Genomic DNA, 54,265 nt, shown 5'->3' on the forward strand with positions numbered 1-54,265 from the left:
GTCTGGCCGGACGGCAGCTGGATGTTGACCCAGCCGCCCTGGCGGCCGAGTTCGGTGAACAGGGTATCGGGTCCGAGGCGCGCGAGACGGACGCCTTGGGTGCCGCTCGGCAGGCTGCGCAGCGCCAAAAAGTTGTCGCCGTAGGGATCGAGGCCGACCGGGTAGCTGAAGGCTTCCTGCTGGACCTGGGCCAGCGCTGGCCAACTCGCGACAACGGCGAGGACCGCGGCCGCGGACAGAAGCAGACGAAGAGGCGGGAAACGACTAGGCGGAGACCCGATGCGGTGACACTCTGGTGACACCGCCGGTCTTTGCATCAGGGTTGATCCCTGCTAAGTCATTGAAATGATTGGCGCACCCGACACGATTCGAACGTGTGACCTTTGCCTTCGGAGGGCAACGCTCTATCCAGCTGAGCTACGGGTGCTAGCCGCGCCGATTTCCTAACCCAACCGCGCCGCCAGCGCAACGGCTTGGGCGTGCCTGGGGCGTCGAACGGCCTTCGCGAGCTGTGTCGGGTCGGACACCGCAGCGCGGCGCCGCCGGGGTGCAGCACGAAGGCCGTCGGGTGTTGCCCGGGCGGCCTTGTGTTGGCGCGCCGTTTCCCTGCCCCTGGCGGATGTTCAGGGGATCACGGGGCGGGCGGGTGTCGCAGGCGGTCGGCGGGGGAGACCGGGGCGCGAACAATTTCGGTTCGCTGCGCGTACTCTTCGCAATCCTGGTGGTTCTCTCGCACGCACCGGAGCTGGCGGACGGCAATCGTTCGCGCGAATGGCTCACGCAGGTGTTCGGCACGCTGTCGCTCGGCGAGATCGCGGTCGACGGGTTTTTCCTGGTCAGCGGCTACCTGATCACGGCGAGCTACCGCGCCAAGCGCTCGTTCTCCGACTACGTGCTGCGGCGGGCGCGGCGGATCTATCCGGGTTTCGTGGCGGCGTCCCTGGTCTGCATCGCCGTCGTCGCCCCTCTGGGCGGCGGGGATGTCGCGGCGGTCTCGCCGATGGAGACCGTGCTGCGGCTGTCGCTGCTGCTGATGCCGGTGGTCCCGGGCGCGTTCGAGGGGCTGCCCTACCCAATGCTCAACGGCGCGCTCTGGACGATTCCCTGCGAATTCGGCTGCTACCTGCTGCTCGGCCTGGTCGGCACCGCGCGCGCCCTGCGGCGGCGGCGGCGCTACCTCGTCCTGCTGGCCGGCCTCGGGGGGCTCCTGGCCCTGCGCCGGCTCTACCTGCCGGTGGGCGCGCCGGGAGACGGTCTCGGCACCCTGTCGGAGATGATCCGCCTGACCTTCATGTTCTGCTGCGGCGGCGCCTTCCGGCTGTTCGGCGACCGGATCGCCTATACCGGCTGCGGCGCGGCCCTCGCCGTCCTGCTGCTCCTGCCGCTCATGTTCAGCCCGGCGCTGGCCGAGCCCGCCTTCGCGGTCCTCGGCGGCTACCTGATCTTCTGGTTCGCCCTGGCGGTGCGCCCGAACGCCCTCAGCCGCATGACCGCGCAGGTCGACGCCTCGTACGGGCTCTATCTCTACGCCTGGCCGATGCAGAACCTGCTAGTCGCCCGGCTTCCGGGCCTCTCGCCCTGGACGGCCGCGATCCTCGCCCTGGCGGCGGCCATCCCCTTGGGCTTCCTGAGCTGGTACCTGGTGGAGAAGCCGATGCTCCCGCGCCGGCCCGGCGGGTCCGGGAGCCGGGAAGCCGGCGACGCGCTGACGGCCGCGCCCGCGCTGCGCCCGTGATCCTTCGGTAACCGCCGCCGGCGTTGCGGGTTTTCGAGGAGGAGCGCCGGTCGTAGGGGCCGCGCGGTGGTTGAGGCGGCGATGGCGCAGACGATCGATCGCGGGACGCTGGACCGGCTGATCGCCCTCGGCCGCGCGCGCGGTGAACTCTCGGCGCAGGACCTGGAGGCCGCCTTGCCGGTCGACCGCATGGATGTCGACGCCCTGGTGCTGGTGATGCTGGAGCTCGACGCCGCCGGGGTCAGCGTCGAGCCGGAGGCGTTCGGGCCGCCCGTGGACCGGCCGATCCCGGGATCGCTGACGCTCCCGGAGCAGCGCCCCGGGACGCTGCCGCCGGCTCCGCCCGCGGCCGGGACGGGAGCCCCGGCCGTGCCGGCGGAGCCCGCGCCGCATCGGCCCGCCACCCCGCCCGAGCAGGATCCGGACGGAAGCCGGGACGTCACCCGGGCCGTCGCCCTGGCGGGTCTCGCCACGCTGCTCGTCCTCGGCGCCGTGCTGCTGATGCTGTGAGGCCCTGCCGGGAGGCTCCGGGCCGGAACGCATCCGCGGCCGGCCCCGTTGCCCCCGGCCCTGGCGGACCAAGAGGACGAACCCCGACCATGCGTCACCGCGCCGACACGACCCTGGCCCTGCTGGTCGCGGCCCTGCGCGAGAGCGCGGCGCATATGGAGGCGCTGCTGACGCTGGCGCGGACCGAGCTCGACGGCAACCTCCGGGCCCTGGTGTCGCTGATCGCGATCGTGGGCACGATCCCCGTGCTGCTGATCGTCACCTTCTTCCTCGGGCTCGACGCGGTGGTGAAGCTGCTGGCCCTGCCGTTCGGCTCCGAGGCGCCGGCGGCGCTGATCGTCGCGGCGCCGTTCCTGATCGTGGCGCTCGGGCTCGGCTGGCTCGGCCTGCGCCGGATGGCGCTCTCGAACCTGGAGCCGTGGCGGACCTGGCGGCAGGTGAAGCAGGACGCCCGCGCGGTGGCGCGGCCCCGGGCCTGAGCCGCGGATCGGTCCCGCCCCGCCCGGGAGCCGGCACGGTTTATCGCGTCGGCGCCAGGATCGCGCTGAGGCCCGGCTCGAGCGGCACGTCGAGGTGGCAGCGCAGGCCGTCGGCCTCGAAGGCGAGGTCGACGAGGCCGTCGAGTTCGCGCCGCACCCCGCCCGAGATCAGGCGCGTCCCGAAGCCGCCCCGGACCGGCGGCTGCACCGGCGGGCCGCCGCTCTCCTGCCAGGTGAGCCGCAGGCGCGGCGTCCCGCCCTCCGTCATCGCGAGGGACCACGAGACCCGCACGCGCCCCCCCGGCGCCGAGAGCGCACCGTACTTGGCCGCGTTCGTGGTCAGTTCGTGTATCGTCATCCCCAGGGCCAGCACGTGCCGGGGGGACAGGGAGATTTCGGGGCCGTCGAGGCCGATCTGGTCGCCGCCCGTGCGATAAGGGTTCAGCTCGTTCTCCAGCACCTCGCGCAGAGAGGCGCCGCTCCAATCCTCGCGGGTCAGGAGATCGTGGGTCTTCGACAGCGCCAGGATCCGCGCCTCCAGGACGCCCTCGGACCCGCGGGACTGGCGGGCCAGCGCCTGCACGGTGGCCAACGTGTTCTTCACCCGGTGGTTCAGCTCGTGCAGCATCGTCACCTGCTGTTCCTGCAGGGCGCGGCCGTGGCGGATCTCGGCATGCAGCGCGTCGGTGTTGCGCTGGAGCGCGACCGCCATGGCGTCGAGCTTGCCCCCGAGGCGGCCGAACTCCGTCGCGCCGCGCAGGCCGGTGCGGACGGTGAGGTCGCCGGCCTGCCAGGCGGCCGCGATCCGGAGCAGGCGATCGATCGGGCGGCGGATGAACATCCGTCCGGCCAGGAGCGCCGCCGCCAGCGCCAGCACCGCGCCCAGGGCGATCAGCACCAGCCCGCGGCGCGTGGCGGCGTCGATATCCGCAAACGCCGCCGCGCTGTCGCGTCCGACCACCAGGCGCACCCCCGCGAGCGGTCCGCCCGGCATGGCTGTGGCGATGATCCGCGTGCGGCCGTCGAGGCCTTCGGCGATGCGCACGTCGCCGTCCCCAGCCGTCCGCATCGCGGCGCGTTCCGGCGGAATCCGTTTGCCGATCCAGTCCGCCCCGTTCGGGCGCTGCGCGATGATGAGGCCGTCGTTATCCGTCACCGTGATGGCCGTCTCCGTCTGGTGCAGCGTCTGCTCCAGGTGGTCGGACAGCCAGTCGAGATCGACGGCGGCCAGAAGGACGCCCGTGGCCGGGATAGCCGTCGCGGCGATGCCTGTCGCGGTTTCTTGCGCCGCATCGGCCGCGGGCACCACGCGAGCGAAGTGGATCGACGGCCGTTTCGAGACGATGCCCAGTGCGTAGCCGCCGACTGCGAAGCCGTCCGCCTCAAGGGCGCGGCGGTGATAGGCCCGCGCCCCGCTCGAATAGGCCCCCGCCGCCGAACCGGCGCTGTCGCAGATCACGGCGCCGCCCGGATCCGTGAGCGCGAGCAGGATCACGTGCGGGAGCCGGGCGGCAGATCGCTTCAAATAGGCTTCACAGGCGGCGGGGTCGCGGGTCCGCACGGACGGATCCCCGGAGATGAGGTCGAGGGCCTGCCGCATCCGCTCCGAGAGCTGGACGAAATCCTCGCGGCGCCCCGGACGGTGGCGAGGGCGTCGGCGCGCACCGCCGCGTCGCGGCTCGTCCGCAGGGCGACCTCGTTGTAGCCCTGGATCACCAGCGCCGGGGTCAGCGCCAGCAGCACCAGCAGCAGGATGCGCGTGGTCAGCGACAGGGTCAGCGACATGGGCGGTCAGTCGCGGCCCGCGCCGGCACGAGCGGCCTGGCGCGCGGCCAACCCGGGATCGCCCGGAACCTCCACGATCAGGTCGCGCAACGCCGACTCGTCCTCTCCCACGCGCACGGTGTGGCCGCGCTCGGCCCGGTGCCGTTCGGTCAGGCCGGCCGTCGCCGCCTCGGGCGCCCCGACGCCGGGGTGCCGCGACAGATAGAGCTTGGCCGTCCTGCCGCAAGCCGAATCCGCGTGGATCCGGCCCTGTCCCGCCGGCGGCTCGGCCAAGCCGGCGATCATCGACAGGCCGGTTCGGAACGGCAAGGCTCCGGCGGCGATCACCGGTCTCACGGACTGCGGATCGCGCGGCATCGGCCGGACACAGCCGGCGCCAGGGCAGACGCGAGATCGAAGGCCGTACGCCGACTCATGCCGGCCTTGTTGCAGAACCGGCGGACGCTCGCCAGCCCGCACACGGGCCCGGCCTCGAAAGGCGGCAGCTTGCCTTAAGGCTCGCGACCGCGCGCACCGCCCGCGACGGGGCGCAGATGCAGGAAGCTGCGCTCGCCGGTGGCGGCCTCCGCCACGTGCTGGATCGTGTCGAGCAGCTCGGTCACCGCCTGCGGCGCGTCGGGGCGGAACTGTGCCTTGGGCTCGACCCAGCGCTTCCGCGTGTGCCGCGCGGCGATCTGCGCTTCGCTCAGCGCATCGAAATCCCTGCGTCGAACCATGGCTCAGCCCTCCGTGCGGGATGTTGTCCGCGCATGGTTGACGAAAGGTTAACGCGCCCGGCGCGGGGAGACTGCCGGGCCGCGGGGGAGGGGGCGGCGCACCGCCCTACATCGGGGACGGCCCGCCAATAATCCGCAGCAGCCGGAGCAGCACCGCGCGGATATGCGCGCGAAGGTGGGTGGTTTCCGCCATGCGTCGACCTACGGCGCGCAGGCGCGCGAAGTTTCAGGAACACGCCATTTCGACGGGCGTCGCTACGCAAAAAGGTGGCCGTGCGCAGAGCCCACGCGCCCGCCCACCGCCCAAGGGCGTATTGCGACGACGCCCTCAACGCGCCTGATCTCTTGGTATCGATGGCGTACTGATCTTTGAAAGTACGGTCCTGATATGCGCCCGCACCCGCTCTTTGCTGCTTGAACTGTTGGCCGTGCTCTTCGCGGCAGGCGGCTCATCGGCGGTCGACATGGCAAGGCCCCGAGATCAAGAGCGCCACCTGTTCGGGCCACGGAGACGTGGTTGGGTGGGCTATGGTCGAGAGCTATAATAAATCGCCTGTTTTAAACATGGTCATTATTGTAGTGCCGATGATCGATGCACGTTTTAGCTATGTTAAGGTTTATTGCAGCCGGCGTTCGTTGCGGCTGCGCGCAGGACTACGTAGCGGGTTCGTGCCCCCGTCAGGGGGCCAGCAGGAGGATGTCGGTGCCGGAGCGCTTTTACTTCGATGTCGAGAACGGCCGGGAGCGGATCCGGGACGAGGCAGGCGTCGAGGCCGAGAGCCTGGAGGAGGCTCTGGCCGAGGCGCGCAGCGTGATCGAAGAGATGGCGGCCTCCGTGAGCGGCACGGCCGCGGCCGGCGCGTCGTGGACGCTCGTGGTGCGGGACGCCGCCGGGTCTGTGGTCGGCCGCCTGCCGATCCGTGCGTGAGCGCGCCGCGATCAAAGAACCCGCCGCGGCATGGGCCGGGCGGGTTGAAGGTGATCTCGTCTCGGAGAATGCCCGACCCTAGGCGCCGCGCCCCGTCGATGCATCCCCCATCCGAGGGACGCCTGCCACACGATTCAGCGAGCCGGCGGGTCCGTCGACGCGAAGCGCCCCGCCCGGAGGATCGAGGGCGTCAGCCCCCGAACGCCCGCAGCGGCAGGCCCGCCACGCCGACATCGAGCTCGAACAGCGCCCCCGCATTCGTCTCGTGCTCGACGCCCCGCGACGCCGAGGTGACGAACAGCCGGTCGAGCCCGGGCCCCGCGAAGGCGCAGCTCGTGATGTTGGTGGCCGGGAGCGGGATCGCCCGCAGGAGGCGGCCCTCCGGATCCACCCGGCTGATCCGGCCGGCGCCCCAATGGCCGATCCACAGGCAGCCATCGGCATCCGTGGTCATCCCGTCGGGCCAGCCCCAGGCCTCGGGGAAGCGCAGGAATTCGCGTTTGCCCGACAGGGTCCCGTCGGCGGCGAGGTCGAAGGCGAAGACGGTCCGGGCTGCGCTGTCGCTGTGATAGAGGATCCGGCCGTCGCGGCTGAAGGTCGGGCCGTTGGCCACGCCGTAAGCGCCGTCCATCCGCCGCCAGGTCAGGTCGGGATCGAGCCGGTGCAGGGCGCCCGAGATCGCGGTCTCGGCCTGGTGCATGCTCCCGGCCCAGATCCGGCCGGCATGGTCGACCTTGGCGTCGTTCAGGCGGTTGTCCGGATGGTCCGGCTCCGGGTCGCCGATCGGCGTCACGCTGTCGGCCTCCAGGTCGAACAGCGCGAAGCCGCTCTTCAGGCCGATCACGAAGTCGCGCAGGCCGGCGCGGGGGATGATCCAGCCGATCGGCTCCGGGAACGGCCGCGTGCCGGTCGCGCCGCTCCCGAGGTCGAGCCAGCGCAGGGCCGGCGCCTCGATATCGACCCAGAACAGCCGCCCCCGCTCCGGCACCCAGACGGGGCCTTCACCGAGCCGGTCGCGCTCGGCGCGGGCGACGATGCGGAACTGTGCTTCCATGGATTGTCTTGTCCAGTCCGGCGACGGGGCACGGCCCGCCGCCTGGTGCGGCTTCGCGGACGGGGGCCGATCAGGCGCGGTCGGAGGCGGCCCGGCCCGGCCGGCTGCCCCACAGGGCGAAGAACAGGACGTAGAGCTCGCAGGCAGCCGTGATCAGGAAGGAATGCTGCAGGCCGAACCGGTCGGCGGCCCAGCCCTGCACCACGACCAGGGAGCCCCCGGCGATCGCCATGATCAGCAGCCCCGCGCCCTCCTCGGTCAGGGGCCCGAGGCCGCGGATCCCCAAGGTGAAGATCGTCGGGAACATGATCGCGTGGAACAGCCCCACCGAGATCAGCGCCCACATCGCCAGCGGCCCCGTCGCGAAGGTCGCCACCAGCATCACCGCGAAGGCCGCGATGGCGGCACCGGCCAGGATGGTCTCGGCGGAGCGCCCCTGCATCAGGTAGCTGCCGACGAAGCGGCCGATCATCATCCCGCCCCAGAGCAGGAACAGGTAATGCGCGGCCTGCGTGTGCGTGAGGTCGCCGATCTCCGGCTGCGAGACGAAGTTGATGAACAGGTTCGAGACCCCGATCTCGGCGATCAGGTAGATGAAGATCGCCGGCACGCCGAACACGAGGTTGCGGTGGCGCCAGAGCGACAGCTTTCCGCGCTCGGCCTTGGCGGCCTGCTTCGCGCCCCCGCCCCCGCCACCGATGGCGGGGAGGGGGAAGCGGGCGATGACGGCAGCGAGGACGACGAGGATCGCCGCCACGATCAGGTAGGGGAGTTGCACCGACTGCGCGTCGGCCAGCCGCTCGGCCGGGCTCAGGGTGGTGCCGGCGGCGAGGTTGCCCGAGGCCGAGCGGCCGAGGATCAGGTAGCCGCCGAACAGCGGCGCCAGGGTCGTTCCGAACGAGTTGAAGGCCTGGACGAGGTTGAGGCGCGCCGGGGCGCTCTCCGGCGGCCCGACCACCGCCACGTAGGGGTTGGCGGCGACCTGGAGCAGCGTGATGCCGGTGGCGATCACGAACAGAGCGGTGAGGGTGATCGCGTAGGACACCGCGTGCGAGGCGAGGACCATGCCGAGGGTGCCCAGCGCCATGATGCCGAGGCCGACCACCAGGGCCCGCTGGTAGCCGATGCGCGCGATCAGCTTCGCCGCCGGGATCGACGCCACGAAATAGGCGATGAACCAGACCGACTCGATCAACGTGGTCTGCGTGTAGCTGAGGTCGAACACGCTCCGGAGATGGGGCAGCAGCGTGTTGTTGATGACCGTGATGAAGCCCCACATGAAGAAGAGGCTCGCGAGCAGCGAGAGGGCCGGGCGGTAGCTGCCCTGGTCCCGCGTCGCCGTCCCAGCCGCGGGCGATCCGAAGCTCGCGATCGGTGCTGCCATCAAACGTTTCCTCTCACCGGAGCCGCCTTGCCAGGGCCCCTTGTTGTGGAATTTATTTGTAGGAGTATATAGCGCCCTCGCGAACGTCAACCGCGGCACCTTCGGGCGGCATCCTCGGCGGGCCGGCGCACGATCGGCAAGGGGAGGGCGAGCATCGCGCCGGGGGAACGGATGCGTGGAGCAGGAGCGGTGGCGCTTGGCGCCTGTGCGGCGATCCCCGTGGCGGCCCAGGCGGCCGAGCCGAGCCGGACCGTGTTCGGCACCCTGCCGGACGGACGCGCGGTCGAGGAGGTGACGCTCGCCAACGGCAAGGGCCTCACCGCCCGGGTGATCGCCTGGGGCGCCCTGTTGCGGAGCCTCGAGGTGCCCGACCGCGCCGGCAAGCCCGCCGACATCGTCCTCGGCCACAACGATCTCGCCGGCTATCTGGCCCAGCCCAACTATTTCGGGGTCAGCGTCGGTCGTTACGCCAACCGGATCCGCGGCGGCCGCTTCACCCTCGACGGCCGGACCTACACGCTGGCCACCAATGACGGCCCCAACGCCCTGCACGGCGGCACTGCCGGCTTCGACAAGCGGCTCTGGACCATCACCGCGGTCGAGGGCGGCGCCACGCCGTCGGTCACCCTGCGCTACGTCAGCCCAGACGGCGAAGAGGGCTATCCCGGCACGTTGACCGTGACCGCGACCTACGCCCTGGACGAGACCGATACCCTCACGGTCACGTACCAAGCCACCACCGACAGGCCGACCATCGTCAACCTGACCAACCACAGTTTCTTCAACCTCGCCGGGGAGGGGTCGGGGCGGTCGATCCTGGGCCACGTCCTGACGATCCCGGCCGAGCGCTACACCCCGGTCGACGCGACGCTGATCCCCACGGGCGCGCATGTCCCTGTGGCCGGCACGCCGTTCGACTTCCGCGAGCCGGCGGTGATCGGGTCGCGGATCCGCGACGGGCGCGACCCCCAGATCGTGCGCGGGCGCGGCTACGACCACAACTGGGTGGTGACCGAGGCCCCGACAGCCGAGCCGCACCTCGTGGCCCGGGTCGAGGACCCCGAATCCGGCCGGGTCCTGGAGGTCGCCAGCAACCAGCCTGGGGTGCAGTTCTACGCGGGCAACTTCCTCGACGCGACCGTCGTGGGCAAGTCCGGCCTGGCCTACCGGCAATCGGATGCCCTGGCGCTCGAGCCCGAATTGTTCCCCGACACCCCGAACCAGCCGGCCTTCGGCTCGGCCCGGCTCGATCCGGGCGCGACCTACCGGAACGTGATCGCCTATCGCTTCTCCGCCAGCGCGGGGCATCGAGGCCACGAATGACCGGTCGCCCGACAGGGCCGCCCTGACCGCGCTCCCTCCGGAGCGCGCCTGATGTCAGCATCGGCCCCGGGACGCGGCGACCGCCCCGGGCACCAGGACCTGACGAGTATGAGTAAACGACCCGGCCTGCGCCGGCAGAGGGAAACGCGGATGCGTCGGTTGAGTTGGTCAGTGCTGTCCGTCTGTGTGGCGATCCCCGTGGCGGCCCAGGCAGCCGAGCCGAGCCGGACCGTGTTCGGCACCCTGCCGGACGGCCGCCCGGTCGAGGAGGTGACACTGACCAACGGCAAGGGCGTCACCGCCCGGGTGATCGCCTGGGGCGCCCTCCTGCGGACCCTCGAAGTGCCCGACCGCGCCGGCAAGCCCGCCGACATCGTCCTCGGCTACGACGATCTCGCCACGTATCTCGACCAGCCGAAACGGTTCGGGGTCAGCGTCGGGCGCTACGCCAACCGGATCCGCGGCGGGCATTTCACCCTCGACGGCCGGACCTACACGCTGGCGACCAATGACGGCCCGAACACCCTGCACGGCGGCACTGCCGGATTCGACAAGCGGCTCTGGACCATCACCGACGTCAAGGGCGGCGCCACGCCATCGGTCACCCTGCGCTACGTCAGCCCGGACGGCGAGGAGGGCTTTCCCGGTACGCTCACGGTCACCGCGACCTACGCGCTGGACGCCGCCAACACGCTGACCATCACCTACCAGGCGACCACCGACAAGCCGACCATCGTCAACCTGACCAACCACAGCTTCTTCAACCTCGCCGGCGAGGGCTCCGGCCGCTCGGTCCTCGACCAGATTCTGACCATCCCGGCAGAGCGCTACACCCCGGTCGACGCCACGCAGATCCCCACGGGCGAGCGTGTCCCGGTGGCGGGCACGCCGTTCGATTTCCGCGAGCCGACGGTGATCGGGTCGCGCATCCGCGACGGGCGCGACCCCCAGATCGTGCGCGGGCGCGGCTACGACCACAACTGGGTCGTGGCCGAGGCCCCGACAGTCGAGCCGCATCTCGTGGCGAAGGTCGAGGATCCCGCCTCGGGCCGGGTTTTGGAGGTCGCCAGCAACCAGCCCGGGGTGCAATTCTATACCGGGAACTTCATCGATGCGACCGTCGTGGGGAAATCCGGTCTGGCCTACCGGCAGTCGGATGCCCTCGCGATCGAGCCCGAATTGTTTCCCGACACCCCGAACCAGCCGGCCTTCGGCTCGGCCCGGCTCGATCCGGGCGCGACCTACCGGAACGTGATCACCTACCGCTTCTCCACCAACTCCGCACACCGGACCCACGACAAATGACCGATCACCCGAAGACCCGGCCCCTGCGCTCGCGCGCCTGGTTCGACAACCCCGACAATATCGACATGACCGCGCTCTACCTGGAGCGCTACCTGAACTTCGGCCTGAGCCTGGAGGAGCTGCGCTCCGGCAAGCCGATCATCGGCATCGCCCAGACCGGCTCCGACCTGTCGCCGTGCAACCGGCACCATCTCGTCCTGGCGGAGCGCGTGCGCGAGGGCATCCGCGAGGCCGGCGGCATCGCCCTCGAATTCCCGGTCCATCCGATCCAGGAGACCGGCAAGCGGCCCACCGCCGGCCTCGACCGCAACCTCGCCTATCTCGGCCTGGTCGAGCTCCTGTACGGCTACCCCCTCGACGGCGTGGTGCTGACCACCGGCTGCGACAAGACCACCCCGGCCTGCCTGATGGCGGCCGCAACCGTGAACATCCCGGCCATCGCCCTGTCGGTGGGGCCGATGCTCAACGGCTGGTACAAGGGCCAGCGCACCGGCTCCGGCACGATCGTGTGGCGCGCGCGCCAGATGCTGGCCGCGGGAGAGATCGACCACGAGGGCTTCATCAAGCTGGTGACCTCGTCCGCCCCCTCCACCGGCTATTGCAACACCATGGGCACGGCGACGACCATGAACGCGCTCGCGGAGGCGCTCGGCATGATGTTGCCGGGCTCCGCGGCGATCCCGGCGCCCTACCGGGACCGGCAGGAGGTCGCCTACTACACGGGCAAGCGCATCGTCGCGATGGTGGCGGAGGACCTGAAGCCGACCGACATCCTGACCCGTGAGGCGTTCCTCAACGCGATCGTGCTCAACTCGGCGATCGGCGGCTCGACCAACGCCCCGATCCACCTGGCCGCGCTCGCCCGCCATGCGGGGGTCGAGCTCGACATCGCCGACTGGCAGACCCACGGCCTCGACGTGCCGCTCCTGGTCAACCTGCAACCGGCGGGCGAGTATCTCGGCGAGGATTATTACCGCGCCGGCGGCCTCCCGGCGGTGGCCGCGCAGCTGATGCGGCGCGGGCTGCTCCACGAGAACGCCCTGACGGTGAACGGGCGCACCATCGGCGACAATTGCCGCGGCGCGGTGATCGAGGACGAGGATGTGATCCGCCCGATCGACCGGCCGCTGAAGGAGGCCGCCGGCTTCCTGGTGCTGCGCGGCAACCTGTTCGACGCGGCGATCATGAAGACCAGCGTGATCGGCGCGGAGTTCCGGGAGCGCTACCTGTCGAACCCCGAGGATCCGGAGGCCTTCGAGGGCCGGGCCGTGGTGTTCGACGGGCCGGAGGATTACCACCACCGGATCGACGACCCGGCGCTGGCGATCGACGACAACAGCATCCTGATCATGCGCGGCGCCGGCCCGGTCGGCTATCCGGGGGCGGCCGAGGTGGTGAACATGCGCCCGCCCGCCTACCTGATCCGCTCCGGGGTGCACGCACTGCCGTGCCTGGGCGACGGGCGCCAATCCGGCACCTCGGCCTCGCCCTCGATCCTCAACGCCTCGCCCGAGGCGGCGGTGGGCGGCGGCCTGGCGCTGCTGCGCACCGGCGACCGGGTGCGGATCGACCTGAAGCGCGGCACCGCCGACATGCTGCTCGACGCGGACGAGATCGCGCGCCGGCGCAAGGCCCTGGAGGAGGCCGGGGGCTACGCCTATCCGGCGTCCCAGACCCCATGGCAGGCGATCCAGCGTGCGAGTGTCGGGCAGATGCACACCGGGGCGATCCTGGAGGGCGCCGAGCGCTTCCAGCGCATCGCCCAGACCAGCGGGCTGCCGCGCGACAACCACTGAACGGGCAGTCCCGCCGCCGCGGCGGCGGGGCTCCTTACGCCTTCAGCGAGAGTTCTGTGTCGGCGAGCGCGAGGCGGACGAGGTCGGTCATCGCCGCGCGCGCCGCCTCGATGTCGCCCGCCACGATCGCCTCGTACAGGATCCGGTGATCCGGCATCGGGTCCCGGGGCAGGGCGCTGCGACGCTGCTTGAAGATCGTCGTCCAAGTCACGGCGGCGGCAATGGAACTTGACAGGGCCATCAGCGGCCCGTTGCGCGCCGCCTCAAGGATCGTGTTGTGGAACGACTGGTCGGCCGCCCGCCCGATCTCGGTGGCGAGGCCGTAGCGGCCCATCTCCTCCAGGGCGTGGCCCATCCGGGAGATGTCGAGGCCCGAGCGCCGCTCGGCCGCCAGGGCCGCCGCCGCCGGCTCGACGATCATCCGCAACTCGAACAGGTCCCGGATGAACGATTCGCTGGGTTCGGCCTCGAAGGCCCAGGCGAGGATGTCCGGATCGAGCAGGTTCCAGCGGCTCCGCTGGGTCACGCGGGTGCCGGTGCGGGGCCGGCTCTCGACCAGCCCCTTGGCGCTCAGGATGCGGATCGCCTCGCGATAGGCGGTGCGCGAGACCTTCAACTGCTCCGAGAATTCGATCTCGCCGGGCAGCACGTCCCCCGGCGCGTACCGGCCGGCCAGGATCGCGATGCCCAGATCGCGCGCGACCGAGCCGTGGATCCGGCGCGAGCCCGAGGCCAGCGGCAGCTTGATGTCCTCGTATCCGGGATCCCCCCTCACCTGCCACCTCCGGTCCGAGCCGCCAGGACGGGGCAGGATCGCCGCGATCGTACCTGGAAGTTGTAGGAGCGCAAGCTCCAACACCCATAAGCATCATAGTGCCGCTAGGCTTGCAGCCGCTGCACAACTGCTCTAAGTTATTTGTATGAGTAAAGAGCTGAGTGCGAGCGCGGGGATTCGCGGCACGATCCTGATCGGCGCCGAGGATGCGACCGCTGCGGATACCTTCCGGGCCGTCGAGGCGGCAAGTGGCGCGACGCTGGAACCGGCCTTCTCGGCCGCCGGCGCGGCCGAGGTCGAGGCCGCCTGCGCGTTGGCGGATGCGGCGTTCCCGAGCTTTTCCGAATCGACCCCCGAGGTGCGGGCCGGGTTCCTGGAAGCCTTGGCCGAGGCCGTGGGCGGTCTCGGCGAGCCGCTGATCGAGCGGGCCGTGGCCGAGACCGGGCTGCCGCGGGCGCGGCTGGAGGGCGAGCGCGCCCGCACCATCGGCCAGCTGCGCCTGTTCGCGAACGTCGTCCGGGCAGGGGAGTGGGTCCAGGCCACGATCGATCCGGCCCAGCCCAAGCGCACGCCCCTGCCGCGCCCCGATCTGCGCCGCCGCCACGTCGGCCTCGGCCCGGTGGCGGTGTTCGGCGCCAGCAACTTCCCGCTCGCCTTCTCGGTAGCGGGGGGCGACACCGCCTCCGCGCTGGCGGCCGGCTGCCCGGTGGTGGTCAAGGGCCACCCGGCCCATCCCGGGACCGGCGAGCTGGTGGCCCGGGCGGTGCGGTCCGCGGTGGCGGCCAGCGGCCTGCATCAAGGCGTGTTCTCCTACCTGCCGGGGCCGTCGAACGCCCTCGGGACGGCGCTCGTCGCCGATCCGCGGATCAAGGCGGTGGGCTTCACCGGCTCGCGCGGCGGCGGCCTCGCGCTGATGCGGGTGGCGGCCGGCCGCCCCGAGCCGATCCCGGTCTATGCCGAGATGAGCGCGGTCAATCCGGTCCTGCTGCTGCCCGGCGCCCTGCGGGCGCGGGGCGCGGCCCTGGCCGCCGGCTTCGTCCAGTCGCTGACGCTGGGGGCCGGGCAGTTCTGCACCAATCCGGGCCTGCTGATCGGGATCGCGGGGGCCGACCTCGAAGCCTTCGCGGAGGCCGCCGCGACGGCGATTCGCGCGAGCGCGCCGCACGCGATGCTGACCGCCGACATCCGCACCCGCTTCGAGCACGGTGTCGCCGAGATGGCGGCGCGCCCGGGGGTCACGGTGGCGGCGCACGGGGATTCTGCCGGGCCGGGGGGCGCACCCGCCGCCCTGCTGCGCACGGACGGGGCGCGGTTCCTCGCGGATCCCGGCCTCGCCGACGAGATGTTCGGTCCCGCGGCGATCCTTGTGGCGGCCGCGGATCTCGCGGAGGCCCATCACATCGTCGCGGCGCTCCCGGGTCAGCTCACCGCGACGCTGCACCTCGACCGCGCGGACGAGCACATCGCCGCCGGCCTGGTCCCGGCCCTGGCCCGCAAGGCCGGCCGCATCCTGGCCAATGGCTGGCCCACCGGCGTGGAGGTCGCGCCCGCGATGGTCCATGGCGGCCCGTTCCCGGCGACCTCGGACGGGCGGAGCACCTCGGTCGGCACCCTGGCGATCGAGCGCTTCCTGCGCCCGGTCTGCTACCAGGACCTGCCCGAGGCGCTGCTGCCGCAGCCCCTGCGCCCCGACAATCCCTGGCATCTCACCCGCAGGGTCGACGGCACCCTCAGCCCGGCCTTCGAGCGCTGACGCGCCGGCGCGCGTCGCCACCTGATTTCGAGCCGGCCCGACGAAGGCCGGCCCTGGGAGGATCACGATGGGTCAATCACTCCTACAATTCCGCGCGCCCGACGGGCGGCGGGGTGTCGCGGTGCTGGAAAACGGCCGGGCACGGCGCGTTGTCGGCGCGGACAGCGTTCTCGACCTGGCCCGGCGCGCGCTTGCGGCGGGGGACGGCCTGGCCGAGACGGCGGCCCGGCTCGGGCTCGGCGACACCGTGGATCTCGACGCCGTGCGGCTGCTGCCGCCGATCGACCACGCGGATCCCGCGCACCTGCTGCTGAGCGGCACCGGCCTGACCCATCTCGGCTCGGCGGAGGGCCGGGACAAGATGCACCGGGCCGCGGCGGCGGATCCCGCGCCGACCGATTCGATGCGGATGTTCCGGATGGGCGTCGAGGGCGGCAAGCCCGCCCCGGGCGAGATCGGGGTCCAGCCGGAATGGTTCTACAAGGGCGACGGCGACGCGATCGTCGGCACCAGCGAGCCGCTCCTGTCGCCGTCCTTCGCCCTCGACGGCAGCGAGGAGCCGGAGATCGCCGGCATCTACCTGATCGACCCGGACGGAAATCCGGTGCGCCTCGGCTTCGCGCTGGCGAACGAGTTCTCCGACCACGTCACCGAGCGCGGCAACTACCTGTGGCTCGCCCATTCGAAGCTCCGCCCGGCCGCGCTCGGCCCGGAACTGTGGCTGGGCGATCTGCCCGCGGATGTGCGCGGCTCCAGCCGCATCCGGCGCGACGGCGCCGTGCTCTGGGAGAAGCCGTTCCTCTCGGGTGAGGCGAACATGTCCCACACGATCGAGAACCTGGAGCGGCACCACTTCAAATACGCCCCGTTCCGCCGCCCCGGCGACCTGCACGTCCACTTCTTCGGCACCGCGACCCTGTCGTTCAGCGACGGCGTCACGGCCCGGCCCGGGGACGTGTTCGAGATCGAGGCCGCGCCCTTCACCCTGCCGCTGCGCAATCCCCTGGCGGTCGCGCCGGCCCGCGATCTGTCCGTGAAGGTCCTCTGAGATGTCGGCTTCGAACGGGACGATCCGCATCGGGCTGGTCGGCGTCGGCAAGATCGCCCGCGATCAGCACCTGCCGGTCATCGGCGCCTCGCCGGACTACACCCTGACGGCGGTGGCGAGCCGGGAAGGCCGTTTCGAGGGGGTGCCGAACTACCGCACGCTCGCGGAGATGCTGGCCGGGCAGGACGGCCTCGACGCGGTCGCCCTGTGCCAGCCGCCGCAGGTGCGGTTCTCGGCCGCCCTCGAGGCGATCGAGGCCGGCCGGCACGTGTTCCTGGAAAAGCCCCCGGGGGCGACGCTCGCGGAAGTCGGGATCCTGATCGAGGCCGCGCGGGCGCGGGGCGTTACCCTGTTCGCCAGCTGGCACTCCCGCTACGCCCCCGGGGTCGAGCCCGCGCGCCGCTGGCTGTCCGGCCGCCGGATCCGGTCGGTGGCGATCGCCTGGATGGAGGATGTCCGGCACTGGCATCCGAACCAGGCCTGGATCTGGCAGGCCGGCGGCATGGGCGTGTTCGATCCGGGGATCAACGCCCTGTCGATCGCGACCCACATCCTGCCGCCGTTCTTCCTCACCGGCGCGACCCTCTCGGTCCCGGAGAACCGGCAGGCGCCGATCGCCGCGGACCTGCACTTCACCGATTCCGCCGGCACCCCGATCGAGGCCGTGTTCGACTGGCGCCAGACCGGCCCGCAGACCTGGGACATCCGCGTCGACACCGAGGACGGCCTGCTGGTGCTGTCGCAAGGCGGCGGCGTCCTCACGATCGACGGCAGCCCGCAGCCGCTGCCGCCGGAGGCCGAGTATCGCGGCCTCTACGACCGCTTCGCCGCCCTCGTCCGATCCGGCACGAGCGACGTCGACCTGAACCCGCTGATCCACGTCGCCGACGCCTTCCTGCGCGGCGAGCGCCGCACCGTGGAGGCCTTCACGGACTGACCGGAGGGATCCCGGCGGAACACCAACGCGACAGAGCCAATCAGGGCCGCGCGTTACTAAGGGGGAGTCACTGTTATGGGGAAGTACACGCGATGGGCGGCGCTCGCATTGTGCGCCGCGACACTCTCGGCGGGCGTCAGCCCGGCCGAGGCTCAAGACCCTAATGCTCCGGACGGGGGACCGTCCCTGGTGAACCCGGGTCCGAAGGCGAGTCCGGCGGCGAAGGCCCAGTACCGCGCGAACCGGGCTCGGCGGCGGACCGTGCGCTCGGCGCGGAGCTTTGCCGGCGCCGACAGCGCGGCGGCGGCGGCCGACGTGCAGGGCAGCAGCGCGACGGCGCCGGGCCTGCCGCCGGGCACCCTCGACCTCGGCAACGGGATCAGCATGATCCTGAACTACACCGGCGAATTCGCCGCCAACCCGTCCGGCGGCATCCGCCAGGGGTCGGATTACACCGGCCAGATCGTGTTCGGCCTCGATGCCGATCTCGGCCGTCTCGCCGGGATCGATGGCGGCGCGGTGCACACGCTCGTCACCCAGCGCCACGGCCGCAGCCTGTCGCAGGACTATATCGGCAACAACACCAGCGTGCAGGAGGTCTACGGCGGCGGTCAGACCGCGCATCTCACGCTGCTGTCCTACGAGCAGAAGCTGCTCGACAACCGCCTGGACGTCGAGGTCGGCCGCCTCCTGGCCAACCCGCCGTTCCTGGCCTCGCCGCTTTACTGCAACTTCCAGAACAACGACATCTGCGGCGCACCGAAATCCGCGTTCAAGCTGACGAACTTCACCTATTGGCCGATCGCGAGCTGGGGCGGCCACGCCAAGGCCTGGGTCACCGACAAGGTGTTCGTGCATGCCGGCGTCTACGAGGTGAATCCTCGCAACCAGCAGGACGACCGGAACGGCATCGACTGGTCGATCAACGGTGCCACCGGCGTGGTGATCCCGGTGGAAGTCGGCTACTCGACCAACTTCGGCAACGATCCGCTGCCACGCAACTACGGCATCGGCGCGATCATCGACCAGTCCGACTATAAGGATCCGATCTACGACGTACGCGGGAGGCCTTATCTGTTCAGCGGTCTCGATCAGCTGACCCGGTTCGGCCGGTCGGCGATCTATGCCCGGTTCGACCAGATGGTTTGGCGTCCGGACCCGACCGGCATCCAGGGCCTGTCGCTGTTCGGGGTCGCGCTGGGCGCGACCGGCGGGCGGCAGACCCAGGACTTCTTCCTCGAAGGCGGCGCGGTCTTGACCGGCACCTTCCCCGGCCGGCCCTACGACACCGTCGGCATCGGGTTCGGGATGGAGAAGCTCTCCACCCTCGGTGCGGCCAACATCCGGGCTGCGCGCGCCTTCTACGGGCTGAGCAGCCGCAACGTCGAGACCCTGCAGACCATCGTGGAGGTGAACTACGGCATCCAGCTCACCCCGGCGGTGCGGCTGATGCCGAACCTGCAATACGTGATCGACCCGGACCAGACCCGCTTCCCGTTCCGGCCGAAGCCGATCCCGAACGCCTTCGTCATCGGCGCGAAGCTCTCGGTCGACCTGTTCACCCTGGCCGGTCTGGCCAAGGGCCCCGGGAGCCTCTGACACCAAGCCTGTCACGCCACGACCCGCGAACCCGCCCCCGGCGGGCTCGCGGACGGGACGGGAACCAGACCGGCGCGCGCGGAGCATCCGTGCGCGCCGGTCGCGTTTCGGGGGGCGCGATCACGGCCTCGCGCAAGGACTCGCAGGCGAAGGCCGGCGCGGGATCCGGCGCGGCCGAACAGGTGCGGACCCATCCCGGCAGCGGTGCGAGCTCCATGGTCTGCATCGTCCCGAATGCCGGCACCGGCCTCTCAGGGGAGGTTGCCCGCGAGGGGCGGGTCCCGGCGTGGAACCGTGCGCCCGGTCGCGGGTTGACTGGCAGATTGTAGCTGTTCTAATTTGCAAGAGAGAACGGCACGCCGCCGAACCGACACGGGAGCATCGAGACATGGCCAGCGCAAACTGCGAGAGCTGCAAGTTCTTCGACGAGCACAAGGGCAATGGCGCGAGCACCCAGGGCGATGCCGGCCTGTGCCGCTTCAACCCGCCGGTGAGCCAGCCGGCTCCCGAGTCCAAGGGCCTGTGGCCGGTCGTGACGAACAACGACTGGTGCGGTCACTTCACCGCCGAGATGACCGCGGCCGAGTAAGCCCGGGCGCGCGCATCGCCGATCGGGCGCAGGGCGCGACAGCCAGGCCTTGAGAGCCGTCGGACGATTCAGGGCCAGCCGCCACGGCTGGCCCTTTTTCGTGGCGATAAGCCAGGATCCAGGGTCGGGATGCGAGGGCCGGAGCGTCCCCACGAGTTCGGCAGGGCCGGCGCTCGAGATCGACACGATCCCCGCCGACAGAGCCACCGCCTGAACAGCAACATCGTTCTTCAAATATCTTTCCAAGTAAAACTATATTCCATCCTGTGGCTATGGTGGAGATTGAACATCCGTCAGAACCGGATCTGCGGGCCCGCCGCGCCGCAATCCGCAAGGCGATCCTCAGGACGGTGAGATGAAATCGCACTCTCAATCGATCATTCTGAGGAGAACATTTTTCTATTCGGGACGAATTGGGAAAGCCGTTTCATTGACGTTGTGCGGCGCAATCAGCAATTCTAGCAGCCTATTCGGATAACCGGTCGCGCTTCTGCCGCTCCTCACTGAGCAGGGCGGCCCGGCATTGTCGCAAGGCTTCTGCAATGACACGACCGAGACTCGTCGGGCTGAGCGCGAACGTTCAGCGCCCGTCCAAGACCCGCACGCTGGTCGATGCCGTGCTGCACGAAGCCTGCGCCCATGCGGCGTTCGACGCGCGCATCTACGACTTCGTCGATGCCGGCTCCGGCCTCGGCGCCGCTTGGACCCGGGACCAGCTGCCGCTGCCCGCCCGCCGGGTGCTCGACGCGATCGAGGAGGCGGACGGGCTTGTGGTCGGCTCGCCGGTCTACAAAGGCGCCTATACCGGCCTGTTCAAGCACCTGTTCGACCTGGTCGATCCGACCGCGCTGGCCGGCAAGCCCGTGGCGATCGTGGCCACCGGCGGCGGCGCACGCCATGCCCTGGTGGTCGAGCACGCCTTCCGGCCGCTGTTCGGCTTCTTCGGCGCCCTTCAGATCCCGACCGCGGTCTACGCGTCCGACACAGATTTCAGCGACGGCGTCCTGACCGAGGCCGGCGTGCGCGCCCGCGCCGCGGAGGCCGGCGGCCAGCTCGCCGCCCTGCTGCTGCACCGGGCGGCGACGGCGGCCGGCCCGGCCGAACTCGCCGCCGCCGAGTGAGCCGCGCCATGCTCGACCGCCGCACCCTGCTGGCCGCGACCCTCTTGGCCGCGCCCTTTGCGGCCGTCCCGGCCCTGCGGGGCGCCCGGGCGGCCGAGCCCGGCGTGCTGCGCATCGGCTACCAGAAGAACGGCATCCTGGTCGTCGCCAAGCAGCAGGGGATCCTCGAGCGGCGCCTGGAGCCTCTCGGCCACACGGTGCGCTGGGTCGAGTTCTCGCTCGGGCCGCCCCTGGTCGAAGCCCTGTCGCTGGACGGGATCGATTTCGGCCAGACCGGCGACGCGCCGCCGATCTTCGCCCAGGCGGCGCGCTCCAGCCTGGTCTACGTGGCGGCCCAGGAAGCCGGCGGCTCCGGGGCCGGGATCCTGCTGCCCAAGGGCTCGCCCGTGCGCAGCCTCGCCGACCTCAAGGGCAAGCGCGTCGCCTTCGGCAAGGCGACGAGCGCGCACAACCTCACGGTGGCGGCCCTGGAGAAGGCGGGTCTCAGCTACGCCGATATCGAGCCGGTGCTGCTCGCGCCGGCCGACGCGGCAGCGGCCTTCGCCCGCGGCAGCGTCGACGCCTGGACGATCTGGGATCCCTATCTCGCCATCGCCGAGGAGGGCGACGGGGTGCGGGTGCTGGCCTTCGCCACCGAGATCACGCCCCAGAACAATTTCTTCCTGGCGAGCCGGGCCTTCGCGGAGGCCCACGGCCCGGTGCTGGTCGCGGCGATCGACGCGCTGGGCGAGGTCGCTTCCTGGTGCCGCCAGAACCGCGGCGCGGTCGCCGCGCTCCTGTCGCAGGGCACCGGCGTGCCGCTGCCGGCCACCCGCCGGGCAGTCGATCGCAACGATTACGTGATCGGTCCGATGACCGATCGCGTCACCGCCGAGCAGCAGGCCATCGCCGACCGGTTCCACGCCCTGAAGCTGATCCCGAAGCCGATCCGCGTCGCCGACGCGGTCTGGACCGCGCCCGCCCGCAACGGCTGACATCATGACCGATCGCATCGCCCGCCCCCTTGCGTCCGGGCTCGCCCCGCACCGCCGAGAACTCCTGTCCGCGGGCCTCGGCCTCGCGGCGGCGAGCATCCTGCGACCGGCCCGGGCCGCGGCCGGCACCGTCCGGGTCGGCTACCAGAAATACGGGGCGCTCGTGCTCCTCAAGGTCCGCGGCACCCTGGAGCAAGCGCTCCAGCCGCTGGGCACCACGGTGGCGTGGTCGGAATTCCCGTCCGGACCGCCGCTGATGGAGGCCCTGAATGCCGGGGCGGTCGATTTCGGCACGGCCGGGGAAGCGCCGCCGATCTTCGCGCAGGCCGCGAGCCCGGAGCTGCGCTACGTCGGCACCGAGCCGCCGGCCCCCCGGGGCGAGGCGATCCTGGTCCCCAAGGACAGCCCGGTGCGCAGCGTCGCCGACCTGCGCGGCCGGACGCTGGCCCTCAACAAGGGCTCGAACGTCCACTTCCTGGTGGTGCGGGCGTTGGAGCGGGCCGGGCTCCCTTACGACGCGGTGAAGCTTGCGTTCCTGGCTCCGGCCGATGCGAACGCCGCTTTCGTGCGCGGCTCCGTCGATGCCTGGGCGATCTGGGACCCGTACCTGGCCGCAGCCGAGCGCGCCACCGGCGCCCGGGTGCTGGCGGACGGGCAGGGGATCGCGCCCAATCGCGAGTTCTATCTCTCGCGCCGTGCTTTCACGGAAGCCAATCCGGCCATCGTCTCGGCCATCCTCGCGGCGATCTCGGACATCGACGCCTGGGCGGAGGGCCACGCCGACACGGTGGCGACGGAACTCGCACCTGCCATCGGTGTCCCGGCCCCCGTCCTGCGGATCGCCCTTGAGCGCCAGTCCTACGGGGCCGCACCCCTGGATGCCGCGGCGATCGCCGACCAGCAGCGTGTGGCCGACGCCTTCCACGACCTCGGCCTGCTGCCGAAGCCGATCCGCGTGGCCGACGCGGTCTGGACACAGCCCGAACGCCGGGCGGAGACCCGATGATGCGCCCAACCCCTCTCGGCCGCCTGCGCGACACGGCGCTGCCGTGGCTCCTGCCGGTCGCGATCCTGCTGGGCTGGCAGGCCGCGGTCTCGGCGGGCCTCGTCTCCAACCGGTTCATGCCGGCGCCGCTCGACGTGGTCCGGGCGGGCTGGGAAGCCGGGCGCACCGGGGAGCTCTGGACCAACCTCTGGGTCAGCACCCTGCGGGCGCTGTCGGGCTTCGCGGTCGGCGGCGGCATCGGCTTCGCGCTGGGCCTCGCCAACGGGCTCTCGCGCCTGTCGGAGCGGCTGACCGACACCTCCGTGCAGATGGTGCGCAACGTGCCCCACCTGTCCCTGATCCCGCTGGTGATCCTGTGGTTCGGCATCGGCGAGGAGGCCAAGCTGTTCCTGGTGGCGCTCGGCGTGTTCTTCCCGATCTACGCCAACACCCTGCACGGCATCCGCTCGGTGGATCCGGCGCTGGTGGAGATGGGCCGCGTCTACGGCATGTCGCGGACCGAGCTGTTCACCAAGGTGGTGCTGCCCGGGGCCCTGCCATCGATCTTCGTCGGCCTGCGCTACGCGCTGGGGATCATGTGGCTGACGCTGATCGTCGCCGAGACGATCTCCGCCTCCTCGGGGCTCGGCTACATGGCGATGCAGGCCCGTGAGTTCATGCTGGTCGATGTCGTGGTGCTGGCGATCCTGATCTACGCGGCGCTCGGCAAGCTTGCCGACGCGCTGACGCGCCGGCTCGAGCGCGCCTGCCTCGCCTGGAACCCCGCCTACAGGAGCGCCTGATGCTGCTCGACGCCCTTCGCCGGGAGGCCCCGGCCGATCCCGTCCCCGCGATCCGGGCCGCCGCGCCCGCCGCGCCCGCGTCTCCGGCGCGCCAGCCGGCGGAGGCCGCCAGTCGCGGCATAGCCGTGACGGCCCGCGACCTGCGCAAGAGTTTCGACGGAAACGCCGTCATCGAGGGGCTCGACCTGTACCTGCCGGCCGGCGGGTTCACCGCCGTGGTCGGGCGCTCGGGCTGCGGCAAGAGCACCCTGCTGCGGCTGATCCTCGGGCTGGAGACGCCCACCGGTGGCCGGGTCGTGCTCGAAGGGCCTGAGACCGGCCCGCGCCGGAGCGATGCGCCGAAGCGGATCATGTTCCAGGAGCCCCGGCTGCTGCCCTGGGCCCGGGTGGTCGACAACGTCACGGTCGGCCTGTCCGGCCACGGTTCCCGGGCCGAGCGCCGGGAGCGGGCGCTGGCGGCGCTCGCCGAGGTCGGCCTGTCCGACAAGGCCGGGCAATGGCCCGCGACCCTGTCGGGCGGCCAGCGCCAGCGCGTGGCGCTGGCCCGGGCGCTGGTGGGCCGGCCGGGCCTGCTGGCGCTGGACGAGCCCCTCGGCGCCCTGGATGCACTCACCCGCATCGGCATGCAGGATCTGATCGAGCGGATCTGGCTGGCGCAGGGTTTTACCGCGCTGCTCGTCACCCACGACGTCTCCGAGGCGGTGGCGCTGGCCGACCGCATCCTGGTGGTCGAGGCCGGCCGCATCGCCCTCGACCTGCGGGTCGACGTGCCGCGCCCGCGCCGGCGCGGGGATCCGGATCTGGCGCGGCTCGAAGGGCGCATCCTCGACCATCTGCTCGGCGCCGAGCCGAACGTCTGACACCGGGCCGCCGTTTCCCGGAAGCGGCCGCCTGCCCTAGCTCTTGGTGATCGCCGGATGCGAGAAGTCGGATCCGGCTTTTCCGCATCCGGCCCATAGCCGCAATGGAGACCCCGATGACCGCAACGCATGACGGGCACGCCGATGTCCTCTGGTTCCTGCCGACCCATGGCGACGGCCGCTATCTCGGCGCCCAGGAAGGGGCTCGCGCGGTCTCGATCGATTATCTCCGGCAGATCGCCCAGGGCGCCGACGAGCTCGGCTATTACGGCGTGCTGCTGCCGACCGGGCGCTCCTGCGAGGATTCCTGGATCGTCGCCTCGGCGCTGGCGCCGCTGACCAAGCGGCTGCGCTTCCTGGTGGCGGTGCGGCCGGGCCTGATGGAGCCGTCCGCGGCGGCGCGCATGACCGCGACCCTCGACCGGATCTCGGACGGGCGCCTGCTGATCAACGTCGTCACCGGCGGCGATCCGGTGGAGCTGGCCGGCGACGGCGTGTTCCTGTCCCACGACGAGCGCTACGCCGTCACCGACGAGTTCCTGACGATCTGGCGCGGCCTGCTCTCGGGCGAGACCGTGACTTATCAGGGCCAGCACCTGCGCACCGAGAACGGCCGGGTGATCTTTCCGCCGGTGCAGAAGCCCTATCCGCCGCTCTATTTCGGCGGCTCCTCGCCGGCCGGGATGGAGGTCGCGGCCGAGCATTGCGACGTCTACCTCACCTGGGGCGAGCCCCCGGCCCAGGTCGCGGAGAAGATCGCCGCCGCCCGGCAGGCCGCGGAGGCCAAGGGCAAGATCTTCTCCTACGGCATCCGCCTGCACGTGATCGCCCGCGAGACCGAGGCCGAGGCCTGGGACGCCGCGGAGACGCTGATCTCGAAGCTCGACGACGCCACCATCGCCAAGGCGCAGGAGACCCTGAAGCGGCAGGATTCGGTCGGCCAGAGCCGGATGATGGCGCTCCACGGCGGCAACCGCGACAAGCTCGTGGTCTCGCCGAACCTCTGGGCCGGGGTCGGGCTGGTGCGCGGCGGCGCAGGCACGGCGCTCGTCGGCTCGGCCGATCAGGTCGCCGACCGGATGAAGGAGTATATCGACCTCGGGATCGACCGCTTCATCCTCTCGGGCTACCCGCATCTCGAGGAGGCCTACCGCTTCGCCGAGCTGGTCTTCCCGAAGCTGCCCCTGCGCGCCACCACGGGCCGGCCGGCGGGCAACGCCCGCAACGACGGCCCGTTCGGCGAGATCGTCGCCAACGACATCGTGCCCGCCCGCCGCGTCGGCGCGCACTGACCGGTTGGACCTTCCTGCCTGGCGGGCGCGAACATCCGCCGGGCATGCGGTCATCCCGGGAGGGGCCGGGAAAAACCGGGTGCGCTCCCGGACTTCTTGTCGTGGACACATGGCCGGGCTGCACCGTCGCCATCCCGGCGTCATGGTGGTGCCATCGTTGACGCTCATCCGCCGCGTCCATCACCGCGCGGCCCGTTCGCGCGGTCATTGGTCATCGACAAGGATATCCATGACTTCGACCAAGGCGGTCCTCCTGACCCTCGGTCTCTGCCTCGGCCCGGCCGCGGCGCTCGCCGAGCAATCCCCGGCCCGCGAGGCGCTCAAGCAGCACTGCACCGGCGACTACATGGAGTATTGCAGCGCCTACGCGCCCGGCGGCCCGGAGGTCGAGGCCTGCTTCAAGGCCAATCTCAAGAACCTGTCGCCCGGCTGCTCCGCGGCGATCACCGCCTACAAGCAGGAGAAGAAGGCGACCAAGCGCTTCAGCGAGGCGCGCTGAGGCCGCTGCCGCGCATGAGAATGGTTCGCTGTGCCCCCGGCGATCGTCGAGCCAGAACCGACGCCGCCATAGGGCCGCAGATCCGATTCCCGATGCGTTCCAGCCGGAATCGATCTCCCGCATAGGGTGTCCGGGTGATCGCTCCGTTTCCGTCATTGCGCGCGTAGCGAAGCAACCCAGCGTGGCGCCACATTTGGCGTTGTCGCGCTGCCCTGAGTCACTTCGCTTCGCTCGTGATGACGGCGCGGGTTACGCTGGCCGAGGCATCTGCCGGACCAGCGCAGCCGTCAGGCCGCCAGTGCCTTCGTGTGTCGGACGCCTCGGGTTGCTTCGGCCGCAAGAAGTTTTTTTGAACCGCGCTTGCGGCACTCATATCAGCGGCGAATACCTGAACCAATGCAAGCAAAAATTCAAGAATGAGTCGCGAAAAGTCTCTAAAATTTTCTATCTAAAATCATGATCCGACCAATATAACTTAAATAGTTCTACAGCCATACTTTATAAGCATCATAAAATACCTCGAAACATCACGGGCGTGACATTCCTGCACTTTCCGAGCCCGAGCCGTGCATTAGCCTCTGCACTGCCGAAAATCGGAGATTGCCTCGTGTCCACTGCCCGTCGTTTCGCAAAGAATCCTCTCGCGCGCGCTCTGGTTCTGACCCTGCTCGCCGCCAGCGTCGCCGCCTGCGCGACCAAGCCGCCGGCCGAGCCGGTGCCGCTGGTGAAGAAGGGCTGAGCACCGCGTCCCGACGGGCGCGGGTTCGCCCTCGGGAGGAGAACCGAGCGCCGCCCCGGCTCCGGGGCGGCGCTCACGGCCGGCCTCACCGCACCGCGATCCCCAGCGGGGCGCCGCGGCAATTGAGATGGGCCGGGTTGGTCGAGACCACCCCGGCATTGCAGCCGCCCTGCTGGCCGACATAGAGCGGCGTCCCGCCCGCGCCGGCGGCCGCGAGGTAGCCGATCGGGCGCGTGCCGGAATCGAGATGGTGCGGGTTGTTGGTGACCAGGCCCGCATCGAGCCCGGCCGCGGTGCCGGCATAGACCGGCGCGTCGGCGGGCGAGGAGGGCTGCGCCAGGGTCGCGCCGATCGGGGCCGTGGCGCAGCCCTTGTAGCCCGGGTCGATCGTCACCTCGCCGGCATTGCAGCCCTGCTGCGTCCCGACATAGAGCGCCACGCCCGGAGCGCGCGCGGCCGGCGGGGCGGCAGCCGCGCGGGGCGCCGGGGCCGGAGCGGCGGGCAGGGGAGCCGGGTGCCCGCCGGTCAGGGCCGCCCGCAGGGCGACGAGACCCGCGCGGACATCCTGCAGGGTGCCGACCACCACGTAGCAGGTGTAGCTGTGCGCCCCCGCGGGAACGTTGTTCTCCCGGAAGACGCAGTTCCACTTCACCGTGGCGTTGCCCGAGCCCGGCAGGGTCGCGAAGTCGAACCGGCCGTAACCGGCATTCGGAACGGTCGCCTGGGGGAGGGCGGGGCTGTAGACGCCCATCGCCCGGGCGCCGTCGGGGGTGGCCAGGATCACCGGCACGCCCTGCTCGCCTGGCCCGGCCGAGAGCGGCGCGGACTGGCCCGTCGCCGGGTCGAGGTTCCAGAACGCCGTGAAGTCCGGCGGCATGTAGGCGGTCGCCGCCTCGAAGGTCGCCGAGTCGTGGGCCTGCGCGGTGATGTAGGTCACCCGGTACGCGATGGCGTTGGCCACCCCCGCCGCGCCCAGGGTGACGGTCTTGGCCAGGACATCGTCGGAACGGGCCCCGGCATGGGGGCCGGGGCCCTTCGGGCAGTTGCCGGTGACGCGCCCGGGCTCGATCCAGTAGGCCATCTGCGACCGGGTCTGGAGCGTGTTCGGGCCGATCTTGAGTTCCGTGAGCAGGGTCGTGCTGCGCGGGCCGGTACCGTCGGAATCGCTGCCCGCCTCGGTGGGGTTCAGGCACTCGCCGTAGCCGTCATACGAAGACGCCGATTGCAGCTCGCGGCCGTGATCGTGGGCGTTGATGAACTGCGTGCCGCCCCAGGTCAGGCTGTCGATCGCCCCACCGGTCCGGGACGAGACCCCGACCGTGATCGGCGATCCGTTGAAGGTCCGGCTGATCGTCGCCCGGCCGCCGGGCTCGGGCCAGGCGATCGACGGGGCATCCTCGGCCCGCGCGGCCCCCGTAAGACACGCGAGCAGGAGCGCGGCGCGCAGAAGATGGGGCAGGGGGGTCGAGGCGGGCATCGGCGGCTCCTGTGGGGAGCCCGCTTAGAGCATGACGCCGGGGAGGGGAATCCATCCCCGGAATCGGCAAGCTGCACCCAGCGATCGATCCGGCAGACGGGATGAAACCTGCGCCCGCACGATTTCAGGCCCACCATGACCGGTTGAAACCTGGCCGGAACCGTCTTCCGACCGTCGCCGCCGGCACGATAATTTAAGTCCCGGGCTGCCATCGGGTTGGAAGGCTGCGGCTGCGCCCGACTCCCACCGTTCCGCTGCGCGTTCGCGCACGGCCGCCGGGGATCTGCTGCAGCGGCCTGGATCGAACCTTCGGAATACGGATGCCGTGCCGATGACAACCACCGATATGGCCTCCGCCGGCAGCGGGCAGCCGACCGAGGGTCGACGGGCGCTGGTCCGCACGGCGCGCACGATCGCGGCGGCGGCGGTGGCCGCCATGGTGCTGCTCCTCGATCTCATCAGCTTCTCGCAGCTGATCTTTTCCGGCCCCTTGGCGGAGAGCCGCGTCGCCGGCATGTCGGCGATGCTGGCGGCCTACGTGCTGGGCAGCCTCGTCTTCGTCGCGCTGCGGCGGACCGTGCTGGTGTCGCTGTCCTTCATCGGCGCGGCGGCGATCGTGCAGGCGGCCATCGCCGCCGCGGTGGCCGGGGCGCTCCGGGACGCGGGCGTCACCGATCCCGCCACGGTCGGCCGGATCGTGCTCGTCGCCTGCGGCGTCTCGACCTTCGCCACCGGCCTCGTCTTCGCGCTGCTCGACACCCTGCGCGCCTCGCTGCTGGCGCAGCTCCTGCCCTACCCGGTCCTGACCGGCTTCCTCGGCGGCGTCGGGCTGCTGTTCCTGAAGAGCGGCCTGCAGATCGGCGCCCGTCTCGACGATCCCGCAGCCGCGCTGCTGGGCCTGCTCGACCCCACGGTGCTCGACCCGGGCCGGATCGACCCCGGATTGCTCGGGCGCATCGCCCTGACCGTCGTCATCGGGTTCTGCGCCTTCTACCTGCCCCGGCGCATCAAGCATTGGGGCACCTACCCGATGGTCATCCTGGCGAGCCTCGTCGTCGTGCATCTCGGCCTGGCCTGGCAGGGCATCGACACGGCAGCCGCGCAAGGCACCGGCTGGCTGATCGAGGCCCTGCCCGCGGGATCGCTGCTGCAGGCCCCGGCCGCGACGGCGCTCCAGGCCCTCGACCCGGCCCTGCTCCTGCCGATCCTGCCCCGGATCGCCACCGAGATCGTCGTCGCGGTCATCATCCAGATCCTCTACGTCATCAGCGTCGAGCTGGAGATGCGACGCGAACTCGACATCGACCGGATGTTCGTCGCGTCGGGCGCGGCCAACCTGGTCGGCAGCCTGTTCGGCAGCCCCGCCATGGGCTTCGGGCGGACCTCGACGCTGCTGCTGCACAATATCGGCGGCAGCCACTGGCTCGGCTGGTGGCTGACGCTCGCCGTGATGGCGGCGCTGCTGGTGTTCGGCGCGAGCCCGCTGGCGCTGCTGCCGCGCCCGCTCGCCGGGGGCGCCCTGATCGCCATCGGCCTCGGGCTGCTGGTCAATCTCGCGCTGGCCTGCCGGACCTTCCCGGTCTGGGAGACCGGCATAGCCCTGGCGGTGTGCGCGGCGACCGCCCTGTTCGGCGCCACCGTGGGTTTCCTGATCGGCGTCGTGCTGGCGATCCTGATCTTCGCGGTCCAGTACGGCCAGATCCCGGCGGTGCGCCGGGCGCTGTCCGGCGCGGAGCGGCGCAGCAGCGTCATCCGCGCGCCCGACACCGCCGCGCTGCTGCGCGAATCGGGCGACCGGACCCGGATCTACGCCCTGCAGGGCTACCTGTTCTTCCTCAACGCCCAGACGATCTATCGCCGGGCCGCCGCCGAGCCCGGGACCCTGCGCAGCCTGATCCTGGATTTCCGCGATTGCGTCGGGCTCGACAGCTCCGCGCTGATCGCGTTCCGCAAGATCGGGCAGCGCGCCGAGCAGCGCGGCTTCGACGTGCTGCTGGTCCATCTGGGCCCCGCGGCCCGCAGGCAGGTCGAGCGCGGCGGCCTCGCCGGGCCGCGGCTGCGGACGCGCCACACCCTGGACGAGGCCCTGCGCGAGGCCGAGACGCTGCTGCTCGCCGAGGCCGGATCCGGCGGGGAGGGGGCCGTCGCGCTGTTTGCCGAGCACATGGCCGACCGGCTCGGCTGCGCCCTCGCGCCGGCCGGTTTCGCCCCGTATCTCGCCGTCCGCACCCTGGCGGCCGGGGAAGCCCTGCTCCGCCAGGGCGAGGCGGCCGATAGCCTGTACTTCCTCGAACGAGGCATAGTCTCCATCGAGATGGAGGTGCCGGGCCGCCCCAACCTGCGCCTGCGCACCACCACGGCCGGCACGGTGATCGGCGAGATCGGGCTGGTCCAGGGCGGCCGGCGCACCGCCACCGCCATCGCCGAGACCCCCTGCCGGGTGGTCGGCGTCGACCGGGCCGCCCTGGCCCGGATGGAGCGCGAGCGCCCGGACCTCGCCCTGTCCCTGCAGCGCTTCCTGATCCTGGAGCTCGCCGGCAAGGTCGCCGACACCAACCGGCTGCTGGAGGCCGAGCTGAGCTGAGACACCGATCGCTCTAGCGGGCCGCAGCCAGCACGGCGGCGAGCCCGATATGGGTCACCTGGTGCAGGAACTGATCGATCCCGATCAGCCACCAGAACCGGGCATCGGTGGCCGGGAAGCGGGTCCGCCGGCCGACCAGGGCCTTGCCCCGATCGATGCCCGTGTGGATCGCGAAATCCACGAGCGCCAGCCACCACAGGGCTGGCTTGACCGCCAGGGCGATCAGCAGCGTCCCGAGTCCGTGCAGGCCGGTATGGGCGCAGAGCGGCCCGGCCCAGGCGGAAGCCCGCTCCTTGCCCTGCGCCATCCAGCTGGTCTGAAGCAGGAAATCCGCCGCCAGGTGCTTCACCGCGAAGGCGACGAGCAGGAGCGCGAAGGCGCCCACCGGAACGGGGGTGTCGACGGACGGCATTCCGGCCCTGTCTCTCCTGGCGCGACCGCGCGTCGAATCGCGGCCCCATCCCCATACACCCGGCCCGCATCCCCGGCAGCGTGATGGCGCACACGGAGAATCGGGTTTCCAAAGGACCTGCGGCCTTTTCGGGACGCCGCTTCAAACCGTGAGGATGACGCGCCCCGTCGTGCGGCCGCCTTCGAGGTCGGCATGCGCCCGGGCCGCGTCCCGGAGATCGTATGCGGTGCCGATCGGGCTGATCAGGCCGCCCTGCAGGGCCGCGATCAGGTCTGCGCTGCCGCGGCGGTACAGATCCGGATCGTCGGCGTAGGCGATCACGCTCGGCCGCATCAGGGCGACCGGGCGGCCATTCCCCAGCGTCTCGACGCGGACAGGCGGGATCGGGCCAGCCGGCTGGCCGAGGTTCGCCACGAGCCCGAACGGCCGGACCGCCGCGAAGGTCCGGGCCAGCATGCCGCCGCCGATGCCGTCGATCGCCAGATGCACGCCCTGCCCATCCGCCAGGGCCCGGGTCCGCTCGGCCCAGTCGCCATCCCCGTGCAGGAGCACCGCGTCGGCCCCCGCCTCCAGCGCCAGCGCCCGCTTCCCTTCGGAGCCGACCGTGCCGATGACCTGCGCGCCGAGGCGCTTCGCCCAGCGGGTGACGAGCTGGCCGAGCCCGCCGGCGGCGGCATGGACCAGGAGCCAGTCGCCGGGTCCGACGGCCCGGACCTCGTGCAGCAGCATGTGGGCGGTCAGGCCGCGCAGCATGGTGCCGCCGACGTCGCGGTCGGACAGGGTGTCGGGCAGGCGCACCAGGCGCTCGGCCGGCAGGATCCGGGCCTCGGCATAGGCCCCCATCGGCTGCCCGTGATAGGCGACGCGGTCGCCGCGCTTCAGCGTCGCGACCCCCGGGCCGACGGCCTCGACCGTCCCGGCGCCCTCGAAACCCAGCACCGCCGGATAGGCGCCGACCGGGTAGAGGCCGGTCCGGACGTAGATGTCGACGAAATTCACGCCGATCACGGAATGCCGGATGCGGACCGCGTTCGCGCCGGGTTCGCCGATGTCGATCGCGGTCGCCGTCAGGACTTCCGGCCCGCCGGGCCCGGTCATCATCATCGCTGTCGTCATGATCCACCTCCTGCCAGGACAGCGAACCGCGATTTAGTCTGTGCGGGAATTCGGGATCTCTTCACCGGTCCCGTGCGAAACTTCACCGATGGTCGATTGGCAGGACCTCCACCACTTCGCAGTGCTCGCCCGGGCCGGCTCGCTCTCGGCCGCGGCGCGGGACCTCGGCGTCGATCACGCGACGATCGGCCGGCGGGTGGCGTCCCTCGAGGACGCCCTGGCGCTGCGGCTGGTCGAGCGCCTGCCCCGCCGGGTCGCGCTGACCCCGGAGGGGATCGCCATCGCGGCCCTGGCCGGCGAGATCGCCGGGATCGTGCAGGCGATCGAGCGGCGCGCCCGGGGCTACGCGGCGTCGCCGGTCGCGACGGTCCGGATCAGCGCGCCGCCCGCATTGGCGGCCCGCCTCATCGCCCCGCAGGTCGCGCGCTTCCACCGGGCGCATCCCGGCATCACCCTGGTCCTGTCCGGGGCCGCCCGGATCGCGGCGCTCGACCGCGGGGAAGCGGAGATCGCCGTGCGCCTGAGCCGCCCCGACGACCCGGATCTCCTGATCCGCCGGATCGGGGTGATGCGGTTCGGGCTCTACGCGACCCCGGACCAGGCGGCGAAGCCCCCGGCGGACTGGACCTTCATCGGCTACGATTCCGCCCTGGAGCACGTCCCCCAGCAGGCCTGGCTGCGGAGCCTGCTGGCGGGCCGGCCGATCGTGTTCCAGGCGAGCGACCTGTTCGGCCAGCAGGAGGCGGCCCGGGCCGGCCTCGGCGCCGTCGTCCTGCCCCGTTTCCTCGGAGACGGCGATGCGGCGCTCATCCGGCTCCCAGCGGAGCCAAAACCGCCGCCCCGGGATGTCTGGCTCGCGACCTATCCCGACCTGAAGCGCGCGCCCGTGATCCGCGCGGCGCTGGCGTTTCTGGCCCAGGTGATCGGCCTCGGATGCCCGGTGGCTGCGCCGGCGGATTAGATCGAGGCGCCGCACCTCAGAACGCGGCCTCGCCATAGCCGAGCGGGGTGAGGCGGAAGACGAACCGGATCTCGGCCTCGGCATCCGGCAGCGCCAGGGCGCTGACCGGGCCGGTGATGATCTTGGCTTCGTGCTCCGCGCGCGCGGCGTAGCGGCCCCGGCGGCCGAGCGCGGCCAGGGCGCACAGGACGTGCCGGGCCGCGCGGGGACGCCAGGCGCCGTTCTCGCGGAGCCAGAGGGTTTCGTCCGCGGGCCACTGCCGCACGGGGTGCCGCGGTCCGCGCGGCCGGAGCGCGATCGCGTCGAGTACGGCCTCGAGCCTCACGAGCGGACGCCCCAGGCGGCGGCGTGGAGCGCCCGCAGGCTGCCCGCCGGGACCGCCGCCGGGCGGATCCGGGGCGCGGGCACGACCGGGCCGATGGCGACCAGCCGGACCAGCTCCGCGGCCAGCCGGGTATAGTCCGCCAGATGCACGCCGTCCGGATAGAGGCCGGTGCGGGCGAGCCCCGACTCGTCGTCGCGCAGGGTCGCGAACGGATCGAAGAAGCTGTGGCCGCCCGCCCGGCAGAGCGCTTCGAGGCGGTCCGAGAAGGCCGCGGCGGCGGCGGGATCCCGACCCGTCGCCCAGGCGCCGATCGGCGGGATCGCGGCGACGAAGACCTGCGCCGACCAGACCTCCAGGATCTGCAGGATGCGCCGGACCTCGGCCTCAAACCGGCGCTCGGTGGAGGCCCGCTCCGGATGCCGCCAGCGCAGGATGTCGTTGGTGCCGATGATCAGCACCGAGGCCGCGCAGCGAACCGGCGCGCGCAGATCCGCGAGATGGGCCGCGCAATCGGCCGCGGTGCTGCCGCCGATGCCGAGATTGATGCAGGGCCGGCCACCGAAATCCGGCGTCCCGAGGAACTCGACATGCGAATTGCCGGCCAGGATCACGCTCTCCGGCGCGGCCTTGCGGAGCGACGCGCGCAGGGCCGGCCTCCGCTCGGCCAAGCGGTTGCGGACGCACCGCTCATGCCGCCAATGCCGGGCGACGGTCGCGATCCAGGGTGCGTGCATGGCGGTCCCGAATTGGCATGAGGGATCGGTCGCGCCCGAGGCTGCCCGGGCGCGGGAATGCAGAAAGAACCGTGACGAGACCCTGCCGCCGGCCCAATATCCTGGCGTTACGGCGGCAGAAACATTTTGTTACTTTGCGTCATCCGCGAAATGACAAGCAAAACCTGATGCGGCAGCCCACGATGACTTCATCCTGAATATGTGGGAATTTTTCACACGTCAATGGCCCAGCTGTCCGGATGGCCTTCCGGGTTTCACGATCCCGCGCTACGCCGGGGCTTCGACGAGCGGGGGGAGCCAGGATGGTCAAGGATCGCGTCTACATCGTCACCGGCGCGGGCTCGGGGCTGGGCGCCGCGGTGGCGCGCAATCTCGTGGCGGGGGGCGCCAGCGTCGTGGTGGCCGACATCGCCCGGGAGGCCGGGGCCGGGGTGGCGGCGGAGCTGGGCGCGCGGGCGCGGTTCGCGGCCACCGACGTCACCAGCGAAGCGGACGGCCAGGCGGCGGTCCAGGTTGCGCTGGACGCGTTCGGGCACCTGCATGGGCTCGTCAATTGCGCCGGGATCGCGCCGGGCGAGAAGGTGGTCGGCCGCGACGGCCCGCACCGGCTCGACAGCTTCGCCCGGGCGGTGTCGGTCAACCTGATCGGCACGTTCAACATGATCCGGCTGGCCGCCGCGGCGATCGCCCGGGAGACGCCCGATGCGGAAGGCGCCCGGGGCGTGATCGTCAACACCGCCTCGATCGCGGCCTTCGACGGGCAGATCGGGCAGGCGGCCTACGCGGCCTCGAAGGGCGGGGTGGTCTCCATGACCCTGCCGATCGCCCGGGAGCTGGCCCGCCACGGCATCCGGGTCGTCACCATCGCGCCGGGCATCTTCGAGACGCCGATGATGACGGGGATGCCGCAGGAGGTTCAGGACGCGCTCGGCCAGAGCGTGCCGTTCCCGCCGCGGCTGGGCCGCCCGTCCGAATATGCCGACCTCGTCCGGCACATCTGCGAGAACCCGATGCTGAACGGCGAGACGATCCGGCTGGACGGGGCGCTGCGGATGCCGCCCCGCTGAAGCGAAGTCAGTTCAGCCGATCGAGACGCTGGTCAGCAGTTCGGCGGCCCGGCGCACCTCGGTGACGATCAGCTCCTCGCTCGGGCCCTCGATCGGCATGTCGGACAGGATCGCGGCGACATCGCGCTTCACGTCCTCGCGGATCTCCGGATTCTCCTCGGACAGGCGCCCGATCAGCACGCCCAGGACGATCTCCAGGGCGGAGAGCTTCGCGTGCACGCGGGTGAAGTCGTCCAGCGGTTCCGGCTCGTTCGCGTTCATGGGGTCTCCCGGGATCGGCGCGCCGCGCCGTCCGGATGACGGGCGACGCTTCGAGCCAGCCATACGCTCCCGCGGCCGGCCAGGTCGATCCCGGGACGCGAACCGCTCAGGCGGCCGCGCGCGCGTTCCAGGCGGCCAGGGCCGCCGTGACGCCGGCGCCCGGCGGGACGGAAAACCCTTCCGCCCGCAGCACCGCCTCCAGCGCGCCCAGGGTGATCAGCACCTTGTGCTTGCGGGCGTTGTAGCCCATCGCGCCGATCCGCCAGACCTTGCCGGCCAGGGGCCCGAAGGCGGTGCCGATCTCGATCTCGAAATCCTCCCGCATCCGCCGCCGCACCGCCTCGCCGTCGATCCCGTCCGGGATGCACAGCGCGGTGACGTTGGTCATCCGGTACCGGTCGTCGCCGAACACGGTGAGCCCCATCGCCCGGATCCCCGCCGCGACCGCGCCCCCGGCGGCCGCGTGCCGGCGGAAGCAGGCCTCCAGCCCCTCGCCCAGCAGCACCCGGGCGCATTCGCGCGCGCCGTACAGCATGGTGGTCGCCTCGGTGTGGTGGTTCAGGCGCTTCTCCGACCAGTAATCCATGATCATGGCGAGGTCGAAGTAGTTGGAGCCGATCCGGATCCCCAAGCCGTCGTCGATGTCGTCCCGGCGGATGCCGTGCTCGACGTGGCGCCGGGAAAAGATCCGCTCGGCCGCCGCCGCCGAGACGGTGATCGGCGCCGAGCCCGAGGGGCCGCCGAGGCATTTCTGCAGGCCGCCGGTGACCACGTCGACGCCCCAGCGGTCGGCGGCGATCTCCATGCCCCCGACGGTCGCTGTAGCGTCGACATAGGAGAGAGCGCCGGCCCGGCGGCAGAGATCGCCGAGCCCTTCGAGGGGCTGGGCCATGGTGGTGGAGGTGTCGCCGTGGACGGTCGCCACGACCTTCGGGCCGAAGCGCTCGACCGCGGCGGCGATCGCCTCTAGGGGCACGACCTCGCCCCAGGACGCGTCCACGGTCTCGACCACGGCGCCGACCCGCTCCAGGATCTCGGTGAGGAGCAGGCCGAACCGGCCGAAATTGACCACCAGAACCCGCTCGCCGGGGGCGACCAGGCTCACCAGGGCCGCCTCGATCGCGGCCCGTGCCGTGCCGTCGACCAGGAAGGTCCAGCGGTTTTCGGTGCCGAAGACCGGGCGGTAGAGCGCCATCACCTCGTTCATGTAGGCGGTCATCTCGGGGTCGAACTGCCCGAGCAGATCGGCCGACATGGCGCGCAGGACGCGCGGATGGGCATTGACGGGCCCCGGCCCCATCAGGAGCCGCTGGGGCGGGTCGATCTCGCCGATCTGCTCGAGCACGGGCTGGCTTCCTTCGCTGTTGCGCATTTTGGGCGGGGCGACGCAAACCTCCGGCCAGTCGCCTCCGGCCGAATCCCTCCGGCCATGTCGCGGTCGAGAGTGCTGCTAGGGATCCGCGGCGCTGCGATCAAGCGGTGTGTTTTTTCCCAGGGACGGAAACCCCGTCCGGGCCTCGGCGTTTCTCGGTCCCACAACCGAACCCGCCAAGACCCAACCCGGAAAGGGAAACCCGCCATGCTCAACCGCTTCGCCACCGCGGCCGGCCTGCTCGCGCTCTCGACGAGCCTCGCCCTGGCCCAGACCGCCACCCAGACCGACAGCAATCTCAAGGAGTGGCAGGTCGCGAAGGTCGCCAAGGTCGGCCTCGCCCAGGCGCTCACCACCGCCCAGGCGCAGGGCGACGAGAAGGGCGGCCGCGCCATCGACGCCGATTTCGAGAAGGCCGGCAGCAAGGACCCGGCCCACTACGCCATCAAGGTCGTCTACCCGAGCGGCAAGCTGGTGGAATACGGCATCAACGCCGATACCGGCGCCCTGTACAAGACCGAGAACCAGCCGATCGAGCGCTACTTCACCCGGCTGAAGCCCGCCGACTTCCAGAACGCCAAGACCTCGCTGAAGGACGCGCTGGCCATCGCCGAGCAGAAGGCCGGCGGCGGCAAGGCCTACGAGGCCGAGGTCGAGAAGGACGGCAAGGCGGTGCAGTACGAGATCAAGGTCGCCGGCGCCGACAAGGAGCAGACGGTCAAGGTCGGCCCGGACGGCAAGGTGGTCGACTGATCCCGTAGGATCACTATCCGAAGCGGCGGGGCCCTAAACCGCCCCGCCGCTGCATGGTGTCGCCCCGCAGCCCGAACGCGGAGCCGGGCGGCCGCCTCGGCGATTGCTTCCGGACGAGACCACCGACCGGGAGCGCGACATGGACTCAGGCACGCGGGACTCCCGAAACATCCTCGGGACGGCCCAGACCCGGGTCGAGGGACCCGACAAGGTCACCGGCCGGGCGCTCTACGCCTCCGACCGGACCGGCCCGGAGACGACGGCCCACGCCGCCCTGGTCACCAGCACCGTCGCCCGGGGCCGGATCACCGGGTTCGACCTCGCCGCCGCCCAGCGGGTGTCGGGGGTGCTCGGGATCTTCACCCACCGGGATTTCGCCGGGGCGGTGGCGCCGGTGAAGCACCTGATGGCCGGCGGCTACGCCAACAGCTCGCACCGGCCGCTGGACTCCGACGCGGTGGCCTATGCCGGCCAGATCGTGGCCCTGGTGGCGGCGGAGACCCAGGAGGCCGCCGAGGAGGCGGCCGGCGCGGTCCGGGTCTCCTATGCGGAAGAACCCGCCGCCGGCGGCTTCGACGCGCCCGGGGCCGAGACCGTCCGGCTCGCGGACCTCAAGGCCCAGCACACGGACATCGCCCGGGGCGATGCCGAGGCCGGATGGCGGGACGCCGCGATCCGGGTCGAGGCGCGCTACGAGACCCCGATCCAGCACCACAACCCGATCGAGCTGTTCACCACCCGGGCCGCCTGGGACGGCGACCAGCTCACCGTGCACGAGCCGACCCGCTATGTCGGCGCCGTGCAGCACGGGCTCGCGGCGCAGCTCGGCCTCGACCCCGCGCAGGTGCGGGTCGTGTCGGGGCTGATCGGCGGCCATTTCGGCTCGAAATTCGCGCTGTCGCAGCACACAGCCCTGGTCGCCCTGGCGGCCAAGCGCCTCGGCCGGCCGGTCTCGCTGGTCCCGACCCGGCGGCAGGGCTTCACCATCGCCAATTACCGGCCGGAATCGCGCCACACGATCCGGCTCGGCGCCGAAAGCGACGGCCGGTTCACCGCCCTGGTGCACGAGGCCGAGACGGTCACGTCGCGGTTCGACCCGTTCGTCATGGAGGGCGCCGAGGTCACCGCGAGCCTCTACGCCTGCCCGAACATCCGGACCGAGGAGCGGGCCGTGCGGGTCGACCGCAACACCCCGGGGCCGATGCGGGCGCCCCCAGAGGTGCCCTACCTGTTCGCCCTGGAGAGCGCCGTCGACGAGGTCGCGGTGGCCCTCGGGATGGATCCGATCGCCCTGCGGCGGCGCAACGATACGCCGGTCGATCCGGTCTCCGGCAAGCCGTTCTCGAACCGGCCGCTGATGGCCTGCTTCGATGCCGGCGCGCGGGCCTTCGGGTGGGCGCGCCGGGCACCGCGCCCGGGGGCCATGCGCGAGGGACCCTGGCGCGTCGGCCTGGGCTGCGCGGCCTCGGTGCGGCCGGTGAAGATCGCGGCCGCGACCCTGCGGGTGCGGCTGAACCCGGACGGGAAAGCGGAGGTCGCCTGCGCCCACCACGAGATCGGCAACGGCATCACCACGCTGCTCGCCATGGGCGCCGCCGAGGGGCTCGGCGTGCCGGTGGAGCGGGTGACCGTCCGGCTCGGGGACACGGTGCTGCCGGCGGCCGGCATCTCCGGCGGCTCGAGCACGACGACCAGCCTGATGAACGCCCTGGCGCTCGGCTGCGGCCAGATCCGCGAGACCCTGGCGCAGGCCGCGACGGGGCAGGGCGGCCGCCTCGCCGGCCGGGATCCAGGGGCCTTGCGCCTCGCGGAGGGGCGGCTCGCCGCGCCGGACGGGCGCGGGATCGCGCTGGCCGAAGCGGTCAGCCCCGAGGGCGTCGAGACGCTCGCCGAATTCGTGCCCGCGGGCGGCGACCGGGCGAAGGCGCTGACGGCCCTGCGGCAGGGCCATATCGGGCTGGCCCTCGGCGGCGGCGGGCATGCCGTGTCCTGGGGATTCGGGGCGCAGTTCGCGGAGGTCCACGTCCATGGCGAGACCGGAGAGATCCGGGTGGCCCGGCTCACCGGCGCCTTCGCGGCGGGGCGGATCCTCAACCCGCTGACCGCCCGGAGCCAGCTCACCGGCGGGATGATCTGGGGCCTCGGCTCGGCGCTCCTGGAGGAGACGGTGCTGGACGGGGCCGCCTACCGCAATCCGGATCTCGCCGAGTATCTCGTCCCGACCGCGGCCGACGCCCCGGAAGTCGAGGCGCTGCTGGTGGACGATCCCGACGATCAGGTCGACGCCCTCGGCCTCAAGGGCCTGGGCGAGCTCGGCATCATCGGCGTCAACGCGGCCATCGCCAACGCCGTCCACCACGCCACCGGCCGCCGGATCCGCAAGCTGCCGATCCGGTTGGAGGACGTGGCATAGGGCCAGACGTCCCGCCCACTCTGCGAGCCAGGCGCCAACGTTGTTGCAGACCGCGACGCGCTCCCTCTCTCGTGCCGGCTGCGACGTTCACACATCGCTGCCGGAGTGGGCCAAAGCTAACTTCAAGCGCGCCTCCCTCCCCCCTCTGCGGGGGAGGGTGGGCCGGCCGTCAGGCCGGGTCGGGAGAGGGGAGCCCGGGTTCAGGAAAGGGTGCGACCGGCATGACGGGCGAAGCCTTGGTCTGCACCGTCGCTCCCCTCTCCCGACCCCCTTTCGGGGGCCACCCTCCCCCGCAGAGGGGGGAGGGAGAGCCGGGGTGCCTCCCGTGTCTTCTGCCGACCGGATGTGCGAATCCGCTAGCCCGCACGGAAGAGGGGGCCCGCACCTTCTGCGCCTACGGCATGACTCCGGCTACGGTCGAAGCTTCAGTAGGCCGTAGCCACAAGAGGGAGGAGAGCGCCCCCGCACCCGAGCGGCGCACCTACTCCATCGTCGGCGCGAGCTTCTTCACGCCCTGCACGTCCTCGCCGAGCCAGGCGGCGTTCTTGGCGGTGCCGTCGAAGGTCGCGCTCGTCTTGAACAGCTCGTACTTGCCCTCCAGCGCGTAGGGCTTCGAGCGCGACAGCAGTTCGGCCACCGTCGCCTTGTCCATCGGCTTGAAGGTCTTCACCGCCTCGAAGGCCTGGTCGAGGTCGCGCTGGTTCTGGATGCCGGTGATCACCACCGAGACCGGCAGGTTCAGCGAGAAGTGCAGGTACTCGATCGGCCGGATCGGCGCGTCCGCCTTCAGGATCACCCCGTCGCCGAACGTCTTCATGGCGAGCGGCGCGATGCCCTCGGCCACGAGGTGCGGCAGCACGAGATGGCCGAACGAGCGGAAATGCGCGTCCATCACGTTGAGCGGCATCTGGCAGGAATCGAACTGGAAGCCGCGCTCCTGCGCGACGCTCAGCATCTGCAGGTGGATGCGGGGGTCCTTGTGGCCGGTGAAGCCGATATAGCGCAGCTTGCCTTGGCGTTTGGCCTCCAGGAAGCCCTCCATGGCGCCGCCCTCCGCGAAGACGCGATCCGGGTCGTCGTAGCGCAGGATCTCGTGGTGCTGGACGAGGTCGATCCGGTCGGTGCGCAGGCGCAGGAGCGACTGGTCGATCTGCTTGAGCGCCTCCTCCTTGGTCCGCCCGTCCATCTTGGACATCAGGAAGACCTTGTCGCGGTAGCCGCCCTGGGCCAGCGCCGCGCCCATGCGCAGCTCGGAGCGGCCGTCGTTGTAGTCCCAGCAATTGTCCATGAAGGTGATGCCGCGATCGACGCCCTCGTGGATCAGCCGGGTCGCCTCGTCGTCGGTCACCGCGCTCTTGCCGAGGTGGAACCCGCCCATGCCGATCGCCGAGATTTTTTCGGAGGTTCGGCCGAAGGTGCGATAGAGCATCTCGCCCCGGCGCTCGCCCGGATCGGTGATCAGCGGCAGGTCGGCCGGGTCCTGCGGCCGCGTGTTCGGAAGCGGCGGGACGCTCACGGCCGCACCTGCGCTGCCGGCGCCCGCGAGGCCTGTTCCCGTGATGCCCGCGCCGAGCACGGCGCCTTGAAGGAAGCTGCGGCGTTCCATCGGATATCTCCGTTCGGGAGGAATTTGGGATCGAGCGGTAACGGGTGGCGGGACATCATCGTTCGACCTCCTGGGCGAGGCGGCTCGCCGCGTTGAGCAGGCGCAGGGCGGCGCAGGCCGCGCCGTAGCCGTTGTCGATATTGACCACCGTGATCCCGGGGGCGCAGCTCGCCAGCACCGCGTCGAGGGCCGCCCGCCCGCCCGCGGCGACGCCGTAGCCCACGGAGGTCGGGACCGCGATCACCGCCCCGGCCACGAGGCCGCCGACCACGCTCGGCAGCGCCGCATCCATGCCGGCGGCGACGATCACCACCGGATGCGCCCGGATCTCCTCCAGCCGCGTGGTCAGCCGCCACAGGCCGGCGACGCCGACATCGGCGAACAGCGTCACGGCCCGGCCGGCATAGCCGAGCGTGCGCAGGGCTTCCCGGGCGACGGGCACGTCCGAGGTGCCGGCCGCCACCAATGCGACCCGGGCCGGGCCGGCGACGGCCGGAGGCGTGCCGAACACCGCCGTGCGCGAGACCGGGCAATAGTCGAGCCGGCCCGCTTGTCCGAGCCGGGAACACTTCTCCGGGTCGAGCCGGGTCAGGAGCAGCGAGGCGCCGCGATCTCCGGCCGCCATCAGGATCGCGTCGATCTGCTCGGGGCTCTTGCCGGCGCAGAAGATCGCCTCCTCCAGGCCAATCCGCTCGGGCCGGGCGAAGTCGAGGGTGAACTCGTCCGCAACGCTCATGTCGGGGAGGCTCCGGTCAGGAAGGCGCTGCCGACCCGATAGGGCGCGAACCGGACCGGGCCGGCGAGACGCGACGGCGCGATCTCCCGGATGCCGGCCCCGAGTTGTTCGCGACGTTTCGGGTCGAGGGCCGCGAGGCTGCCGGCGTCGAGCTCCACCACCACGCCCTCGGCGCGCACCCGGCAGCGGACGGCCCGCCTGGCGCCCGCCCCGGTCTCGAGGGCGCCCCCGACCAGAAGCTCGACCGCGTGGATGAAGCCCAGCGTCTCCGGCTCGATCGGGATGCCGGTCTCGACCCGGCTCGACAGGCACGGGGCGGACGGCAACTCGGCCACATTCCCGAGGCCGAGGTCGCGGGCGAGGGCCCGGACGGCCGCCTTGTCGAGGCCCGCCTCCACGTAGGGGTGGCGCACCCCGTGCTCCCGCGCGGCGTCGAGGCCGGGGCGGTACTCGCCGAGATCGTCGCGATTGGCACCCGACAGGATCTGCCGGTCGGTGACGCTCCGGATCGCCCCGTACAGGTTGGTCTTGCAGAAGAAGCAGCGGTTGACCGGGTTCGCCCGGTAGGCCGGGTCGGCGAACTCGCCGGCCTCGATCACCCGCAGGTCCCAGCCCTCCCGGGCGGCCTCGGACCGGACCCGTGCGGTCGCCTCGCCGGGCACGGCCGGGGAGACCGCGTGGACGACGAGCGTCGCGCGCGGCGCCAGCCGGTGGGCGAGGGTGGCCAGCGTCAGGCTGTCGACCCCGCCGCTCACCGCCACCGCGACGGGCCCGAGCTCCGTCAGCACGGCTTCGAGATGCACGCGCGTCACCGCTCCTCCTTCATGATTTGTTGCAGGGCGAGGGCCTCGGCCTCGCGGCGCAGGCGCGCCCGGTCGGCCTGGCCCGCCTGGTCCACGGCGTCGTCGGCCTCGGCCTTGGCGGTGCGCCCACCCGGCCGGTCGACGACCTTGACCCGGACCCGGTGCCCCTCGGGCGCGACGGTCACGGCCTCCCGGTCGAGCACCGCGCGCGTCACCCGGTGGTGCCGCAGCCCGATCGTGGTGGTCTCGCGGAAGCAGGCCGCGATCGCCGCCTCCAGGCTCTCGGGCTGAACCAGCGCCTGGATATGGGCCATCATCCGGCCCTTCTTGCCCAGGACCGGCATCTGCACGACGTCGCGCACGCCGGGCTCCGCGCGCAGGCGGGCGAGGCCCATGGCCAGGTCCTCGCCCGACTGGTCGTCGATCTCGAACGCGATGACCGCGAGCTCGCCCCTATCCGGCCGCGAGGCGAGCGCGTCGTCCAGCGCCAGGGCGCGCAGGCAATTGCTGAGGCCCGGCAGCACCTTGGTGCCGAAGCCGATGCCGCTGCGCCCGATCGTGCCGGGGGGCCGGCCGCGCCCGGGATCGTCGCCGCAGAGATGGCGCAGGATCGCGGCGCCGGTGGGCGTCACGCGCTCGCCCGCGATCCCGTCGTCGAGGGTCGAAAAACCTTCGAGCAGGAGCGTGGTGGCCGGCGCCGGCACCGGCAGCGGGCCGTGCTGGGTCCGGACCCGGCCGGAGCCCAGGGGCAGGGCCGAGACGCTCCAGCTCCGCACCTCCAGCGCGGCGATCAGGTGGGCGGCGGCGACGATGTCGGCGATCGAATCGTAGGCGCCGACCTCGTGGAACGCCACCGCGTCGACCGTGATGCCGTGGACCCGGGCCTCCGCGTCGGCGAGGTGCCCGAAGATCGCCAGCGCATGCGCCCGGACGGCCGGGGCGAGATCCGCACGCTCCAGCTCCGCGCGGATCTCGGACCAGGGCCGGTGGCCGTGATCGGAAGCGTCGTGCGCGTGGCTGTGCGGATGATCGTGATGGTGATGATCGTGAGGGTGGTGGCCGTCGTGCCGGTGCGGCGCGGGAGCCGCCTCCGTCCCCGGGGCCGAGACCGCGAAGCGCAGTCCCTGCAGGATGCCGTCATTATGGTCGGACGCCGCGCAGGCGATGCGCGGATCGACGGCCCGCACGCTCGCGCGCACGCCCTCCAGATGCTCGGGAAAGGCATCCAGCAGCGCGGCGGCGAACATGTCGCCGGCGGCGCCGCCGAGCGCGTCGAGGTGGATATGCATGGTGCGTCGGTGGGCCCGAACCGGTTTCCGGATGCCGCTCAGATCGGCCGCCGCCGTCCGAAGGCAAGGGACGCGGCCCCGATCCGGCGACGCGGCGTATCGCCCAAGGTCCAGACCGGACCGCCGCGCGAAATGACCGTCCCCTCACTCGGCCGCGGCGCCCACCGAGTCGGCCATGCGCGCCCGCCGCGTGCCGAGCGGCTGGGGCTCGCCCACCGTCGTGTCCTCGGCGGTCTGGTGCTCCATCTCGGCGTTGAGCTGGGCGCCGGCCAGCACGATCATGGTCGAGATCCAGATCCAGGTCATGAAGCCGATGGCGGCGCCGAGGGAGCCGTAGGTCTTGTTGTAGCTGCCGAAATGGGCGACGTACCAGGAGAACAGCAGCGAGGCGACGAGCCACAGCAGGGCCGAAGCGGCGCCTCCGGGCGTCACCCAGCGCCAGCGCGGCGCATCCCGGCTCGGGCCGTAGCGGTAGAGCAGGGCGAGCCCGAGCAGGACCGCCACGAGCAGCGCCGGCCAGCGCAGCAGGGTCAGCCACCAGGCATCGGTGCCGAGCCCGATATACGAGAGCACCACCGGCAGCACCACGACCGCGGCCAGGGCCAGGATCAGGAAGGCCAGCGCCCCGGCGGTGAAGCCGAGGGAGACCACGTTGAGCAGGACGAAATTGCGCTTCTCGCGCTCGTCGTAGACGATGTTGAGCGCGTCGAAGACGTGCTTCACGCCGCCATTGGCGCTCCAGACCGACAGGACGATGCTGACGATCAGGCTCAGGCCGAGCGCGGTGTTGCCCTTCTCGTTCAGGCGCTTGATCTGGTCGGTGAGGATGTCGAGGGCGCCCTGGGGCATGATGCCCTGGAGGCTGGCGAGCTGGTCGTTGATGGTCGAGGCGTCGGCCACGAGGCCGTAGCAGGAGACGAGCGCCGCCACCGCCGGGAAGATCGCCAGCAGGGTGAAGAAGGTCACGCCCGCCGCGATCAGCGACAGGCGGTTCTCGCCGATGGCGCGATAGGTGCGCAGGGCGATGTCCTTCCAGCCCTTGGCGGGGATCTCGGCCGGATGGCTGGCGCCCCGCCCGCGATCGGCCTGGGTCCGGGCGACCGCCTGTGCGTCGGCGCCCTCATGCGTGGGCGACGGCGCATGCGCCGAAGAGCCCGCGAAGGCGGACCGGGGGCGCGGCTCCGTCTGCGGCCGCGCGGGTGCGGCCGCCCGGCGCGGGAACGCGACCAGGCCGACCAGGGCGGTGGCCAGCGCCAGGGCCCAGACGGTCGAGGCCGCCCCCCCGGGGTCGCGGGCCGCGCCGCGGTCTGGATCGGGTGAAGCCATCGATACGCCTCGGCACGGGGTCGCGGATAAGCCGTCGAACCGGCACCCGACGGGTCGCAGATCCGACAGGGGAACGCCGCTGCGGCCGCCCGGTTCGCCGGTTTGTTGTCATCCGCGGCGGCATCCGGTCCTCAGTGCCGCAGTCTTGCTTGTATTGGACCGGTTTCATCTTCCGAGGGCCGGGTTCTAACCCATGTTGGGGCGAGGGCGGCGCAAGCGCGCCACAAGCGATCCTCGACGGGCGCGACCGGCCCGTTCGCCGACGCCCGGACCTATGCCCGATATCGAAGGCCCCCTCCTGCGCGATCCGGCCCCCGACGTCCGGCAGGGCCTGCCGGACGCGGTGCGCCTCCATCTCGGAACCCTGCTCGGCCTCACCTACGACCGGCTCGGGCCGGCCCCGGGGGCGACCTCCGATCGCTTCGCCGACCTGCTGGCCCGCCTCGACGCCGCGCTCGCCAGGGACGAAGATTCGGGCGAGCGGGAGGCCGCGTTCCGGTCCGGCCTGCTGAAGGGGGTGCCGGCTCTGCACCGGTTCGCCGTGTCCCTGACCCGCGACCCGGCCGCGGCCGACGACCTCGTGCAGGACACGCTGCTGCGCGGCTGGCGCGGGCGGGCCGGCTTCACCCCCGGCTCCAACCTGGAGGCGTGGCTGTTCACGATCCTGCGCAACGTGTTCTACAGCCAGCACCGCAAGCACGGCCGCGAGGTCGCCGACACCGACGGCAGCTATGCCGAGCGGCTGACCAGCGTGCCCGAGCAGGGCGGCCATCTCGACCTCCAGGACGTGCGCGCCGCCCTCGAGCGCCTCGCCCCGGTGATGCGGGAGGCCCTGGTCCTCGTGGCGATCGAGAACCTGAGCTACGAGGAAGCCGCCGCCGTCATGAACTGCCAGATCGGCACGGTGAAGAGCCGGGTCTGGCGCGCCCGCGAGCAGCTCGCCCGGATGCTGGGCTACACGGGCGCCGAGATCGGCAACGACGGGGTGATGCTGTCGGTGACCGGACTCTCGGCCTGAGAGAGCCGCAAGGGTTTCCACCGACGAATATCCCTATCCGTCGCGCGCGCCTCTGTATTCGCCAGCGAATTTGACTTAAGTGAAGGCGCCCGGGGTCATTCCCGAGCGACATAGGGCGAGCCGGGTCGATCCATCGTCCCGGCTCGACTCCCGTCGGTGTGACATCCCCCCGATCCACCGACGGGAGCCCCTTGCCGGGGCGAATGCTCAGCGCCCGGTCTCGTCCGCCCGGTCCGCGTCGAGCTGCTGCAGCAGCTCCGCCAGCCTCGGATCCAGCGCCTCGTCGATCACCGGATCATACAGCGCCTGCAGCTGGCGGCCGAGCCGCATCCGCGTCTGCGCGTCGAGGGCCGGGGCGCCGCTCGCGACCGGGAACACCCGCAGGGCCGTGGGGGCGGTCCCGGGGGCGGATCTCGGGGCGGCGCGCGGATGATCGGGATATGGCATCCCGCCTACATCGGCCTGGAGGGGCGCGACGGCAACCACCCGGCGCCACGACGTCTCAGGCATCGTCCGGTTCTACGCGTCGTCCTCGGGCGCGAACACTTCACCCTTCTCGGCCAGCACCGCATCGGCCTCGTCGCGGGCGAGCTCGTCCGCGTCGGCGCGGCCGAGCGCCCGGGCCAGCGCGCGCTCCCAATCCGGGGGCGGGGGGCTGCCCTGCGCGGCCAGGATCGCGGCGGTCCGGTCGCGCAGCCGCGCCCAGGATTGCGCATCCAGTGCGGCGACGGCGCCCCCGAGGCCGAGGTCGGCGGCGGCCTGCGCGGCGGCGGCCGTCCAGGCGGGCGGGGCGGGAGATTCGGTCATGGCGGCCTCTCGCGGCGGTCTCGATCCGACCCGGACATAGAGCGGACGCGCGCGAGGACGCGCCTGCGAACCCAAAAACCTCGGCGGCCCCGAAGGTCAGCGCAGCCCGTGGCGGGCGATCTCCTCGGGCACCAACTCGGCCGCGTCCTGGCGCGCCAGGATGGCGTCGAGACCGACCGGGCGGTCGTCCCAGGCATCGACGCCGACATCGCAGGAGCGGCTGGTATCGGGTAGCCAGCCGTGGCTGTGGCCGTAGAGATGGCGGGTCTCCCGCCACAGGCCCGGCCAGGCCCGGTGCGCGTAGTGCGACAGGAACAGGCGGTGCTCCCGGCCCTGGCCGTCCGGGGCCGAGATCCGGGCATTGTCGGCGGGCGGCTCCGCCCAGGGCAGGCCGAGCACGCGGTTCGAATCGTGGTTGCCCCGGACCAGCCGCTTGGTGCCGTTGAGCTGCGCGAACAGGGCCGCGCAATGCTCCCGGCTCGCCCCTGCGGCGAAGTCGCCGAGATGCCAGACCGCGTCGTCGGGGCCGACCACGGCGTTCCAGGCGGCGACCAGGGCCGCGTCATGCGCCTCCAGGCTGCCGTAGCGCGCGCCGCGATGGCGGAGGATGTGCGGGTCGCCGAAATGCGTGTCCGCGGTGAAGAAGATCGCCATGGCGCCGAATCCGCGAAGCCCGTCCCAACCCACCGTGGCATCCGGCGCCGTTCCGAGGTGGACCGGCACGCGCGCCCGGCAAGGCTTGCGCGGCATCGTGGCCGCGCCTCACGGGACGGAGCCTCGTCCGGCCGGGTGGCTCCAGGCTTTCGGGACGCGGCGGAACCGGAGGCGCCCCCGGGCCGCCGGCTTCGCGGCCGCACCCGATTGCCCGGCGCTCGGCCCAATCCCTATCTTGACCGCGATGCTCGACCCCGCCGCCTATGCGCACCTGCTCGACGCCGCCCGCGCCCATCCGCGTCTGGAAGCGGCGATCCGGCAGGCCGGCCCGCTCCGGATCGACCCGCCGGCGCAGGCCTGCGTGGCCGAAAGGCTGTTCGTCGAGGTCGTGAACCAGCAGCTCTCCACCCGGGCCGCGGCGGCGATCTGGGCGCGGATCGAGGCCGCCGCGGCGGCGGCGGGTTCGAGCCCGCGCGGGCTGTTCGAGTCCGGCGACCCGGCTCTGCTGCGGGCCTGCGGGATCTCGGGCAACAAGGTCCTAGCCCTCCGGGCGATCGTCGCCGCCGAGGCGGCGGGCCTGCTCGGCCCCGAGCTGGCCGGCCTGCCGCATCCTGAGCGCGCCGCGATCCTGTGCGGCATCCGAGGGGTCGGTCCCTGGACCGCCGACATGGTCGGCATCTTCCACTTCCACGACCCCGACATCTGGCCCGAGGGCGACGTCGCGGCGGTGGGCTGCCTGCGCCGCCTCACCGGCGGCACCGACACGCGCGCCCTCGCGGCCCCGTTCGCGCCCTACCGCTCGCTCCTGGCCCGCTACCTCTGGCGCATCAAGGACACCGCCCCGGCAGCGCCGCCAGGGCGCCCCGTCCGCCGCCCCCGCGCGGCGTCGGAATCCGGATGACGGACGGCCCCCGATCGGCTATCCGTTCGGCGGGCGCAGGGCCTGTAGCTCAATGGTTAGAGCCGACCGCTCATAACGGTCTGGTTGCAGGTTCGAGTCCTGCCGGGCCCACCATTCCCTTGTCTTTGCAACAGCTTAGCCTTGGATTCTCTCGGGTGGGACACTCCCGGGGTGCATGGCATTGCGCAACCCGACGTACCGGACCGCTCCAGGCACGGCGTCTTCCACTTCCGCTGGCGTCTCTGGGGCGCCACAGACGCACCGGGAAAACCGGCCTTCATCAAAATCTCTCTTGGCACCCGCGATCCGAAGCAGGCACTGAGTGTCTGTCCGGTGACATATTGAGTGATTGAGGAGTTTGTGATTCGACGCGGCCTGGGTGACGAGGCGCCGCTGCAGCAGGCGCTCGTCAGCGAGGCCGATCGCCTGGTCGGCGGATCGGATGCGATCCTCGTCGTCGGCGATCCTTCGACAAGTTCAGGATGAGGTCGCCTTGCCGAAGAAGGGCAACTGCTCGGCCGGCGTGGCGCCGCACTCCGCCACGACGCTGGACAAGATCGCCAACTGCCAGACGCTGGTGTCGCTCAGGCCGGCGCGCGACGCGGTGCCCGTGGCGGTCGCCCTGGCGCTGTTCCTGCCCGAGATTTGGACGGCCGACCCGGATCGAATGGCCAGGGCCGGCGTTCCCGAGGATCTGCGCGGGGCCCGTACCAAGCTGGCGATCGCCGTCGCGGAGACCGACCGGATCCGTAAGGGTGGCGTGCGCTTCGGCTCCGTGCTGGCCGATGCCGGTTACGGCTGCTCCGCCCTGTTCCGGCAGGCCCTGAGCGCGCGGCCTGAGAGGGGCTGTCGGGATCACAGGGCGCAACACGGTCTACCCGGCCGACGTGGCGATGATCTTCCCCGTCGGGGGGTTGGGCGACCGCGCCAGCGTCACGGGCCGGATCAGGTCTGGGTCGCGGCCGAAACGATCCTGGCGGACATGACGGCCGATCCGGGACGTGGCGGCACGGGACCAAGGGGCGGCTGCGGGCTCGCTTCCGTGCGCTGCGCGACTGGACGGCCGAGGGTCCGACCCGGCGGCTCGGCGCGAAAGGCGATCGGCACCGGCCCGGGGAAGCCGTCTGGCCGGTGCGCGAGGAGCGCGGCTCGGGCGAGCGCGAGGTCTACCTCTCGAACCTGCCCGCCGACGCGCCCCTCAAGCAGCGCGCCGCCGCGATCAAGGCGCGCTGGATCTGCGAGCAGGCCGACCGGCAGATGAAGGAGGAGCTCGGCCTCGACCCCTTCGAGGGCCGCTCCTGGACCGGGCCGCATCGACACGCGCCGATGACGATGATGGCCTACGCCTTCCTCCGGTCCCGGCGCCGCGCAGCAGCGGGGCGGAAAGAAACAACCGCCTGCCCACCGCCCCAGCCCTCGATGCCGGCGATCCGGCAGGCCATCCTCGATCCCTTCAGCCGGCCACCGCCGCGGCGATGCCCGCGCTGTGACGCGGCCCTCGATCCGCCACCGTAAAAATCGCCTGCCGAAGGCGTGCTAATCCGTCTCGCCGCGCAGCGGCCGGGCCAGCAGGGCGGCGATCACGTCCTCGACGCCGGCCTGGCCGGCCACGATCGCCGCCACGGCCTGGGCGACCGGCATCTCGATGCCCCTGGCCGCCGCCAGGCCGGCGAGCGCCGCGGCCGTGAAGGCGCCCTCGGCGAGCTTGCCGCCAGACGCCGCCTCGGGGCTCGCCCCGGCACCGAGGCGCTGGCCGAAGGCGAAGTTGCGCGATTGCGGCGAGGAGGCGGTCAGCACCAGGTCGCCGAGGCCCGAGAGGCCCATCAGCGTCTCGGGCCGGCCCCCGAAGGCGCGGGCGAAGCGCATCAATTCGGCGAAGGCGCGGGCGATCAGCGCCGCCCGGGCGCTCTCGCCCAGGCCGCTTCCCGCCACGATCCCGCAGGCGATGGCCAGGACGTTCTTGCCGGCGCCGCCGATCTCGACGCCGCGCACGTCGTCGGTGTGGTAGAGCCGGAAGCTCGGCCCGGACAGCAGCGTGCTCAAGGCGGCGGCGAGCCCGGGATCGGCGGCCGCCAGGGTCACGGCGGTGGGCAGGCCGCGGGCGACGTCGGCCGCGAAGCTCGGACCGGACAGGACCGCCACCGGCGTTCCCGCGGGCAGGACCGCCTCGGCCACCGCGCTCAAGAAGCTGTCGGTGCCGCGCTCGATCCCCTTGGCGCAGAGGATCACCGGGCCGGCCGAGGCGAGGGGCGCGCGCAAGCTCACCAGCACGCCGCGCACGGTCTGGGCCGGCACGACCAGCAGGGTCGCCCGGGCGCCCGCGAGCGTTTCGGAGCGCGCCGTCGCGTGGATTTGGGCGTGGAGCGGCACCCCCGGCAGGTAGCGCGGGTTCTCGCGCTCGGCCTCGAGCCTGGCGGCGGCCTCCGGGTCGCGCAGCCAGAGGGTCACGGGGTGCCCGGCGCTGGCGGCGGCGTTGGCGAGCGCCGTCCCCCAGGCGCCGCCGCCGACGACGTTGATGGGCGCGCTCATGCCGAGATCTCCGCGGGTTCGAGCCGATAGAGCACGTGGCTGCGCAGCGGCCCCTCGGGCACCGCCGGATGCGCGAACGTCTCCGCCCGGACCATGCCGAGACGCTCCATCACCGCCTGCGAGCGGCGATTGCCCGACGCGGCATAGGCCACGACCGCCCGGACGCCGCAGCGCCCGGCGAGGTCGGTGAGCGTCAGCCGCGCGGCCCTTGTGGCGAGGCCGTGGCCCCACGCGTCCCGGGCGAGGCGCCAGGCCAGTTCGATCGTCGCGCCGACTTGCTCGCCCCCCGGGAACGGCATGGCCCGCATGATCCGGAAGGCGCCCACGAAGCCGACGAACCGGCCGTCCCGCTCCAGAGCCCAGGGGCCGAACCCGTCCGCCACGAAGCGCCGGTCGCAGATGCCCGCCTCGGCGGCGCTCTCCGGCTCGGTCCGCAGCCGGGGGAGGAATTCCATCACCGCCGGGTCGGCGTTGAGCGCCGCGAACGGGGCCGTGTCCGCCGGGCGCCAGCGGCGCAGCGTCAGGTCGCCGTCCCGGAGGCCGTCGGGCACCGCCGCCACGGCGAGCTTGCCGCGCCAGGCGAGGGAGCGCCGGTTCAGCAGGGCGAGATCGGCGGTGCCGGCGAGCACCGCCTCGCCGAGGGCGATCGCGTGCTCGAGGCCCTCGGCCGGCATGGTGGCGTGGGCGGGCGGGGCGACGCTGGCGCGCCAGGGGCCGCCGCAGGAATTGTCGAGGAGGATGCGGGCGAAGCAATGGTCGAGGCGGACCGGCCAGCCGGGCCGGGCGGCCTCGGGCAGGCGGCGCGCGACGAGATCCCGCCAATGCGCGCGCCGGTCCGCGGCCGCGCTCATCCGGCCGGGACCGCGTCCCGGGCCGGGTCGGCGGCGAGCGGCCAGCGCGGGCGGGCCGGCGCCGTCAGGTCGTCGACGAGACCCAGCCGCAGCCGCTCCAGCCCGGCCCAGGCGATCATGGCGCCGTTGTCGCCGCAGAGCGGCAGGGGCGGGGCGACGAAGCCGAGGCCGGCTTCTCCGGCCAGCGCCGCCAGCGCCCGCCGGATCGCGCCGTTGGCCGAGACGCCGCCGGCCGCCACCAGGGCGGTCGGCCGGCCGGCGACGCCCGAGAAGGCGCGCAGGGCCACCCGGGCGCGGTCCACCACCACGTCGACCACAGCGGCCTGGAAGCTCGCGCACAGGTCGGCGACGTCGCGCTCGGCCAGCGGCGCGATCCGCTCGGCCTCGATCCGCAGGGCGGTCTTGAGGCCCGACAGGGAGAAATCGGCCTCGCGGCGGCCCAGCATCGGCCGGGGCAGGGCGAAGCGCTCGGGATCGCCGGATTCGGCCATGCGCTCGACCTCGGGGCCGCCGGGATAGCCGAGGCCCAGGAGCTTGGCGGCCTTGTCGAAGGCCTCGCCGATCGCGTCGTCGACCGTGGAGCCGAGCCGCACGTAATCGCCGACCCCGCGCACGGCGACGAGCTGGGTGTGGCCGCCCGAGGCCAGCAGCAGCAGGTACGGGAAGGGCAGGTTGTCGGTCAGCCGCGCGGTCAGCGCGTGGGCTTCGAGGTGGTTCACGGCGAGCAGCGGCTTGCGGGTGACCAGCGCCAGAGTCTTGGCGGTGACGAGGCCGACCAGAACGCCGCCGATCAGCCCGGGCCCGGCCGCCACCGCGATCCCGTCGAGGTCGGGGAAGCCGATCCCGGCCCTGTCGAGGGCGCGGGCGATCAGCCGGTCGAGCACCTCGACATGGGCGCGGGCGGCGATCTCGGGCACGACGCCGCCATAGGCGGCATGCTCGGCGATCTGGCTCAGCACCTCGTTGGCGCGGATCTGCCCGGCCCCGTCCTCGTCGACGGACACCACGGCCGCGGCGGTCTCGTCGCAGGTGGTCTCGATGCCGAGCACGGTCTTCACGGGCCACTCCCTCGATCAACGGACCTGCACGCCCCCGCCCGAGAGCCTGCCGGGCCGGGGTAATCCGGGCGCCGGGCGCGCGCAATGACCGCCCGGACGCCGACGGGCCGCTCAGTCGACCGCGATCATCACGTCGGAGGCCTTCACCACCGCGTAGGCCGGGCCGCCGGCCACGAGCTTGAGCGAATCGACCGCCTCGTTGGTGATCGAGGCGGTGATCACC

At 72.0% G+C, this 54,265-nt stretch carries 56 protein-coding genes, 2 tRNA genes and 2 pseudogenes (1 of these 60 cut by a window edge); 32 read left to right on the forward strand and 28 right to left on the reverse strand.

Annotation, left to right across the window (positions count from 1 at the left end):
• Nucleotides 1–317, reverse strand: a pseudogene (locus MKL11_RS14950) (peptidase C14); the annotation flags it as partial.
• A gap of 33 nt (nt 318–350) precedes the next feature.
• Nucleotides 351–427, reverse strand: a tRNA-Arg gene (locus tag MKL11_RS14955).
• A 219-nt stretch (nt 428–646) separates the two neighbouring features.
• Between MKL11_RS14955 and MKL11_RS14960 the strand changes: the two genes are divergently transcribed.
• The 3 genes from MKL11_RS14960 to MKL11_RS14970 all read left to right on the forward strand — a co-directional run bounded on the left by MKL11_RS14960 (nt 647) and on the right by MKL11_RS14970 (nt 2,724).
• On the forward strand, nt 647–1,735 hold the full coding sequence (locus MKL11_RS14960; RefSeq protein WP_243944743.1) for an acyltransferase family protein: 1,089 nt from the start codon (nt 647–649) through the stop codon (nt 1,733–1,735).
• 81 nt (nt 1,736–1,816) lie between these two features.
• A complete protein-coding gene (locus tag MKL11_RS14965) occupies nt 1,817–2,245 on the forward strand; it encodes an RNA polymerase sigma factor region1.1 domain-containing protein (protein ID WP_243944744.1) in 429 nt (142 codons plus the stop codon).
• Between the two features lie 89 nt (nt 2,246–2,334).
• Nucleotides 2,335–2,724 carry a phage holin family protein gene (locus MKL11_RS14970; protein ID WP_243944745.1) on the forward strand — a complete coding sequence of 130 codons (390 nt, stop codon included), beginning with the start codon at nt 2,335–2,337 and terminating at the stop codon, nt 2,722–2,724.
• A 40-nt stretch (nt 2,725–2,764) separates the two neighbouring features.
• On the opposite strand, the gene MKL11_RS14975 is transcribed toward MKL11_RS14970, so the two are convergent.
• From MKL11_RS14975 to MKL11_RS14985, 4 genes are all read right to left on the reverse strand, one after another.
• On the reverse strand, nt 2,765–4,285 hold the full coding sequence (locus tag MKL11_RS14975) for an HWE histidine kinase domain-containing protein (RefSeq protein WP_313900755.1): 1,521 nt from the start codon (nt 4,283–4,285) through the stop codon (nt 2,765–2,767).
• Nucleotides 4,246–4,509 carry a hypothetical protein gene (locus tag MKL11_RS33400; protein ID WP_313900756.1) on the reverse strand — a complete coding sequence of 88 codons (264 nt, stop codon included), beginning with the start codon at nt 4,507–4,509 and terminating at the stop codon, nt 4,246–4,248. Before MKL11_RS33400 ends, MKL11_RS14975 begins: the two co-directional genes overlap by 40 nt.
• 6 nt (nt 4,510–4,515) lie before the next feature.
• Entirely contained in the window at nt 4,516–4,845 is a 330-nt protein-coding gene (locus MKL11_RS14980; RefSeq protein ID WP_243944746.1) for a hypothetical protein, read from the reverse strand.
• A gap of 155 nt (nt 4,846–5,000) precedes the next feature.
• Nucleotides 5,001–5,225, reverse strand: coding sequence for a hypothetical protein (locus MKL11_RS14985; protein WP_243944747.1), 225 nt, complete (start codon nt 5,223–5,225; stop codon nt 5,001–5,003).
• Between the two features lie 697 nt (nt 5,226–5,922).
• Here MKL11_RS14985 and MKL11_RS14990 point away from each other — a divergent pair.
• Nucleotides 5,923–6,153 carry a DUF6894 family protein gene (locus tag MKL11_RS14990; protein ID WP_409565863.1) on the forward strand — a complete coding sequence of 77 codons (231 nt, stop codon included), beginning with the start codon at nt 5,923–5,925 and terminating at the stop codon, nt 6,151–6,153.
• A gap of 190 nt (nt 6,154–6,343) precedes the next feature.
• On the opposite strand, the gene MKL11_RS14995 is transcribed toward MKL11_RS14990, so the two are convergent.
• The gene (locus MKL11_RS14995; protein ID WP_243944749.1) at nt 6,344–7,207 is read right to left on the reverse strand and encodes an SMP-30/gluconolactonase/LRE family protein; all 864 of its coding nucleotides are present in this window, start codon (nt 7,205–7,207) and stop codon (nt 6,344–6,346) included.
• Between the two features lie 70 nt (nt 7,208–7,277).
• The gene (locus MKL11_RS15000) at nt 7,278–8,591 is read right to left on the reverse strand and encodes a sugar MFS transporter (RefSeq protein WP_243944750.1); all 1,314 of its coding nucleotides are present in this window, start codon (nt 8,589–8,591) and stop codon (nt 7,278–7,280) included.
• 171 nt (nt 8,592–8,762) lie between these two features.
• On the opposite strand from MKL11_RS15000, the gene MKL11_RS15005 reads away from it, so the two are divergent.
• The 3 genes from MKL11_RS15005 (at nt 8,763) to MKL11_RS15015 (ending at nt 13,015) form a co-directional block, all read left to right on the forward strand.
• Nucleotides 8,763–9,914, forward strand: coding sequence for an aldose epimerase family protein (locus MKL11_RS15005; protein ID WP_243944751.1), 1,152 nt, complete (start codon nt 8,763–8,765; stop codon nt 9,912–9,914).
• 174 nt (nt 9,915–10,088) lie between these two features.
• Nucleotides 10,089–11,219, forward strand: a complete 1,131-nt coding sequence (locus tag MKL11_RS15010; protein ID WP_243944839.1) for an aldose epimerase family protein — start codon at nt 10,089–10,091, stop codon at nt 11,217–11,219.
• Nucleotides 11,216–13,015 carry an IlvD/Edd family dehydratase gene (locus tag MKL11_RS15015; RefSeq protein WP_243944752.1) on the forward strand — a complete coding sequence of 600 codons (1,800 nt, stop codon included), beginning with the start codon at nt 11,216–11,218 and terminating at the stop codon, nt 13,013–13,015. Before MKL11_RS15010 ends, MKL11_RS15015 begins: the two co-directional genes overlap by 4 nt.
• Nucleotides 13,016–13,049: 34 nt before the next feature.
• On the opposite strand, the gene MKL11_RS15020 is transcribed toward MKL11_RS15015, so the two are convergent.
• Nucleotides 13,050–13,790, reverse strand: coding sequence for a FadR/GntR family transcriptional regulator (locus MKL11_RS15020; RefSeq protein ID WP_243944753.1), 741 nt, complete (start codon nt 13,788–13,790; stop codon nt 13,050–13,052).
• 145 nt (nt 13,791–13,935) lie between these two features.
• On the opposite strand from MKL11_RS15020, the gene MKL11_RS15025 reads away from it, so the two are divergent.
• From MKL11_RS15025 to MKL11_RS33100, 14 genes are all read left to right on the forward strand, one after another.
• Nucleotides 13,936–15,543, forward strand: coding sequence for an aldehyde dehydrogenase (NADP(+)) (locus MKL11_RS15025; protein WP_243944754.1), 1,608 nt, complete (start codon nt 13,936–13,938; stop codon nt 15,541–15,543).
• Between the two features lie 67 nt (nt 15,544–15,610).
• Nucleotides 15,611–16,591 carry an AraD1 family protein gene (gene araD1 / locus MKL11_RS15030; protein WP_243944755.1) on the forward strand — a complete coding sequence of 327 codons (981 nt, stop codon included), beginning with the start codon at nt 15,611–15,613 and terminating at the stop codon, nt 16,589–16,591.
• A gap of 1 nt (nt 16,592) precedes the next feature.
• Nucleotides 16,593–17,528, forward strand: coding sequence for a Gfo/Idh/MocA family protein (locus tag MKL11_RS15035; protein ID WP_243944756.1), 936 nt, complete (start codon nt 16,593–16,595; stop codon nt 17,526–17,528).
• Between the two features lie 75 nt (nt 17,529–17,603).
• Nucleotides 17,604–19,127, forward strand: a complete 1,524-nt coding sequence (locus MKL11_RS15040) for a carbohydrate porin (protein ID WP_243944757.1) — start codon at nt 17,604–17,606, stop codon at nt 19,125–19,127.
• Nucleotides 19,128–19,216: 89 nt separating this feature from the next.
• On the forward strand, nt 19,217–19,456 hold the full coding sequence (locus MKL11_RS15045) for a hypothetical protein (protein ID WP_243944758.1): 240 nt from the start codon (nt 19,217–19,219) through the stop codon (nt 19,454–19,456).
• A 59-nt stretch (nt 19,457–19,515) separates the two neighbouring features.
• Nucleotides 19,516–19,716 carry a hypothetical protein gene (locus MKL11_RS15050; RefSeq protein ID WP_243944759.1) on the forward strand — a complete coding sequence of 67 codons (201 nt, stop codon included), beginning with the start codon at nt 19,516–19,518 and terminating at the stop codon, nt 19,714–19,716.
• A 542-nt stretch (nt 19,717–20,258) separates the two neighbouring features.
• On the forward strand, nt 20,259–20,837 hold the full coding sequence (gene msuE, locus MKL11_RS15055) for an FMN reductase (RefSeq protein ID WP_243944760.1): 579 nt from the start codon (nt 20,259–20,261) through the stop codon (nt 20,835–20,837).
• Nucleotides 20,838–20,845: 8 nt separating this feature from the next.
• A complete protein-coding gene (locus tag MKL11_RS15060) occupies nt 20,846–21,811 on the forward strand; it encodes an aliphatic sulfonate ABC transporter substrate-binding protein (protein WP_243944761.1) in 966 nt (321 codons plus the stop codon).
• A gap of 4 nt (nt 21,812–21,815) precedes the next feature.
• Nucleotides 21,816–22,817, forward strand: coding sequence for a sulfonate ABC transporter substrate-binding protein (locus MKL11_RS15065; protein ID WP_243944762.1), 1,002 nt, complete (start codon nt 21,816–21,818; stop codon nt 22,815–22,817).
• Entirely contained in the window at nt 22,817–23,599 is a 783-nt protein-coding gene (gene ssuC / locus MKL11_RS15070; RefSeq protein ID WP_243944841.1) for an aliphatic sulfonate ABC transporter permease SsuC, read from the forward strand. Before MKL11_RS15065 ends, ssuC begins: the two co-directional genes overlap by 1 nt.
• On the forward strand, nt 23,599–24,459 hold the full coding sequence (locus tag MKL11_RS15075; protein ID WP_243944763.1) for an ATP-binding cassette domain-containing protein: 861 nt from the start codon (nt 23,599–23,601) through the stop codon (nt 24,457–24,459). Before ssuC ends, MKL11_RS15075 begins: the two co-directional genes overlap by 1 nt.
• A 116-nt stretch (nt 24,460–24,575) precedes the next feature.
• A complete protein-coding gene (gene ssuD, locus MKL11_RS15080) occupies nt 24,576–25,751 on the forward strand; it encodes an FMNH2-dependent alkanesulfonate monooxygenase (protein WP_243944764.1) in 1,176 nt (391 codons plus the stop codon).
• A gap of 229 nt (nt 25,752–25,980) precedes the next feature.
• Nucleotides 25,981–26,250, forward strand: coding sequence for a hypothetical protein (locus tag MKL11_RS15085; RefSeq protein WP_243944765.1), 270 nt, complete (start codon nt 25,981–25,983; stop codon nt 26,248–26,250).
• A 607-nt stretch (nt 26,251–26,857) separates the two neighbouring features.
• Complete coding sequence (locus MKL11_RS33100) at nt 26,858–26,989, forward strand: hypothetical protein (protein WP_279600514.1); 132 nt, start codon at nt 26,858–26,860, stop codon at nt 26,987–26,989.
• 85 nt (nt 26,990–27,074) lie between these two features.
• Here MKL11_RS33100 and MKL11_RS15090 read toward each other — a convergent pair whose 3' ends face one another.
• A complete protein-coding gene (locus MKL11_RS15090) occupies nt 27,075–28,466 on the reverse strand; it encodes a hypothetical protein (protein WP_243944766.1) in 1,392 nt (463 codons plus the stop codon).
• 331 nt (nt 28,467–28,797) lie between these two features.
• On the opposite strand from MKL11_RS15090, the gene MKL11_RS15095 reads away from it, so the two are divergent.
• On the forward strand, nt 28,798–31,050 hold the full coding sequence (locus MKL11_RS15095; RefSeq protein WP_243944767.1) for a cyclic nucleotide-binding domain-containing protein: 2,253 nt from the start codon (nt 28,798–28,800) through the stop codon (nt 31,048–31,050).
• Between the two features lie 13 nt (nt 31,051–31,063).
• Here the strand turns inward: MKL11_RS15095 and MKL11_RS15100 are convergent, their stop codons facing one another.
• Together MKL11_RS15100 and MKL11_RS15105 are read right to left on the reverse strand one after the other, a co-directional pair.
• Nucleotides 31,064–31,462, reverse strand: a complete 399-nt coding sequence (locus MKL11_RS15100; RefSeq protein ID WP_243944768.1) for a DUF3307 domain-containing protein — start codon at nt 31,460–31,462, stop codon at nt 31,064–31,066.
• Nucleotides 31,463–31,603: 141 nt separating this feature from the next.
• The gene (locus MKL11_RS15105) at nt 31,604–32,578 is read right to left on the reverse strand and encodes a quinone oxidoreductase family protein (protein ID WP_243944769.1); all 975 of its coding nucleotides are present in this window, start codon (nt 32,576–32,578) and stop codon (nt 31,604–31,606) included.
• 88 nt (nt 32,579–32,666) lie between these two features.
• Here MKL11_RS15105 and MKL11_RS15110 point away from each other — a divergent pair, with 88 nt between their 5' ends.
• On the forward strand, nt 32,667–33,539 hold the full coding sequence (locus MKL11_RS15110; protein WP_243944775.1) for a LysR family transcriptional regulator: 873 nt from the start codon (nt 32,667–32,669) through the stop codon (nt 33,537–33,539).
• 16 nt (nt 33,540–33,555) lie between these two features.
• On the opposite strand, the gene MKL11_RS15115 is transcribed toward MKL11_RS15110, so the two are convergent.
• Both MKL11_RS15115 and MKL11_RS15120 read right to left on the reverse strand, forming a co-directional pair.
• A complete protein-coding gene (locus MKL11_RS15115) occupies nt 33,556–33,804 on the reverse strand; it encodes a hypothetical protein (RefSeq protein WP_243944776.1) in 249 nt (82 codons plus the stop codon).
• Between the two features lie 56 nt (nt 33,805–33,860).
• Complete coding sequence (locus tag MKL11_RS15120) at nt 33,861–34,598, reverse strand: SGNH/GDSL hydrolase family protein (RefSeq protein WP_243944778.1); 738 nt, start codon at nt 34,596–34,598, stop codon at nt 33,861–33,863.
• 302 nt (nt 34,599–34,900) lie between these two features.
• Between MKL11_RS15120 and MKL11_RS15125 the strand changes: the two genes are divergently transcribed.
• Entirely contained in the window at nt 34,901–35,665 is a 765-nt protein-coding gene (locus MKL11_RS15125; protein WP_243944780.1) for a 3-hydroxyacyl-CoA dehydrogenase, read from the forward strand.
• Between the two features lie 12 nt (nt 35,666–35,677).
• On the opposite strand, the gene MKL11_RS15130 is transcribed toward MKL11_RS15125, so the two are convergent.
• Complete coding sequence (locus tag MKL11_RS15130) at nt 35,678–35,926, reverse strand: hypothetical protein (protein WP_147856313.1); 249 nt, start codon at nt 35,924–35,926, stop codon at nt 35,678–35,680.
• Nucleotides 35,927–36,032: 106 nt separating this feature from the next.
• Complete coding sequence (locus MKL11_RS15135) at nt 36,033–37,271, reverse strand: pyridoxal-phosphate-dependent aminotransferase family protein (protein ID WP_243944782.1); 1,239 nt, start codon at nt 37,269–37,271, stop codon at nt 36,033–36,035.
• A gap of 234 nt (nt 37,272–37,505) precedes the next feature.
• Here MKL11_RS15135 and MKL11_RS15140 point away from each other — a divergent pair, with 234 nt between their 5' ends.
• Complete coding sequence (locus MKL11_RS15140) at nt 37,506–38,051, forward strand: PepSY domain-containing protein (protein WP_243944784.1); 546 nt, start codon at nt 37,506–37,508, stop codon at nt 38,049–38,051.
• A gap of 139 nt (nt 38,052–38,190) precedes the next feature.
• A complete protein-coding gene (locus MKL11_RS15145; RefSeq protein WP_243944786.1) occupies nt 38,191–40,464 on the forward strand; it encodes a xanthine dehydrogenase family protein molybdopterin-binding subunit in 2,274 nt (757 codons plus the stop codon).
• 481 nt (nt 40,465–40,945) lie between these two features.
• Here the strand turns inward: MKL11_RS15145 and MKL11_RS15150 are convergent, their stop codons facing one another.
• The 5 genes from MKL11_RS15150 to MKL11_RS15170 form a co-directional block, all read right to left on the reverse strand.
• Nucleotides 40,946–42,070 (reverse strand): aldo/keto reductase, encoded by a 1,125-nt coding sequence (locus MKL11_RS15150; protein ID WP_243944788.1) that lies wholly within the window; start codon nt 42,068–42,070, stop codon nt 40,946–40,948.
• A 55-nt stretch (nt 42,071–42,125) separates the two neighbouring features.
• Nucleotides 42,126–42,806, reverse strand: coding sequence for a nickel pincer cofactor biosynthesis protein LarB (gene larB, locus MKL11_RS15155; RefSeq protein WP_243944796.1), 681 nt, complete (start codon nt 42,804–42,806; stop codon nt 42,126–42,128).
• A complete protein-coding gene (locus tag MKL11_RS15160; protein ID WP_243944797.1) occupies nt 42,803–43,618 on the reverse strand; it encodes an adenine nucleotide alpha hydrolase in 816 nt (271 codons plus the stop codon). The genes larB and MKL11_RS15160 overlap by 4 nt, the downstream gene beginning before the upstream one ends.
• Nucleotides 43,615–44,898 (reverse strand): LarC family nickel insertion protein, encoded by a 1,284-nt coding sequence (locus MKL11_RS15165; protein WP_243944798.1) that lies wholly within the window; start codon nt 44,896–44,898, stop codon nt 43,615–43,617. The genes MKL11_RS15160 and MKL11_RS15165 overlap by 4 nt, the downstream gene beginning before the upstream one ends.
• 144 nt (nt 44,899–45,042) lie before the next feature.
• The gene (locus tag MKL11_RS15170) at nt 45,043–46,224 is read right to left on the reverse strand and encodes a YihY/virulence factor BrkB family protein (RefSeq protein ID WP_243944799.1); all 1,182 of its coding nucleotides are present in this window, start codon (nt 46,222–46,224) and stop codon (nt 45,043–45,045) included.
• A gap of 274 nt (nt 46,225–46,498) precedes the next feature.
• On the opposite strand from MKL11_RS15170, the gene MKL11_RS15175 reads away from it, so the two are divergent.
• A complete protein-coding gene (locus MKL11_RS15175; protein WP_243944800.1) occupies nt 46,499–47,242 on the forward strand; it encodes a sigma-70 family RNA polymerase sigma factor in 744 nt (247 codons plus the stop codon).
• Nucleotides 47,243–47,449: 207 nt separating this feature from the next.
• Here MKL11_RS15175 and MKL11_RS15180 read toward each other — a convergent pair whose 3' ends face one another.
• The 3 genes from MKL11_RS15180 to MKL11_RS15190 form a co-directional block, all read right to left on the reverse strand.
• The gene (locus MKL11_RS15180; protein ID WP_243944801.1) at nt 47,450–47,752 is read right to left on the reverse strand and encodes a hypothetical protein; all 303 of its coding nucleotides are present in this window, start codon (nt 47,750–47,752) and stop codon (nt 47,450–47,452) included.
• A 9-nt stretch (nt 47,753–47,761) separates the two neighbouring features.
• Nucleotides 47,762–48,049 (reverse strand): hypothetical protein, encoded by a 288-nt coding sequence (locus MKL11_RS15185; RefSeq protein ID WP_243944802.1) that lies wholly within the window; start codon nt 48,047–48,049, stop codon nt 47,762–47,764.
• A 96-nt stretch (nt 48,050–48,145) separates the two neighbouring features.
• On the reverse strand, nt 48,146–48,703 hold the full coding sequence (locus MKL11_RS15190; RefSeq protein ID WP_243944843.1) for a metallophosphoesterase: 558 nt from the start codon (nt 48,701–48,703) through the stop codon (nt 48,146–48,148).
• Between the two features lie 244 nt (nt 48,704–48,947).
• On the opposite strand from MKL11_RS15190, the gene MKL11_RS15195 reads away from it, so the two are divergent.
• The 5 genes and pseudogenes from MKL11_RS15195 to MKL11_RS33565 all read left to right on the forward strand — a co-directional run bounded on the left by MKL11_RS15195 (nt 48,948) and on the right by MKL11_RS33565 (nt 51,119).
• Nucleotides 48,948–49,604 carry a DNA-3-methyladenine glycosylase family protein gene (locus MKL11_RS15195; protein WP_243944845.1) on the forward strand — a complete coding sequence of 219 codons (657 nt, stop codon included), beginning with the start codon at nt 48,948–48,950 and terminating at the stop codon, nt 49,602–49,604.
• Between the two features lie 38 nt (nt 49,605–49,642).
• Nucleotides 49,643–49,718, forward strand: a tRNA-Ile gene (locus tag MKL11_RS15200).
• Between the two features lie 231 nt (nt 49,719–49,949).
• Nucleotides 49,950–50,090 carry a hypothetical protein gene (locus MKL11_RS33555; RefSeq protein ID WP_409565864.1) on the forward strand — a complete coding sequence of 47 codons (141 nt, stop codon included), beginning with the start codon at nt 49,950–49,952 and terminating at the stop codon, nt 50,088–50,090.
• Nucleotides 50,047–50,499: pseudogene (locus MKL11_RS33560) on the forward strand (transposase); the annotation flags it as partial. The gene MKL11_RS33555 and the pseudogene MKL11_RS33560, both read left to right, overlap by 44 nt.
• Before the next feature lie 236 nt (nt 50,500–50,735).
• On the forward strand, nt 50,736–51,119 hold the full coding sequence (locus MKL11_RS33565; protein ID WP_409565865.1) for a hypothetical protein: 384 nt from the start codon (nt 50,736–50,738) through the stop codon (nt 51,117–51,119).
• Between the two features lie 21 nt (nt 51,120–51,140).
• On the opposite strand, the gene MKL11_RS15210 is transcribed toward MKL11_RS33565, so the two are convergent.
• From MKL11_RS15210 to MKL11_RS15225, 4 genes are all read right to left on the reverse strand, one after another.
• Complete coding sequence (locus tag MKL11_RS15210; RefSeq protein WP_243944803.1) at nt 51,141–52,133, reverse strand: NAD(P)H-dependent glycerol-3-phosphate dehydrogenase; 993 nt, start codon at nt 52,131–52,133, stop codon at nt 51,141–51,143.
• Nucleotides 52,130–52,984 carry a GNAT family N-acetyltransferase gene (locus tag MKL11_RS15215; RefSeq protein WP_243944804.1) on the reverse strand — a complete coding sequence of 285 codons (855 nt, stop codon included), beginning with the start codon at nt 52,982–52,984 and terminating at the stop codon, nt 52,130–52,132. The genes MKL11_RS15210 and MKL11_RS15215 overlap by 4 nt, the downstream gene beginning before the upstream one ends.
• Entirely contained in the window at nt 52,981–54,042 is a 1,062-nt protein-coding gene (tsaD, locus tag MKL11_RS15220) for a tRNA (adenosine(37)-N6)-threonylcarbamoyltransferase complex transferase subunit TsaD (RefSeq protein ID WP_243944805.1), read from the reverse strand. The genes MKL11_RS15215 and tsaD overlap by 4 nt, the downstream gene beginning before the upstream one ends.
• A 111-nt stretch (nt 54,043–54,153) precedes the next feature.
• Nucleotides 54,154–54,265 carry the 3' portion of a molybdopterin-binding protein gene (locus tag MKL11_RS15225; RefSeq protein WP_243944806.1) on the reverse strand. Its footprint extends 98 nt past the window's final position, so 112 of the gene's 210 nt are visible here — the last part of the coding sequence; its start codon lies beyond the right edge, outside the window; its stop codon occupies nt 54,154–54,156.

The sequence above is a fragment of the Methylobacterium sp. J-077 genome (genome assembly GCF_022829365.1).
Lineage (GTDB): Bacteria > Pseudomonadota > Alphaproteobacteria > Rhizobiales > Beijerinckiaceae > Methylobacterium.

What these genes read in the sequence shown, in the direction of transcription:
- MKL11_RS14965 (WP_243944744.1), top strand. Translation starts at nt 1,817, where the DNA reads ATGGCGCAGACGATCGATCGCGGGACGCTGGACCGGCTGATCGCCCTC.
- MKL11_RS14970 (WP_243944745.1), top strand. Translation starts at nt 2,335, where the DNA reads ATGCGTCACCGCGCCGACACGACCCTGGCCCTGCTGGTCGCGGCCCTG.
- MKL11_RS33400 (WP_313900756.1), bottom strand. Translation starts at nt 4,509, where the DNA reads ATGTCGCTGACCCTGTCGCTGACCACGCGCATCCTGCTGCTGGTGCTG.
- MKL11_RS14985 (WP_243944747.1), bottom strand. Translation starts at nt 5,225, where the DNA reads ATGGTTCGACGCAGGGATTTCGATGCGCTGAGCGAAGCGCAGATCGCC.
- MKL11_RS14990 (WP_409565863.1), top strand. Translation starts at nt 5,923, where the DNA reads ATGTCGGTGCCGGAGCGCTTTTACTTCGATGTCGAGAACGGCCGGGAG.
- MKL11_RS14995 (WP_243944749.1), bottom strand. Translation starts at nt 7,207, where the DNA reads ATGGAAGCACAGTTCCGCATCGTCGCCCGCGCCGAGCGCGACCGGCTC.
- MKL11_RS15000 (WP_243944750.1), bottom strand. Translation starts at nt 8,591, where the DNA reads ATGGCAGCACCGATCGCGAGCTTCGGATCGCCCGCGGCTGGGACGGCG.
- MKL11_RS15005 (WP_243944751.1), top strand. Translation starts at nt 8,763, where the DNA reads ATGCGTGGAGCAGGAGCGGTGGCGCTTGGCGCCTGTGCGGCGATCCCC.
- MKL11_RS15015 (WP_243944752.1), top strand. Translation starts at nt 11,216, where the DNA reads ATGACCGATCACCCGAAGACCCGGCCCCTGCGCTCGCGCGCCTGGTTC.
- MKL11_RS15025 (WP_243944754.1), top strand. Translation starts at nt 13,936, where the DNA reads ATGAGTAAAGAGCTGAGTGCGAGCGCGGGGATTCGCGGCACGATCCTG.
- araD1 (WP_243944755.1), top strand. Translation starts at nt 15,611, where the DNA reads ATGGGTCAATCACTCCTACAATTCCGCGCGCCCGACGGGCGGCGGGGT.
- MKL11_RS15035 (WP_243944756.1), top strand. Translation starts at nt 16,593, where the DNA reads ATGTCGGCTTCGAACGGGACGATCCGCATCGGGCTGGTCGGCGTCGGC.
- MKL11_RS15040 (WP_243944757.1), top strand. Translation starts at nt 17,604, where the DNA reads ATGGGGAAGTACACGCGATGGGCGGCGCTCGCATTGTGCGCCGCGACA.
- MKL11_RS15050 (WP_243944759.1), top strand. Translation starts at nt 19,516, where the DNA reads ATGGCCAGCGCAAACTGCGAGAGCTGCAAGTTCTTCGACGAGCACAAG.
- msuE (WP_243944760.1), top strand. Translation starts at nt 20,259, where the DNA reads ATGACACGACCGAGACTCGTCGGGCTGAGCGCGAACGTTCAGCGCCCG.
- MKL11_RS15060 (WP_243944761.1), top strand. Translation starts at nt 20,846, where the DNA reads ATGCTCGACCGCCGCACCCTGCTGGCCGCGACCCTCTTGGCCGCGCCC.
- MKL11_RS15065 (WP_243944762.1), top strand. Translation starts at nt 21,816, where the DNA reads ATGACCGATCGCATCGCCCGCCCCCTTGCGTCCGGGCTCGCCCCGCAC.
- ssuC (WP_243944841.1), top strand. Translation starts at nt 22,817, where the DNA reads ATGCGCCCAACCCCTCTCGGCCGCCTGCGCGACACGGCGCTGCCGTGG.
- MKL11_RS15075 (WP_243944763.1), top strand. Translation starts at nt 23,599, where the DNA reads ATGCTGCTCGACGCCCTTCGCCGGGAGGCCCCGGCCGATCCCGTCCCC.
- ssuD (WP_243944764.1), top strand. Translation starts at nt 24,576, where the DNA reads ATGACCGCAACGCATGACGGGCACGCCGATGTCCTCTGGTTCCTGCCG.
- MKL11_RS15085 (WP_243944765.1), top strand. Translation starts at nt 25,981, where the DNA reads ATGACTTCGACCAAGGCGGTCCTCCTGACCCTCGGTCTCTGCCTCGGC.
- MKL11_RS15090 (WP_243944766.1), bottom strand. Translation starts at nt 28,466, where the DNA reads ATGCCCGCCTCGACCCCCCTGCCCCATCTTCTGCGCGCCGCGCTCCTG.
- MKL11_RS15095 (WP_243944767.1), top strand. Translation starts at nt 28,798, where the DNA reads ATGACAACCACCGATATGGCCTCCGCCGGCAGCGGGCAGCCGACCGAG.
- MKL11_RS15100 (WP_243944768.1), bottom strand. Translation starts at nt 31,462, where the DNA reads ATGCCGTCCGTCGACACCCCCGTTCCGGTGGGCGCCTTCGCGCTCCTG.
- MKL11_RS15105 (WP_243944769.1), bottom strand. Translation starts at nt 32,578, where the DNA reads ATGACGACAGCGATGATGATGACCGGGCCCGGCGGGCCGGAAGTCCTG.
- MKL11_RS15110 (WP_243944775.1), top strand. Translation starts at nt 32,667, where the DNA reads ATGGTCGATTGGCAGGACCTCCACCACTTCGCAGTGCTCGCCCGGGCC.
- MKL11_RS15120 (WP_243944778.1), bottom strand. Translation starts at nt 34,598, where the DNA reads ATGCACGCACCCTGGATCGCGACCGTCGCCCGGCATTGGCGGCATGAG.
- MKL11_RS15125 (WP_243944780.1), top strand. Translation starts at nt 34,901, where the DNA reads ATGGTCAAGGATCGCGTCTACATCGTCACCGGCGCGGGCTCGGGGCTG.
- MKL11_RS15130 (WP_147856313.1), bottom strand. Translation starts at nt 35,926, where the DNA reads ATGAACGCGAACGAGCCGGAACCGCTGGACGACTTCACCCGCGTGCAC.
- MKL11_RS15140 (WP_243944784.1), top strand. Translation starts at nt 37,506, where the DNA reads ATGCTCAACCGCTTCGCCACCGCGGCCGGCCTGCTCGCGCTCTCGACG.
- MKL11_RS15145 (WP_243944786.1), top strand. Translation starts at nt 38,191, where the DNA reads ATGGACTCAGGCACGCGGGACTCCCGAAACATCCTCGGGACGGCCCAG.
- MKL11_RS15150 (WP_243944788.1), bottom strand. Translation starts at nt 42,070, where the DNA reads ATGGAACGCCGCAGCTTCCTTCAAGGCGCCGTGCTCGGCGCGGGCATC.
- larB (WP_243944796.1), bottom strand. Translation starts at nt 42,806, where the DNA reads ATGAGCGTTGCGGACGAGTTCACCCTCGACTTCGCCCGGCCCGAGCGG.
- MKL11_RS15165 (WP_243944798.1), bottom strand. Translation starts at nt 44,898, where the DNA reads ATGCATATCCACCTCGACGCGCTCGGCGGCGCCGCCGGCGACATGTTC.
- MKL11_RS15170 (WP_243944799.1), bottom strand. Translation starts at nt 46,224, where the DNA reads ATGGCTTCACCCGATCCAGACCGCGGCGCGGCCCGCGACCCCGGGGGG.
- MKL11_RS15175 (WP_243944800.1), top strand. Translation starts at nt 46,499, where the DNA reads ATGCCCGATATCGAAGGCCCCCTCCTGCGCGATCCGGCCCCCGACGTC.
- MKL11_RS15180 (WP_243944801.1), bottom strand. Translation starts at nt 47,752, where the DNA reads ATGCCTGAGACGTCGTGGCGCCGGGTGGTTGCCGTCGCGCCCCTCCAG.
- MKL11_RS15185 (WP_243944802.1), bottom strand. Translation starts at nt 48,049, where the DNA reads ATGACCGAATCTCCCGCCCCGCCCGCCTGGACGGCCGCCGCCGCGCAG.
- MKL11_RS15190 (WP_243944843.1), bottom strand. Translation starts at nt 48,703, where the DNA reads ATGGCGATCTTCTTCACCGCGGACACGCATTTCGGCGACCCGCACATC.
- MKL11_RS15195 (WP_243944845.1), top strand. Translation starts at nt 48,948, where the DNA reads ATGCTCGACCCCGCCGCCTATGCGCACCTGCTCGACGCCGCCCGCGCC.
- MKL11_RS15210 (WP_243944803.1), bottom strand. Translation starts at nt 52,133, where the DNA reads ATGAGCGCGCCCATCAACGTCGTCGGCGGCGGCGCCTGGGGGACGGCG.
- MKL11_RS15215 (WP_243944804.1), bottom strand. Translation starts at nt 52,984, where the DNA reads ATGAGCGCGGCCGCGGACCGGCGCGCGCATTGGCGGGATCTCGTCGCG.